General features: G+C 42.9%; 51 protein-coding genes (2 of these 51 cut by a window edge). 17 read left to right on the top strand and 34 right to left on the bottom strand.

Translation table 11 applies throughout. The annotated features are described in order from the left end of the window. Positions 1 to 1,368: the 5' portion of an aminotransferase class V-fold PLP-dependent enzyme gene (locus VHA01S_RS03065; RefSeq protein WP_023402883.1), read on the bottom strand. The gene continues 63 nt to the left of window position 1, outside the view; the window shows 1,368 of its 1,431 coding nt (coding positions 1–1,368); it begins with the start codon at positions 1,366 to 1,368; its stop codon lies off the left edge, out of view. A 652-nt stretch (positions 1,369 to 2,020) separates the two neighbouring features. Next, a complete protein-coding gene (locus tag VHA01S_RS03060) occupies positions 2,021 to 2,269 on the bottom strand; it encodes a hypothetical protein (RefSeq protein WP_023402882.1) in 249 nt (82 codons plus the stop codon). A 506-nt stretch (positions 2,270 to 2,775) separates the two neighbouring features. On the opposite strand from VHA01S_RS03060, the gene VHA01S_RS03055 reads away from it, so the two are divergent. Together VHA01S_RS03055 and VHA01S_RS03050 are read left to right on the top strand one after the other, a co-directional pair. Then, positions 2,776 to 5,526 carry a polysaccharide lyase 6 family protein gene (locus VHA01S_RS03055; RefSeq protein WP_023402881.1) on the top strand — a complete coding sequence of 917 codons (2,751 nt, stop codon included), beginning with the start codon at positions 2,776 to 2,778 and terminating at the stop codon, positions 5,524 to 5,526. Between the two features lie 251 nt (positions 5,527 to 5,777). Beyond that, positions 5,778 to 6,215, top strand: coding sequence for a DUF3859 domain-containing protein (locus tag VHA01S_RS03050; protein WP_023402880.1), 438 nt, complete (start codon positions 5,778 to 5,780; stop codon positions 6,213 to 6,215). 189 nt (positions 6,216 to 6,404) lie between these two features. Here the strand turns inward: VHA01S_RS03050 and VHA01S_RS03045 are convergent, their stop codons facing one another. From VHA01S_RS03045 to tal, 4 genes are all read right to left on the bottom strand, one after another. Continuing rightward, positions 6,405 to 7,286 (bottom strand): NAD(P)-dependent oxidoreductase, encoded by an 882-nt coding sequence (locus VHA01S_RS03045; protein WP_023402879.1) that lies wholly within the window; start codon positions 7,284 to 7,286, stop codon positions 6,405 to 6,407. Between the two features lie 298 nt (positions 7,287 to 7,584). Further along, entirely contained in the window at positions 7,585 to 8,520 is a 936-nt protein-coding gene (locus tag VHA01S_RS03040) for a LysR family transcriptional regulator (protein WP_023402878.1), read from the bottom strand. Between the two features lie 111 nt (positions 8,521 to 8,631). Next, positions 8,632 to 9,393, bottom strand: coding sequence for a RecX family transcriptional regulator (locus VHA01S_RS03035; protein ID WP_039970074.1), 762 nt, complete (start codon positions 9,391 to 9,393; stop codon positions 8,632 to 8,634). 220 nt (positions 9,394 to 9,613) lie between these two features. Beyond that, positions 9,614 to 10,564 carry a transaldolase gene (tal, locus tag VHA01S_RS03030; RefSeq protein ID WP_023402876.1) on the bottom strand — a complete coding sequence of 317 codons (951 nt, stop codon included), beginning with the start codon at positions 10,562 to 10,564 and terminating at the stop codon, positions 9,614 to 9,616. A gap of 425 nt (positions 10,565 to 10,989) precedes the next feature. Between tal and VHA01S_RS03025 the strand changes: the two genes are divergently transcribed. Then, positions 10,990 to 11,991, top strand: coding sequence for a sugar-binding transcriptional regulator (locus VHA01S_RS03025; RefSeq protein ID WP_023402875.1), 1,002 nt, complete (start codon positions 10,990 to 10,992; stop codon positions 11,989 to 11,991). A 5-nt stretch (positions 11,992 to 11,996) separates the two neighbouring features. On the opposite strand, the gene VHA01S_RS03020 is transcribed toward VHA01S_RS03025, so the two are convergent. Then, positions 11,997 to 12,317: a hypothetical protein gene (locus VHA01S_RS03020; RefSeq protein WP_023402874.1), complete on the bottom strand. Its 321-nt coding sequence runs from the start codon at positions 12,315 to 12,317 to the stop codon at positions 11,997 to 11,999. A 361-nt stretch (positions 12,318 to 12,678) separates the two neighbouring features. On the opposite strand from VHA01S_RS03020, the gene VHA01S_RS03015 reads away from it, so the two are divergent. Further along, positions 12,679 to 13,836, top strand: coding sequence for a D-alanyl-D-alanine carboxypeptidase family protein (locus VHA01S_RS03015; protein ID WP_023402873.1), 1,158 nt, complete (start codon positions 12,679 to 12,681; stop codon positions 13,834 to 13,836). Positions 13,837 to 13,916: 80 nt separating this feature from the next. Beyond that, positions 13,917 to 14,528 (top strand): SDR family oxidoreductase, encoded by a 612-nt coding sequence (locus VHA01S_RS03010; RefSeq protein WP_023402872.1) that lies wholly within the window; start codon positions 13,917 to 13,919, stop codon positions 14,526 to 14,528. Between the two features lie 130 nt (positions 14,529 to 14,658). Here VHA01S_RS03010 and VHA01S_RS03005 read toward each other — a convergent pair whose 3' ends face one another. From VHA01S_RS03005 to VHA01S_RS02925, 17 genes are all read right to left on the bottom strand, one after another. Further along, positions 14,659 to 15,888: a beta-ketoacyl-ACP synthase gene (locus VHA01S_RS03005; protein ID WP_023402871.1), complete on the bottom strand. Its 1,230-nt coding sequence runs from the start codon at positions 15,886 to 15,888 to the stop codon at positions 14,659 to 14,661. Continuing rightward, positions 15,885 to 16,610, bottom strand: coding sequence for a 3-ketoacyl-ACP reductase FabG2 (locus tag VHA01S_RS03000; protein WP_023402870.1), 726 nt, complete (start codon positions 16,608 to 16,610; stop codon positions 15,885 to 15,887). The genes VHA01S_RS03005 and VHA01S_RS03000 overlap by 4 nt, the downstream gene beginning before the upstream one ends. Next, positions 16,607 to 17,071 (bottom strand): hotdog family protein, encoded by a 465-nt coding sequence (locus tag VHA01S_RS02995; protein WP_023402869.1) that lies wholly within the window; start codon positions 17,069 to 17,071, stop codon positions 16,607 to 16,609. The genes VHA01S_RS03000 and VHA01S_RS02995 overlap by 4 nt, the downstream gene beginning before the upstream one ends. Continuing rightward, positions 17,064 to 18,269 (bottom strand): beta-ketoacyl-[acyl-carrier-protein] synthase family protein, encoded by a 1,206-nt coding sequence (locus VHA01S_RS02990; protein ID WP_023402868.1) that lies wholly within the window; start codon positions 18,267 to 18,269, stop codon positions 17,064 to 17,066. The genes VHA01S_RS02995 and VHA01S_RS02990 overlap by 8 nt, the downstream gene beginning before the upstream one ends. A gap of 14 nt (positions 18,270 to 18,283) precedes the next feature. Continuing rightward, positions 18,284 to 18,901, bottom strand: a complete 618-nt coding sequence (locus VHA01S_RS02985; RefSeq protein ID WP_023402867.1) for a DUF3261 domain-containing protein — start codon at positions 18,899 to 18,901, stop codon at positions 18,284 to 18,286. After that, positions 18,901 to 21,249, bottom strand: a complete 2,349-nt coding sequence (locus tag VHA01S_RS02980) for an MMPL family transporter (protein ID WP_039970071.1) — start codon at positions 21,247 to 21,249, stop codon at positions 18,901 to 18,903. Before VHA01S_RS02980 ends, VHA01S_RS02985 begins: the two co-directional genes overlap by 1 nt. After that, positions 21,218 to 21,868 (bottom strand): outer membrane lipoprotein carrier protein LolA, encoded by a 651-nt coding sequence (locus tag VHA01S_RS02975; protein ID WP_084309040.1) that lies wholly within the window; start codon positions 21,866 to 21,868, stop codon positions 21,218 to 21,220. Before VHA01S_RS02975 ends, VHA01S_RS02980 begins: the two co-directional genes overlap by 32 nt. Before the next feature lie 41 nt (positions 21,869 to 21,909). Then, the gene (locus VHA01S_RS02970; protein ID WP_023402864.1) at positions 21,910 to 22,362 is read right to left on the bottom strand and encodes an acyl-CoA thioesterase; all 453 of its coding nucleotides are present in this window, start codon (positions 22,360 to 22,362) and stop codon (positions 21,910 to 21,912) included. After that, positions 22,362 to 23,915 (bottom strand): HAL/PAL/TAL family ammonia-lyase, encoded by a 1,554-nt coding sequence (locus tag VHA01S_RS02965; protein ID WP_023402863.1) that lies wholly within the window; start codon positions 23,913 to 23,915, stop codon positions 22,362 to 22,364. Before VHA01S_RS02965 ends, VHA01S_RS02970 begins: the two co-directional genes overlap by 1 nt. Then, positions 23,896 to 25,608: a glycosyltransferase family 2 protein gene (locus VHA01S_RS02960; RefSeq protein ID WP_023402862.1), complete on the bottom strand. Its 1,713-nt coding sequence runs from the start codon at positions 25,606 to 25,608 to the stop codon at positions 23,896 to 23,898. The genes VHA01S_RS02965 and VHA01S_RS02960 overlap by 20 nt, the downstream gene beginning before the upstream one ends. 1 nt (position 25,609) lies before the next feature. Continuing rightward, positions 25,610 to 25,969 (bottom strand): ApeI family dehydratase, encoded by a 360-nt coding sequence (locus VHA01S_RS02955; protein ID WP_023402861.1) that lies wholly within the window; start codon positions 25,967 to 25,969, stop codon positions 25,610 to 25,612. A gap of 82 nt (positions 25,970 to 26,051) precedes the next feature. After that, the gene (locus VHA01S_RS02950; protein WP_023402860.1) at positions 26,052 to 27,446 is read right to left on the bottom strand and encodes an AMP-binding protein; all 1,395 of its coding nucleotides are present in this window, start codon (positions 27,444 to 27,446) and stop codon (positions 26,052 to 26,054) included. Further along, the gene (locus VHA01S_RS02945) at positions 27,443 to 28,012 is read right to left on the bottom strand and encodes a COG4648 family protein (RefSeq protein WP_023402859.1); all 570 of its coding nucleotides are present in this window, start codon (positions 28,010 to 28,012) and stop codon (positions 27,443 to 27,445) included. Before VHA01S_RS02945 ends, VHA01S_RS02950 begins: the two co-directional genes overlap by 4 nt. Next, positions 28,012 to 28,269, bottom strand: a complete 258-nt coding sequence (locus VHA01S_RS02940) for an acyl carrier protein (RefSeq protein WP_023402858.1) — start codon at positions 28,267 to 28,269, stop codon at positions 28,012 to 28,014. The genes VHA01S_RS02945 and VHA01S_RS02940 overlap by 1 nt, the downstream gene beginning before the upstream one ends. Before the next feature lie 19 nt (positions 28,270 to 28,288). Continuing rightward, positions 28,289 to 28,549, bottom strand: a complete 261-nt coding sequence (locus VHA01S_RS02935) for a phosphopantetheine-binding protein (protein ID WP_023402857.1) — start codon at positions 28,547 to 28,549, stop codon at positions 28,289 to 28,291. 17 nt (positions 28,550 to 28,566) lie between these two features. Next, positions 28,567 to 29,331, bottom strand: a complete 765-nt coding sequence (locus VHA01S_RS02930) for a lysophospholipid acyltransferase family protein (protein ID WP_039970036.1) — start codon at positions 29,329 to 29,331, stop codon at positions 28,567 to 28,569. Continuing rightward, positions 29,328 to 30,059: a beta-ketoacyl synthase chain length factor gene (locus VHA01S_RS02925; RefSeq protein ID WP_023402855.1), complete on the bottom strand. Its 732-nt coding sequence runs from the start codon at positions 30,057 to 30,059 to the stop codon at positions 29,328 to 29,330. The genes VHA01S_RS02930 and VHA01S_RS02925 overlap by 4 nt, the downstream gene beginning before the upstream one ends. A gap of 311 nt (positions 30,060 to 30,370) precedes the next feature. On the opposite strand from VHA01S_RS02925, the gene VHA01S_RS02920 reads away from it, so the two are divergent. Beyond that, positions 30,371 to 31,438 carry a class I SAM-dependent methyltransferase gene (locus VHA01S_RS02920; RefSeq protein WP_023402854.1) on the top strand — a complete coding sequence of 356 codons (1,068 nt, stop codon included), beginning with the start codon at positions 30,371 to 30,373 and terminating at the stop codon, positions 31,436 to 31,438. A 104-nt stretch (positions 31,439 to 31,542) separates the two neighbouring features. Here VHA01S_RS02920 and VHA01S_RS02915 read toward each other — a convergent pair whose 3' ends face one another. Genes VHA01S_RS02915 through ugpB form a run of 5 tightly spaced genes read right to left on the bottom strand, consistent with a single transcriptional unit; the run spans position 31,543 to position 36,569 of the window. Then, positions 31,543 to 32,373 (bottom strand): HAD-IIB family hydrolase, encoded by an 831-nt coding sequence (locus tag VHA01S_RS02915; protein ID WP_023402853.1) that lies wholly within the window; start codon positions 32,371 to 32,373, stop codon positions 31,543 to 31,545. Further along, entirely contained in the window at positions 32,366 to 33,472 is a 1,107-nt protein-coding gene (gene ugpC, locus VHA01S_RS02910; protein WP_023402852.1) for a sn-glycerol-3-phosphate ABC transporter ATP-binding protein UgpC, read from the bottom strand. Before ugpC ends, VHA01S_RS02915 begins: the two co-directional genes overlap by 8 nt. Before the next feature lie 3 nt (positions 33,473 to 33,475). Further along, positions 33,476 to 34,324: a sn-glycerol-3-phosphate ABC transporter permease UgpE gene (gene ugpE / locus VHA01S_RS02905; protein WP_023402851.1), complete on the bottom strand. Its 849-nt coding sequence runs from the start codon at positions 34,322 to 34,324 to the stop codon at positions 33,476 to 33,478. After that, positions 34,324 to 35,205 (bottom strand): sn-glycerol-3-phosphate ABC transporter permease UgpA, encoded by an 882-nt coding sequence (ugpA, locus tag VHA01S_RS02900; protein ID WP_023402850.1) that lies wholly within the window; start codon positions 35,203 to 35,205, stop codon positions 34,324 to 34,326. The genes ugpE and ugpA overlap by 1 nt, the downstream gene beginning before the upstream one ends. A gap of 56 nt (positions 35,206 to 35,261) precedes the next feature. After that, the gene (gene ugpB, locus VHA01S_RS02895; protein WP_023402849.1) at positions 35,262 to 36,569 is read right to left on the bottom strand and encodes a sn-glycerol-3-phosphate ABC transporter substrate-binding protein UgpB; all 1,308 of its coding nucleotides are present in this window, start codon (positions 36,567 to 36,569) and stop codon (positions 35,262 to 35,264) included. A gap of 234 nt (positions 36,570 to 36,803) precedes the next feature. On the opposite strand from ugpB, the gene VHA01S_RS02890 reads away from it, so the two are divergent. From VHA01S_RS02890 to VHA01S_RS18740, 8 genes are all read left to right on the top strand, one after another. Next, on the top strand, positions 36,804 to 37,577 hold the full coding sequence (locus VHA01S_RS02890; RefSeq protein WP_023402848.1) for a glycerophosphoryl diester phosphodiesterase: 774 nt from the start codon (positions 36,804 to 36,806) through the stop codon (positions 37,575 to 37,577). 10 nt (positions 37,578 to 37,587) lie between these two features. Continuing rightward, positions 37,588 to 38,364 carry a DeoR/GlpR family DNA-binding transcription regulator gene (locus tag VHA01S_RS02885; RefSeq protein ID WP_039970067.1) on the top strand — a complete coding sequence of 259 codons (777 nt, stop codon included), beginning with the start codon at positions 37,588 to 37,590 and terminating at the stop codon, positions 38,362 to 38,364. Positions 38,365 to 38,728: 364 nt separating this feature from the next. Next, a complete protein-coding gene (locus VHA01S_RS02880; RefSeq protein ID WP_240432757.1) occupies positions 38,729 to 39,949 on the top strand; it encodes an imelysin family protein in 1,221 nt (406 codons plus the stop codon). 86 nt (positions 39,950 to 40,035) lie between these two features. After that, positions 40,036 to 41,454, top strand: coding sequence for a di-heme oxidoreductase family protein (locus VHA01S_RS02875; protein WP_023402845.1), 1,419 nt, complete (start codon positions 40,036 to 40,038; stop codon positions 41,452 to 41,454). 33 nt (positions 41,455 to 41,487) lie between these two features. Beyond that, the gene (locus VHA01S_RS02870) at positions 41,488 to 42,537 is read left to right on the top strand and encodes an imelysin family protein (RefSeq protein ID WP_023402844.1); all 1,050 of its coding nucleotides are present in this window, start codon (positions 41,488 to 41,490) and stop codon (positions 42,535 to 42,537) included. Then, on the top strand, positions 42,527 to 43,654 hold the full coding sequence (locus VHA01S_RS02865; RefSeq protein WP_023402843.1) for a DUF1513 domain-containing protein: 1,128 nt from the start codon (positions 42,527 to 42,529) through the stop codon (positions 43,652 to 43,654). Before VHA01S_RS02870 ends, VHA01S_RS02865 begins: the two co-directional genes overlap by 11 nt. A gap of 234 nt (positions 43,655 to 43,888) precedes the next feature. Beyond that, positions 43,889 to 44,491, top strand: coding sequence for a hypothetical protein (locus tag VHA01S_RS02860; RefSeq protein WP_119006033.1), 603 nt, complete (start codon positions 43,889 to 43,891; stop codon positions 44,489 to 44,491). Positions 44,492 to 44,968: 477 nt separating this feature from the next. Continuing rightward, a complete protein-coding gene (locus VHA01S_RS18740; protein ID WP_023402841.1) occupies positions 44,969 to 46,825 on the top strand; it encodes a polysaccharide lyase family 7 protein in 1,857 nt (618 codons plus the stop codon). Between the two features lie 256 nt (positions 46,826 to 47,081). Here the strand turns inward: VHA01S_RS18740 and VHA01S_RS02850 are convergent, their stop codons facing one another. Next, on the bottom strand, positions 47,082 to 47,753 hold the full coding sequence (locus VHA01S_RS02850; protein WP_023402840.1) for an outer membrane protein: 672 nt from the start codon (positions 47,751 to 47,753) through the stop codon (positions 47,082 to 47,084). Between the two features lie 235 nt (positions 47,754 to 47,988). After that, positions 47,989 to 49,152 (bottom strand): MFS transporter, encoded by a 1,164-nt coding sequence (locus VHA01S_RS02845; RefSeq protein ID WP_023402839.1) that lies wholly within the window; start codon positions 49,150 to 49,152, stop codon positions 47,989 to 47,991. A gap of 169 nt (positions 49,153 to 49,321) precedes the next feature. Here VHA01S_RS02845 and VHA01S_RS02840 point away from each other — a divergent pair, with 169 nt between their 5' ends. The 3 genes from VHA01S_RS02840 (at position 49,322) to VHA01S_RS02830 (ending at position 52,977) form a co-directional block, all read left to right on the top strand. After that, positions 49,322 to 50,203: a LysR family transcriptional regulator gene (locus VHA01S_RS02840; protein WP_023402838.1), complete on the top strand. Its 882-nt coding sequence runs from the start codon at positions 49,322 to 49,324 to the stop codon at positions 50,201 to 50,203. A gap of 559 nt (positions 50,204 to 50,762) precedes the next feature. After that, the gene (manA, locus tag VHA01S_RS02835) at positions 50,763 to 51,974 is read left to right on the top strand and encodes a mannose-6-phosphate isomerase, class I (RefSeq protein WP_119006032.1); all 1,212 of its coding nucleotides are present in this window, start codon (positions 50,763 to 50,765) and stop codon (positions 51,972 to 51,974) included. A gap of 157 nt (positions 51,975 to 52,131) precedes the next feature. Beyond that, positions 52,132 to 52,977 (top strand): REP-associated tyrosine transposase, encoded by an 846-nt coding sequence (locus VHA01S_RS02830; protein ID WP_039970033.1) that lies wholly within the window; start codon positions 52,132 to 52,134, stop codon positions 52,975 to 52,977. A gap of 323 nt (positions 52,978 to 53,300) precedes the next feature. On the opposite strand, the gene VHA01S_RS02825 is transcribed toward VHA01S_RS02830, so the two are convergent. The 3 genes in view from VHA01S_RS02825 to VHA01S_RS02815 are tightly spaced (at most 12 nt apart) and all read right to left on the bottom strand, a layout consistent with a single transcriptional unit that may run on beyond the window. Continuing rightward, entirely contained in the window at positions 53,301 to 53,690 is a 390-nt protein-coding gene (locus VHA01S_RS02825; RefSeq protein WP_023402835.1) for a hypothetical protein, read from the bottom strand. A 1-nt stretch (position 53,691) separates the two neighbouring features. Then, a complete protein-coding gene (locus VHA01S_RS02820) occupies positions 53,692 to 55,917 on the bottom strand; it encodes a S8 family serine peptidase (protein WP_023402834.1) in 2,226 nt (741 codons plus the stop codon). A gap of 12 nt (positions 55,918 to 55,929) precedes the next feature. Then, on the bottom strand, positions 55,930 to 57,671 hold the 3' end of the coding sequence (locus tag VHA01S_RS02815) for a zinc metalloprotease (RefSeq protein WP_023402833.1). Its footprint extends 2,332 nt past the window's final position; 1,742 of the gene's 4,074 nt are visible here — the last part of the coding sequence; the start codon falls outside the window, past its right edge; the stop codon is at positions 55,930 to 55,932.

Here is a 57,671-nt window from a genome sequence, read left to right as displayed (position 1 = left end):
ATGGAATAAGTGAGTAGAAATACGTAATGCATAAGTAGCAGTAGTATCGTCTAGACGCAATGAGAAGTTAGTGGTACGGATAGTGTATCCGTATTCTTCGCGAAGTAGATCACGGAATTCAGTCAGACGAGTGCCGTTAGACAAGTCATCAGAGAATGGGTTGAATGCAGTTAAACCACTTGATAGTTCACGCTCTGGCGGGCAGAAAAGAGTACCGTGTGGCAATTCTTTGCTTAGCTCTTCTTTACACAAAGCACTAAGATCTAGAATACGTTCTTCGATTTTATCACGACCAATTTCATCCCATAGCTTACAAGTATCAGCTAGAGCTTGTTTTGCAGGGTAGTTGTCGTTGCCGATGTATTGCATTCTGGTCACAAAGTTCATTGTTTGATAACCATCTTCACCAAGTGATGAGTTAACAAAGTAGAAAGGACGGCGGTCTGCAGGCCAGAAACGAATCAAACGCTCAGCTTCTTGACGAACATAAAGGATACCCGTTGCACCAGGGCCACACTGCCACTTATGGCCAGAACCTGCGTAAAAATCACAATCCAAGTCATGCAAGTTAACATTCATCATGCCAATGGTATGAGCGGCATCAACTAAAGTAGGGATACCGTTATCACGTGCTAGTGCACAAATTTCTTTTGCTGGTAGTAAAGTACCAGTTAAGTAAGTAATGTGAGAGAACATTACTAAGCGCACATTGCCGTTTGCATTATGCTCTTTGATCGCATCAGCAAATACATCAACGAAGTCTTTTTTCTTCAGTTTTTTCTCGCCGGTGTAAACCGGAATTTCAACAACAATAACTTTAGCGCCTACGCGATCGGCTGCTGTAAATAGTGGAGATTTACCACCGATATGCTCATGGTGGGTAGTGATGATGATATCGTCTTCTTTGAAATCAAGACCGCTAAGAATTGAAACCATACCGTCTGTTGTATTTCGGCTTAGAACGATTTCGTTTTCATCTGCACCAAAACCAGGTGCAATATCTGCAGCCATTTGGCTCATGTAAGGCCAGCTACCGAATTTGTTTTGCATATCCCAAGGGTAGCTTGCAACAAGCTCATGATTCTCCGTTAAGGTTTTTTGCACACTGGTTGGCATGGAACCAGTTGTACCAATGTTCATGTAGACATTGCCTTTAGCTAAAGAGAACTGCTGTTGAACCTTCTTCCAGAAATGTTTGTCTGAAGAGTTGCCGTGAGAGAAGGTTGAGTGTGGGTGATGTGGATGGTGATGCTGGTGTCTCGCTAAAGCATTTGTTGAGAAAAGAGAAGTACCTATTCCTGCAACAGCAACACCTGCGCTACCTTTCAAGAAATCCCTACGGTTAAACTTAGACGTTTTTTCACTCATTATGTCATTTCCTTTAATTGAGTTTAGATAAATCTTTATAGTACTTAAAGAACGATATTAGATACTTCTAATGTCGTATTTTAAAGACTAAAATTCACAAAAAGAGCATAGATTGAAAATCTTATCTAATTAGTGTGAACTCCATATTTCTCAATATTATGTTTTTGTTACAGCGACTTATTTTTGAAAACAGTGATACGCACCTGTCGACATATAAATTCTATTTTATGCATGTTATTCCAAGAGTCGTATTATATTACTGCAATTTATAATTGATATATTTAAGCGGTTACATGTTGGTAAATCGTGATCATTGTCGATAAATAATATTAAAAATCATATCTATCAGTAATTTAGTTGATTTCTTCTTGAGTGAGGTTTGCAGTCTGAGTATGTTTTTTTGTGCGTTGGATATTTATCGATATTTTTCTTTAGTCACCGGTTATGCATTAGTAAGCCTTACTTATTAAATAAGTTTTTATGCGAATATCTGTGATTTTATGCATTTTATATATAGGTTTAATATTGATTTTTGACTGCGTAAAACAGATATGAAATAACGATAAATTAGATTGGTTTTTTGTGTATTAAAGTGAAATATAAAAATTTTTTACGCCATGGATTCTACAAGGTGCAGTATTCATGGCTGGAGTTATTTTTTAATGACAGTGGTTAGCACTGCATGCAGTCTTTTAAATTCGTAGCCTTGTAACCCATCCAGAGTTAAAACCAAAGAAGGATTTTCTTTTCTGTACTTGTCATAAATACTAGAGACTTTCTTTTGAAATGCAGAAACTGCAACTGCAACTATTTCACCACCATCTTTGATGATTTCAGCTTGTGCATAGTCAGAGTATTCATCCCTGTAGCTATCTTGAACATCTAAAGCTTCTCTCACCACTTAGCGAATGATCGCTTGCTCTTCTTTTGATAGGCCCGCCAAATCTCAGACATTAAATCACCTTAATACATTAACTATAAAATAAGACTAGAGGTGGCGAATTATGTAGATATTCTTCAAATTGATGTATTCCTAAGTTATCAAGATACATATTCAATTAAATATTCACAAATATGAATATAATTCCCGTTACTTCATATTTGAAATAAAATCAAATACCGTGCAAACACTGTAATTACTTGCGTCTATTATAAAACATGCTTATTTCCCAGAAGAATAAATAGTGAGGTTCGTCATGCTTTCAGTTATTCATCAAATCAATATATAAGTAAATTGTTATTTTGTAAGTTGCTGTTTTTTAAGGGTTTAATTGTAGTGTTACATCATGTAAATTAGCGTCATATAATATTCATGTATGACAAATGCGATCCCGATCGCTTGGCGTTTCTGAAATATCTAATAACATGTACTCACAAAATATAACTACTCCAAGATGAGAGAGACGCATGAACAAGAATATTTTAGCCATGTTAATAGGGCTTGCATTGGTCGGTTGTAACGACTCAACTACAGACAACGACACTGCGAATCCCCCTGATAATTCAATTCCATCTAATCCAGTGACTCCTCCTGGAGATGAAAACCCAGGTGATGAGAATCCTGGCGATGAAAACCCAGGTGAAGAAAACCCAGGTGAAGAAAATCCTGGTGAAGGAACTCCTGAAGAGCCACCTGTAGAAGTAGAATCAGATGTTCCTTCTGTATCAGCTATGCCTGAAGGCGTTAAAACGCTACTGACTTCTGATCCTGCTGAGTGTACAGAAACTGTTTCAGAAATTGATATGAGTGTGACTGATCTAGCTGCTGGCACTGTCATTTGTATCGAAGATGGTACTTATACCGAAGCAAACCTTAAGTTTGGTGGTATTGGTACTGAAGAAGCGCCAATCAAAGTTCGTGCTGTGACTCCTGGTGAAGTAATTATTACTGGTGAAGCTAAAGTGGTTATGGGCGGTGAGCACGTTCAACTACACGGCCTTGTTTTCGATGGTCCTGAAAGCTCAAGCAGCAAGCTATTAGAAACACGCTTTGGTTCAACTGAGATGTGTAACCATTGTCGTATTTCAGAAAACGTATTCCTTAATGTTGATGGCGACCAAAACCTAACTAGCGATAGCTCAGACAATGGTGTTTGGATTGCACTATACGGTCAACATAACTGGCTTGATCACAACATTTTCAGTGGTAAAACAACGGGTAACCCAATGGTTTCCTTACTACGTGAAAGTGGACTAATGGATGAAGGCAATGGTGGCCTAGCTGAGTACACCACAGTTTATGCGAACTACTTTGCTAACCGTCCACCAACAAACGGTAAATTGTACGCAGGTAGCAGTGACAATGACTACGAAGCAATTCGTACTGGTCTAAGTGAAACTCACCACTACGCAGGTAACTCATTTATCGTGGGTAACTTATTTGAGCGTATTCAAGGTGAAGCGGAAGTTATTTCAAACAAAGCATCAAACAACGTCATCGCACAAAACACAGTCCGTAACAGCTACGGTTCAATCACCAACCGTCACGGTAACCACAACAACGTTTCAAACAACTTTGTTTTCGGTGATGGTAACCCTTACGCAGGCGGTTTAAGACTGGTAGATGATGGTCATATCGTAGCTAACAACTACATTGAAGGTGCACGTTACAAATCAACGACTCACCACGGTGGTATTGTTCTGCTAGGCGGTGACGGTTCTGGTGATGGTGGCAATGGTTACCAGCAATTAGAAAATGTACATGTGGCATTTAACACTGTGGTAGACAGTGTAAACAGTATCAACATTGATGGTGGCGGCAAGTCTGATCAACCAGAGCAAATCTATTTCGCAAATAACATTGTTGATAAAGCTATCGGTCCAGTATTTGTTGAAACAGACCGCGGTTGGGCAAACAGTTCTGTCGTTGTGGGTAACATCGTAGATGGTCAGTCATTTGCAGATACTGACAATGTATCCGGTATTCGAGTTAGTGCTGAGCTAGAAAAAGGTATTGATGGTCTATACCGTCCTTCGGACCTTTCAAGCATCGACGCAACTGAATACGATAAAGGTGAGTTCGCAGCAATTACTATCGATATGGATGGCCTTACTCGTAACGAAGCGACTCTAGCGGGTGCGGATGATGTGACAAACGGTTCTCCACTACTTGAGCCATTAACTTATGCCGATGTTGGTCCTAAATCTTACGATTTCGAGAAACCAGCAGCTATCATCAACGAAGTAGCAATTGAAAACTACGCATTTGTTGATGGAACAGAAGGTTGGTCTGGTACTGCAACTACAACAAGCACAGCAACATTTAGTTATGACTCAAGCTTAGTGGTTGAAGGTAGCGACCAAAGTGCATCACAAACAGTGACTCTTTTACCGAACACACCACATGCAGTCTCTGCTTTTGTTAAAGGTAAATACAACATTACTGTCGGTGAGCACAGCTTTGACGGTGACGCTTCTGATAGTGATTACCAACTGGTTATCCATGAGTTCACAACTGGTTCTGAAACTTCAGCGGATCTATCTCTAGCACTTGCTGCCGAAGTAACATTAGACGCTGGCATCGTTGATGGTGACCTAGGTCAATGGCGTGCTGACGGTGGTAGCAGTGAAGTTTGGATTTCAAAAGAAGGTAGCAGCGAAGGTCTGGGTGATGTAGGTAGTTCTGGCGACTCAGCATTTACTGACGAAGGTGGTTCAAACGGTTCTGCTCGTGTTCGCTTTAAGTCTGGTGAAGCAGTATACAACTTTGATTCTAAGCCTGGCCTAAGCCAACAAGTGTCTGGTATTCCAGCGGGTACAGATATGACATTCAGCCTGTACTACTGTGATAACAAAGGCGACGATTCTGCTTCAATCCTGCACTACGGTGTTGAAGATAGCGATGGTCTAGTTATTGCTGAAGCAAGAGCACACGTGAGAGACTTAGATGACGCACCAGAAGGCAGTGTTAAAGATTGCTTTAAGCAAGTAACTGTTGACTTCAATAGCGGTTCAAACTCTGATGTTAACGTATTTGCCTACATGGAAATCGATACTGAAACCTTCACTCAAGAAGAGTTAGAAGCTCTAGTAGAAAGTGACAAAGAACTAGAAGTTCGTCTAGATGAGTTTGCTCTAACGTACCAAGGTACACCAGCATCTGACTCAAAAGCATACTTTGATGAAGTTCGCATCATCAACCGTGTAAATGCAAAATAAGTAACTCTGTTTAGTAAAAATTAATTTACGCTAACTTAGCCCCTTCGACTATCGAAGGGGCTTTTTTTATTTTGATGTATTGACGCTATCCTATTTCATGAACTGTTTTCAGGAGCAGTTTTCATGATCCACTATCCAGTTAGCACTTTTCAGCCACTTTTCCCCTTTAAGTTTAAGCCTTTTTCCTTGGCTATTTATAACCACTTCAACGCAGTGCTTGGTATAATGATCTTTTTATTCGAGAAAAGATCTTGGCCAAACGCACACCTATCGTCGAAATAACCTCATACGGCACCTATTCACATTGGGATGCCAGTGCCAAAGAACTGCCTAAAATTACTCAGTTCACCAATACAGTGACTGCCGAAGAAGGGGTGGAGTTTGGTTTTATTGTTAACATCAAAAAAGCCAAAGGAAGCTTACTGAATTACTGCATTTATCATCCAGGTATCATCAATAAGAAAGGCGTAGTATTAGCCCCGTTTGACGGAGAGATTTATGTGCGCAGTAACGATTGGGACTTCTATTTAGGAGACACAGTACAACTTCTACATCCAGAGGACGGTTTGGAAAGTAATTTAGGTGAATGGCGTATGGAGTTGCAAATGCAAGGTAAGACCATCGCCGAGAAAACCTTTAACGTTGTGGGTCGTGATCAAGCTCAGTTTTGGAAGCAACGAGGTTACTAGTTAGAGTGATAAAAAACGCTGTGCATTAGGTACAAGGAAGTGGCTCTGAATTTTGAGTACTGTCAGTTGGCTGAGATCTAAATACCAAGTGGTTTTGCTTTATTAATAAGCGTACATAATAAAAAAGCCCACCGCTTCAAAGAAGCGATGGGCTAAATAATTTAAAACCGTTAAGGTTTTATCTTCTAATTACTTCTTAAGGTTAGTGAAGTAGTCGAAGATTACTGGTACGTCGTTGTTACCCATGCCTGCATCAACAGCAGCTTGTAGGCTAGTAGAAGTACCTTGAGCGATTAGAGATTCAGTACCAAGCTCTTCACAAAGTGCTAGGAAGTAACCAAGGTCTTTGTTTGCGTTAGCAACAGAGAAACCTAGTTTTTCTTCGCCATCTACAGCGTAGAATTTACAGAACTGCATGAATGGAGAGTTAGATGGACCCGCTGACATGATGTCAAACAGTTGTTGGCCATCAACACCAGCAAGTTTAGCTACTGCGAATGCTTGAGACATAGTCGCAACAGTAGTCATGCCCATGAAGTTGTTAACTAGTTTAGTTACGTGACCTGAACCTAGAGTACCTAGGTGGAATACGTTTTCACCTTGCTCGTCTAGAAGAGGCTTAACTTTGTTGAAAGTATCGATGTCGCCAGCAGCCATGATGTTTAGTAGACCATCTTTAGCGTGTGCAGGAGTACGACCTAGAGGAGCATCGATCATGCCAGCGCCTTTAGCAGCTAGATCAGCACCGATTTTCTTAGTAGAAGCAGGGATAGAAGTACCGAAGTCGATAAGAGTAGCGCCTTCTTTGATACCTGCTAGAAGACCGTCTTCACCGTAAACGATTTTCTCAACAACTGCAGAAGTTGTAAGACAAAGCTCTACAACGTCACTTGCTGCTGCTAGTTCTTTAGCTGAAGTAAATTGTGTTGCGTTACCACGAGCAAGAACAGCATCAACTGCGTCTTGGTTAAGATCCATTACGTTTACTTGGTAACCGCGTGTTTGTAGGTTTTCAACCATGTTGCCGCCCATAAGGCCAAGGCCGATGAAACCAATTACAGGTTTAGTCATGTCTAACTCCGAAATATACTATTGTATGATTATATAGACTGAGAGGATATACGCCTGACCCAATTTAATCAATCCTAGATTTGTAAGAAATGCCGTCTAAGTTCAAAGTTTTTAAAAAATGATTGAAAATGCCCGGCAGACTAATGAAAATCGCTTATTTATAGAGTAATCAAACTAAAAAAACCTAGCGATTTATCCTGTAATCCAGTGCGTTGTGACTGAACTTAACTCACTCTATATCCATGCTATTAACCATACTAAAGGATCAGCATTTTTGCTGTATCTGATCACAAAGGCGTTAAAGGATAGCGGCACTATCTAGCATATTTTTAGCGACGAGATCCTCTAATACGGTGTGTGTTTTTTGTCTAAAGTAGTCACGAAGTAAACGGACTGTGGGAGTAATTGACTGTCTACTTGGGCATACTAGCCACAATTCAGTGGGAGTGGGCTTATAATCAGGCAGTACATTGATGACGTTTCCTTGTATAAGATCATCAGCCATATCAAGACAAGATTTAATAGCAAAACCGTGCCCTGATACGCACCAACGTCGCACTAAATCGCCATCGTTAGAGGCGCGATTACCCGCCAGTTTTATTTTAATGCTCTGCTCATTTTGGGTAAATTGCCATTCATTTTGCAGCATATCGCCAAGTTGGTAGAAAAGCCCATTATGCTGTTTCAAATCCTCTAAGGTGTTTGGCGTACCATGCTTAGAAAGGTAGCTTGAAGCCGCGCACAAAATACGTGGCACAGTGCAGATTTTAAAACCATACATGCTGGCATCTGTAGGGTGACCGTAACGCAGCGCTATATCCACTGAATCTCGATAAAAATCGATATTACTGTCACTAATATTACTGCGTAATTTCACTTGTGGATGTTCTAAAAGAAGTTCATCAATCCAAGGAGTAACAACATTGCGTCCTAAGTCTGAGGATAGGGCTATGCGAATCTCACCAGTTAAGACTTCATGGTCTTCTTGTACATTTAATTTGGCGTTTTCTAGCAGGTTTAAGGCTTGCTGACATTGCGGCATATAACGCTCGCCTGCAGGTGATAACCTAAGTTGGCGAGTGGTTCGAATAAACAACTCTATTCCAAGAGATTTTTCTACTCGTTTGATTGCCGCACTGGCGGTGGCTATTTGCATATCTAAGCTATTTGCTGCCGCAGTGATGCTACGTAGCTCAGCCACTTTTAAGATAACGTGTAGATCGTTAAGAAGCATATATTCAACCAAGGATAGTAAATGTCACCTCTATTATAGAGTGAATGATTGAATCAACAATATCAGTCGAGTTGTACACCCATTGCTGGCTATTTGTTTTATCGAAGCAGATTATTCTTGCGCTTCACTTAAGGCAAACTTGATCTCTTCACTGGAAAAGCCTTTGCGCATCAACATGGCATAGGCTTTGCTTCTTTGTTTAAAATCATTCAGGTCGTACGATTTTTTTTGCAGCTGCTCTAAACACGAACCATAGAAATCAATAGTGCCGTCAAGGCAGGCTTTCTCAACAAATGTATCTAGGTCGCTAATGTCTATTTTTCGTAATTTAAGCTCTTGGCGAATCACTGTTAGCCCTTTGCCTTTTCGCACATATTTAAGCACTTCTTTTTCTAAATCGGCTTTGGCCGCTTTGATCTCTAAATTGCTTTGCAGCTGATGGCTCTGTGGGTGTTGATTGATTGCCACTTGAATATGTTGATAGGAAAAGCCGCGTTTTTGTAGCGTCGCCACCAGTTTTTCTCGGCTGATGGTAAAGTCATGATATTGGCTGTTGATGCGTTCGATAGCCAGTGTTTGCTCGTCGATATTACGTTGCAGCTTAACCTTATCGATGGCCTCTAAAATGACATTTTCCGGTACACCTTTCTTTTTTAGTTTCTCGATAATGTATTTAGAGGCGTATTCATTGCTAAATGATTGTTCGGCAAACTGTTCGGCAAATACCGCATCCGATTTTAGATAACCAAAACCCCGCAAACTTTCTATTGTGTTATCAATCCACTCTTGATTGTCAGTCTTGATGCGCAGTTTTGCCAGCAATTCGCTTTCGGTCATGTCACGCTGGGTAAGATGCCACATAGCCGAATTCATTACGCTCTCTTGGCGCGTGGCTTTTCTTATGCCGTTACCGTTTTTTTCATGATTCACAATCTTATTCCTATTGGTACTACTGGCGATATCATAGTGCATCTTGGGGTGAGTTGCAGATGGTTTAAAGTGTGCTTTTTGGCTGATGAGGAAATGAGCAAAATAAAAGGGGAACCGATTGGTTCCCCTGATGATTTGAATCTAGTTGAGCACTAAAAGTGAATTAAAGTTTTGCTTCAATCATTGTTTCTAGTTTGCCTTGGTCTACCGCAAAGTTGCGAATGCCTTCCGCTAGTTTTTCTACTGCCATTGGATCTTGGTTGTGCTCCCAAAGGAACTCTGAATGGGTCATAGCTGCAGGACGCTCTTTCGTGCCGTTAGAGTCGATCAGTTTCTCAACAACATCACCTTGCGCATCTTCTAGATCTTGTAGCAAGTTAGGGCTAATCGTTAGACGATCACAGCCAGCGAGTTCAAGAATCTCGCCGATATTACGGAAGCTTGCGCCCATGACTACAGTTTTGTAGCCATGTTCTTTGTAGTAGTTGTAGATAGTAGAAACAGACAGTACGCCAGGATCTTCAGAAGGTTCAAAGTCACGGCCTTCTTTTGCTTTATACCAATCCATAATACGGCCAACGAAAGGCGAGATTAGGAAAACATTTGCTTCGGCACATGCACGCGCTTGAGCAAAAGAGAACAATAGCGTTAGGTTACAGTTAATGCCTTCTTTTTCTAGGATTTCCGCCGCGCGGATACCTTGCCAGGTTGAAGCCAGTTTGATCAAAATACGGTCATTGCTGATACCCGCATCGTTGTACATTTTGATCAGTTGACGCGCTTTTGCCACGCTGCCTTCTGTATCGTAAGAAAGACGAGCATCCACTTCTGTTGAAATGCGTCCTGGAACCACTTTTAGGATTTCTTTACCAATGTTAACCGCAAGCATGTCGCAAGTATCTTGTACTTGTTGTGCTTTATCAGTGCTTTGATTTTTCGCGTATTCGATAGAAGCGTCAATCAAAGGAGCATATTCTGCAATTTGCGCCGCTTTAAGGATAAGAGAAGGGTTCGTTGTTGCGTCTTCAGGGGTGTATTTGCTGATCGCTTCAATATCACCAGTATCTGCAACAACTGTGGTTAGTTTACGAAGTTGCTCTAACTTATTGCTCATAATCGAATGTCCTTTAAATGGGCTCTATTACGCCAGTGGCAGTCTTAAAAATTGAATTATTGTTCATCAGTTGCTCAGTCTATTATCGCTACAATTGATAGCATTTGCTCAACTAACTAAGAAACTTAACTCTAAGAGCATATGTCGTATGCTTGAGTATTTGATAGGAATTATACTTATCTGTTCTCGATCTAAAGTCAACGCCTCAGATAAAGATATACCAAGTTAACGACACCTTTATCTTTTATTAGGTGTAAAAACATGAGTTGCAGCGTGATTCTGTACGTTATTTGAACCAAATTGAGTTTTCTTGTTAATTTTGCTGAGTCGATCATTTGTAATGGCTATGAGTAAATGTACCATAGGAGGCTGTTGCAGATAGAGACCTGCCTGCGCTTATTATCCATTCATCTTAGGGGGTATTTATGAATCGTCCAAATTCCGAGATTTCAAAACAAGATAGCGATCTATTAACCGAGATCTCGGTGGCGTACTATCAAGACGGTGCCACCCAAGAAGAAATATCTAAAAAGTTTTCCATTTCACGAGCAAAAGTAGGGCGGATGCTCAAACAAGCTCGAGATGAGGGCATTGTAGAGATCACAGTGAAATACCACCCTGTGTTTAGTGCCAAGATAGAGCAGCGCCTTATGCAGCGCTTTGGTATAAAAAGAGCCTTGATCTCTCTTGATCAGTCCGATGAAGAAGCACAGCGTCAGTTGATTGCAGGCTTGGTGTCCAATTATCTTACGCAAACGTTAAAAAGTGGCATGGTGATCAGTGTCGGGCAGGGACGTAATGTCTCTTCGGTGGCTCATTATGTGGGAGTGGTGAGCCCGAGAGATTGTAAGTTTGTCTGCAGCATTGGCGGCATTCACCCAAGAGGCGGGATGTTTAATGCCGATCATATCTGTCGGCAATTAGCTAAGAAATATGGCGGTACATCCGAAACCTTATACGCACCTGCCTATGCAGAAAACCGCGAGCAAAAGCTCGCCTTTATGCAAAATGCCACCATCAAGCAAACCTTAGATTTAGCTCGAAAATCGGATGTTGCGTTAGTGGGCATTGGGGACATGAGTGAAAATAGCTATATGGTCGACTTAGGTTGGTTCACCGCCAATGAAGTAGCCCAAGCAAGGTTAGAGCAAGGCGTTGTGGGCGACTTTGCCGGTTATGATTTTTTTGATATCAACGGCAAAGTGGCGCACACAGTAATGAGCGATCGCGTAATCGGTTTAGGGATGGAAGAGTTCAGATTGATCTCTGAGGTCATCGCCATTGCCTCAGAAAACAGCAAACCGTTAGCTCTATTGGGTGCTTTACGCAGTGGTGCGATAGATGTCATCGCCACGAATGTCAGCAATGCACTTACGCTGTTAAATCTGGATGAGCAGATGACGCGCTCAGCGCAAGCTATCCGATAACAGGCCTAGCTGTTATGAGTTTTACTGTGGTGCGCCTTGCTATGCGGGTGCACAATCCATTCAACCGTACTGGTTAAATACCATTTATTACCCGCTTGATCACACCAAGTTTTGGATAATTTTCTGCGGTTAAATTCACTGCCGATTGCCGCCAGAGTTTGGTTGGTGTGGCGACCGTAAAATAAGGTGTCACACAGCTGAATATTGGTCATGTTTTGTGGATAGACATTTACCGAAGAGGTATTAATTGCTAGGGCTTTGGCTTGGTTGTGAGTACAGCCAGCTAATAGTGCAACCAACAAAACAATAAAGTATTTTTTTATCATCTGAGTGAACAATCGTGTTAATGAATAGATACGGCATTATAAACGCGAATCTTGGTTTTGTTTATTAAATTTTCTATGGCGTAGCCTGTAAGGAGACGGAAGAGGAAAGATTGATTTCTGTACCCTTGTTTATGCTTGAGATTATGCGAAATGTCACTGTGTGTAAGTGATTGTTTCCGATGGCTAAATAGGAGTACATAAAAGTACATATGACAAGGTAATATTCAAGGTGCATATTCAATCGTGAATAGATTTTTATTTTAAAGTCTGTGTTGGCGTATCGAATATGAGATAAAAATAATGACATATAAACATCTCAATATGCGAACTATCCCTTGAACTCAATGTTACTTTGGAACTTATGAATAAAAGACTGAATCGATCCACTCTTACGCTACTTGCCGCTTTCTCATTTTCAGCGATGGCCTCTCCAGTTGCGGTGCCAAACCCACCTTCATTGCCAGCTAAAGGCTATGTGCTGTTGGATTATCACTCTGGTGAAGTGATTGCGGAGCACGGCGCTCATATCGCTTTAAAACCAGCTAGCTTAACGAAACTCATGACCAGCTATACCGCAGGTCAAGAGCTCAATCGTGGCAATATCTCACAAACGGATAATGTGAGAATTAGCCGTGAAGCTTGGGCGAAAAACTTCCCTGATTCATCAAAAATGTTTATTGAAGTGGGCACCAATGTCCAGTTTAGCGATTTACTGCGCGGCTTGATTATTCAATCGGGTAACGATGCATCGGTAGCGATTGCCGAGCACGTTGCAGGCTCTCACAGCGCATTTGTCGATTTGATGAATAATTGGGCAAATCGTTTACAGCTGAATAATACCTACTTTTCTAATGCACATGGTTTAGACGATCCTGATCAGGTGACCACACCTTACGATATGGCGAAGTTAGGGCAAGCATTGATTCGAGATGTGCCGACACTGTTCCCGCTTTATAGCGAAACCTCGTTTACCTACAATGGAATTACTCAGCATAACCGTAATGCGCTACTTCGTGACCGTAGCATTGATGTGGATGGCATGAAAACAGGCTACACCAAAGGGGCTGGTTACAGTTTGGTGAGCACCGCCACTCAAGGTGATATGCGTTTGATTTCTGTAGTAATGGGAACATCCAGTGCAAGTTCTCGTACATCGGCGAGCAAAAGCCTACTTAATTACGGTTTCCGCTTCTTCGAAACCATTCAACCACATGAAGTCAACTCTGAAGTTACTGCAGCCAGAATATGGATGGGGCAAGAAAACCATCTTAGCGTGGGCGTAGCAGAAGATGTGTATATGTCGGTGCGCCGTGGTAGTGGTGACAAGATCAATGCAGTGGTTGATCTGCCAAGCAAGTTAAAAGCGCCTATCTTAAAAGGCGATGAAATTGGCACCGTGAGCTATTTGGATGCCAATGACAAGCTGTTAAAACGTGTGTCTTTGGTGGCGCTACAAGATGTTGAGCAAGGTAGCTTGTTCAAAAGGCTGATTGATTACATCAAATTATTCTTTGTTTGATAACAAAACTGAGTAAAAACAATAGTCTTCATACTCCCTTAATGTAAAATACAATCATTATCATTTAAGGGTGTATGAAGATGCAAAAAGTTGTTATTTGGGGGGCCGCTAGTGGGTTAGGCGCGGCTATGGTCGAGCATTTTGTTGCTTTAGGTTATGACGTTACTGGCGTTGCGCGAAATCCAAGCAAAAATCCATTTTTGGCTCAGGTTGCTACGTTGGTGTGTGACGCTACTGATCCGCAACAAGTGGCAAGTACAGTAGAGCAGATCCCAAGCGATGCATGGGTGATTTCTAGTATGGGCAGTTTTCAAGCGCAGGTAGCGGTGGACTATATTGGACATCGTCATTTGATTGATGCCTTGCAAGCAAAACAAGTCAAACGTTTCTTGATGGTGACCTCTTTAGGCTGTGGTGATACTTGGCCGTTTTTGTCAGATAAAGCCAAAGCGGTATTTGGTGGCGCAGTACGTGAAAAATCACTGGCTGAGTCTTGGTTGCAAAGCAGTGCTTTGGATTACACCATTTTACGTCCTGGCGGTTTAAAAGATGGCGCGAGCAATGGGCTAGGTGTTTTATCGCAAAGTGGCGAAGTACACGGCTCTATTGCGCGCGGTGAAGTGGCTGCTCTAGTCGCGCAATTGCTGGAATCAGAAGATAGCATTAATCAAATTTATCAATGTGTTGAATAATGTGTTGAGCAATACCGTGAGCAATGCCTTGAGTTGTGAATGACTCTGTACTCAATAAAAAAATCACCGCAGAGTTATGCGGTGATTTTTTGTAGAAGCCATAATATGAATAGAAGCTATTTGAATAAGACTATTCGACTGTCTTCTTGAAAATAAGCGAAGTATTAATACCACCAAAAGCAAAGTTATTGCTCATCATAGTTTCCACATCCAACGCTCGGCCTGTACCTGTGATGTAATCTAGGTCACCACATTGTTCATCGATGTTTTCTAGATTTAGGGTTGGGTTAAACCACCCTGTATGCATCATTTGAATACCTAGCCAAGCTTCGATAGCGCCACAAGCGCCTAGAGTATGTCCAAAATAACTTTTCAAAGAGCTGATAGGCACTTTACCAATAGCACTTTCTGTGGCGTTGCTTTCGGCAATATCACCGCGATCGGTTGCTGTGCCATGTGCAGAAACATAATCGATGCGATCTGCTGACAACTCTGCGTCTTGCAGTGCCATTTCCATACAAATTTGCATGGTATCTTTTTGCGGTTGCGTTACATGGGTGGCATCGCAGTTGCTAGCAAAACCTATGACTTCCGCGTAGATTTTTGCGCCGCGAGCTTTGGCGTGCTCGTACTCTTCAAGGACTAAAGTGCCCGCACCTTCACCAATAACCAGACCATCTCGGTCGGAGTCGTAAGGACGAGGACTGCTTTTCGGCGCATCATTTTTTAAGCTGGTGGCAAATAAGGTATCAAATACCGCAGATTCAGTCGGGCAAAGCTCTTCTGCGCCGCCGGCCACCATCACAGTTTGATAGCCGTGTTTGATGGCTTCATAGGCGTAACCAATCGCTTGGCTGCCTGAAGTACAAGCGCTACTGGTGGGAATTACGCGACCTTTTAAGCCAAAAAATAATCCCACATTGACTGCGGCAGTATGCGGCATCATTTGAACATAAGTGGTTGCTGTGATGGCTTTGGTGGTTTTGTCATTTAGCATCACGCCAAAAGCGCCGATGGCATCAGTGCTACCCGTAGACGAGCCATAGGCAATGCCCGTTTGGCCGTTGGTCAGTATCTCAGCACCCAGTAATCCTGCTGATTGAAGCGCATTTTCGGTTGCTACTGTCGCCAGTTTTGATACTCGACCCATGCCACGGACTTGTTTGCGTTTGTAGTGCTTTGGCAACTCAAAATCATCGATAGGAGCGGCAAGTTTGGTGTTTAGACCGTCATATTGCTCAAAAGAAGGCATATATTGAGTGGCGTTTTCACACGCGCGCAGTTTAGGCTCAATTGTGTCCCAGTCGTTACCAAATGCGGTAACGCCAGACATACCAGTTACAACAACTCTGCGCTTCATATTAAGCCTCCATTGACAGAAATGACTTGGCGGGTGACATATTGTGCAATGTCAGACATCAAATAGCTGACTAATCCTGCCACTTCTTCAGGTTGGCCCATGCGGCGTAGCGGAATTTGTGGGAGTGCATGCTCTTTTACATGCTCTTCAACCATACCTGTATCAATGAGACCAGGAGCGACACAGTTGGCGGTGATTTTGCGTTTACCCAGCTCAAGTGCCAGTGATTTAGTGGCCCCAATAATGCCCGCTTTAGCAGCGCTATAGTTGGTTTGGCCACGGTTACCCATAAGACCTGAAACAGACGTTAGGCACACAATGCGGCCACCTTTACGCTTTTGCACCATAGGCATGATGCAAGGGTGCAATACATTGTAAAAGCTATCTAGGTTGGTATGGATAACCCCGTCCCATTCTTCTTCTGTCATGGCAGGAAAAGCGGTGTCACGAGTAATACCGGCATTGTTGACCACACCGTAATATGCACCATGCGCTTCGATATCAGCTTCAAGTTCAGCGCGACATTGCTGGCGGTCGCTGATATCAAATTGGATCAGACGCCCATGACCACCGTTCTCTTCAATCACATTTAGAGTATCTTGGGCACCTTGACGATCTCCCATGTAGTGGACGGCAATGGTAAATCCATCGCTTGCCAATTGAATGGCAATTGCCTTACCTATACCTTTGCTTGCGCCTGTCACCAACACATGTCGGGTCATTGTTGACTCCTAGTCTTCATTTCTTTTAATTTGTCTTCTGACGGTACGTACACATTCAGTTGGCAACTTGCCAAGACTTTTTGTTCAAATTCAATGCGGGCAGTAAAGACCGCCATGCCATTATCTTCCATCAATTTTTCAGCATACACATCCAGTGTTTGCCCTTTGCCGAACGCGTCACAATGGGAAATGTAACGTCGGCTTCCCAGTAAAAAGCCAATCGCGGGTTGCTCACCTTTTTGCAGGGAGTGATACCCCGACCATGCCGCTAATGATTGAGCCATAAACTCAATACCGACGTAAGCGGGGATACTGTTTTGCTCAAGGTTGAAAAACAGATTGTTTTCGCCAATGTCTACCTGACAGTGCACGCTATCTTGTTGGATATCTATGGCACGGTCGATAAAGATCATCGGCTCATCATGAGGCACTAATTGTGCAATTGATGGGTAGTCAGTCATTTATAAAACCAAAAATTAGGCTGATGTTATTTCCACCAAACGCAAAAGAGTTACTTAAGATAGCTTTGCCGTGCAATTTTGTCGGCGTTTCCAGTAATGAAACCTCGATATCTTCAGCTTTATCTTTGCAGTGTTGTAGGGGGAGTTCTAAGTCGTATTTTAAAATATGCCAAGCAATTGCCGCTTCTGTCGCACTGGCGGCGCCAAGTGTATGCCCGGTTAAGGGCTTGGTCGAGCTAACCGCAACATGATTGGCAAACAATCGATAGATGGCTTTACTCTCCATACTATCGTTAAGTGGGGTGGCAGTGCCATGTGCATTGACGTAACCAATATTTTCAGCATTTAACCCTGCATCGTCTAGGGCTTTTTGCATCGCTTGCTCTGCGCCCAATCCGTCTGGGTGTGGCGCCGAAATATGATGCGCATCTGAGCTATCGCCAGCACCTAAGAGCGCAATGTTTGGTTGCTTATTATTGGTTTCAGGTTGTCCAGTCAACAGCATTAATGCGGCTGATTCGCCAATGTTGATGCCGTCGCGTGTGGCATCAAATGGCTTACACAAAGTGTTTGATAGCGCTTCTAGGCCATTAAAACCATTTAATGTTAAGCGACAAATTGAATCTACTCCGCCGACTAATACCGCATCAACAATGCCACTGCGCAGTAATCGCTGAGCGGTGATAAATACTCGTCCACTAGAGGAGCAAGCTGTTGAGATAGAGTAGCAAGGTCCGGTTATGCCAAAGTAGGCGGCAATGAAGTCACTGCAGTTTCCTAGTTCTTGTTTGCGATAATTAAAGTCACTAGGAAAATCACCTGCTTGTGATTTGTGCTGGTAAGCTATTTCACCATCGGCAATCCCTGAGGTACTGGTGCCTATAATAACGGCAATGCGTTGCTGGCCATATTGCGCAATTGCGTTATTCACTGAGGTTTCAATTTGCTGTATCGCCGATAGGGCAAGCTGATTATTACGAGTATCAAAATCGGCAAGATGTGCAGGGATGTCAGGTAAAGAGTCAGTTACCCGACCAATGACGGTTGAGGTGCCAGTATTGAGAATATGGTCGTCTTGCAGCATATTTGAGGCGTGCAGACCTGACAGACATTGATGTATCTGGGTATGGCTTGCGCCCATCGCAGAGTGAAAGCCACAGTCTTGGATGAAAATAGGTTGAGATTTTTGTGTCGTCATTAGGGTTATCAGTGCTAGTCAGTTTTTTTGGATTGCAGTGTAGTAATCGTTATAGTGTAATCATCAATTAGGTTATGGAAAATAATTTTCCCACTCAGTTTATCTTTATTGCTGTATTGAATATGGATGATTTCTTTACCGTCACTGTTATAAATACTGCGGTTATTGTCAGTATCCAATATTTGCCACTGTACTGCATTTAATGGCGCTTCCCAAGCCGAAGTCGGCCATAAAGTGATCATTAAATTAAACAGCACTTGTTCTGGTGCAGGCAACACACCATCTAGCCCAGTAAGTACCTCGCTTGATATCTTATCCCCTTGATACTCAAGAGATAATATTCTTGTTCCCCAAGATGAAAACCCGGCTAAAACGAGCTTATCCTGGGTCACTTGTAACTGAACAGGGAGTTGCTCTGTGCGATCGCTTTTACCATTGTGCCAAGTGGCTTCAATAAGCTGACTGGCACTGAGCGAATAGCCAAGAGAGTCTGGTGTGGGCAAATACACTTGCTGCTCTGCGGTGATGTTGACCGCAGGCGTGTGTGCGGTGGGCATAGTGGTTACGCAAGCGCTTAGCATCAGACTCAATAGTAATGTCAGCAGTGATTTGGGATAGCTACAAAACCTCATTATTTATCCTTTTGCGTAATGGCCAATGGTGATAATAACCAAGCGACAAAAATGCCACACAATACTGTAATACCAAAGCTGTGAATGGCATGGGTTTGACTCAAAGACAGCAGACCAAACGAAAGCAAAGTGGTCAATGCTGACAAGGTAATCGCAAGTAATGTACTTGGGCTACGAGATTTTTCAGCAAAAAATAAAGTGTAGTCAATGCCGATACCAATGATCAGAATCAGCGCCAGCAGGTTAAACAAGTTTAGTGACGCACCTGTTGCTAAAGCGGCGGCAAGCCCGGCCAAACACGCAATAATCGAAGGCAGTAAAATCTTCACTGTGTGCCTAAACCCATAACGCTTAATGAGCACTAGGGCGATAACGCTAAGGGCAGCAAGTAATAACTCAACCACTTTTACGCGATATTTAGCGAACAACGAAGAGATCTCTTCAGCCTTATTTAAGTAGTTAATATCGGGTTGCGAAGCAACAAAGGCTTTAACTTGTTCGGGATTATTCAGCTCATTTAACATGACCACGCTGGCCACTTTATCGTCTATTTTTCCCACATACAAAAAACGTGTTGGCTCGGAGACCACCTGCGTTAAATAGTCAGCCAGAGAAATCGGCGTAAATTGCTCTGGGATGCTGGGTGTATCGGTAAGAGACAGCGCTTTTGTTAAGGTATTAGCCTGGGTGTGATACAAGTTTTCAATTAACTGATAGCTTTGTTTTTGACGCGAGGCAGAGCTTACGTATTGAGACAGAGCTTGATAGCCCTTAATAGTACCGCTGTGTTGCCAATCATTTAAGGTCAGCTCTAGCGATTCTAGCCGTTGTAGCAACGCTTCATCGCTAGAGGCGGTCACCACTAGCATCTGTTGTGACGACTGCCTGCCACTGAGCTCAGAAATGAATTGCTCTTGCTGTTTTAGCTGCTCTGGCATCGCTTGTAGTTGGCGGATGTCATCGTTGTATTGCAGATGCATTAATGGAGCTAGCGATGCAAGCAAGCAAACAATTGGCAGTCCATATTTGACGCTTTTCTTTGACCATAAGGTCAACCATTGTTGCCATAGCCATATGCCGGGTAAAGTGCGGTTAACGCTGGGTTTAGCCGCTAACATGGGATACCAAGCTACCACAGTAATGTAGGCGGCAATCAGACCAATCGATGAGAATAGCGCCAGTTGTTGCAAGCCAGGGAATGGCGCAATTAACATGCCCAAATAGCCAATTAAGCTGGTGGCAAGCCCCATAGTAATGGCGACAAATATGTGTTTTAAACCTAATCGGCTGTTCCATTGCTGTCCGCTAGCAAGGCGCTCAGTCAGGTAGTGAAAAGCATAGTCAATGGATACTCCAATTAAACTGGCGCCAAAGACCAGACTAAACAGATGGATACGACCAAAGATCATGGTGGTCAGTGCCAAAGCAGACAATAACCCCACACTGATGGATAAAATAGCCAGCAGTAGCGGTGTGGCGCTGCGAAACACGCCAATGACTAGCACAATCACGCCAAGCAATGAAAATAAGCCTATGGTGCTTATTTCTGATTTGGCGCTTTGGGTGCCAAACTCCGCATAAAAAAGCACACCGGTGTGCACCGTTTGCGCGTCAAATTGCTCTGAAAGTGACTGTTCAATGGCCAGTATTTCCGGCACACCTTTTTGCGCTTGCAAACTGTATGGCGAGTCTTTTAATGTGGCGGTGACTAATAGATATTTCTTGCCATCATGCACCGCAGAGAGAAAACCATTGTCGATAGTAAATGCCGAGCTGTTTTGGGTTAACTGCGACAGATAGTCGCGAAACAGTAAAAATGGGTCGTTACTAAGCTCAGTGCCTGTGACACCAGAAAAAGGGTTGTAAACCGACTGCACGACTAACTGCACCTGATCTTGAGGGGCGTGTTGCAGTCGTTCTCTTTGTTGGGGCGTTAACTGCTGAAAGCGGTGCTTAAAATAATACGAAGCCCATAATTTTTGCTGATCGGCGCTAACTTTGCCGACCACGTCATTAAACAACCCAGTATGTGTGAGGGATTGTTGTAATTGGCTTGCAGCCGTAAAAACTGTGTCTTGATCTTTATCTTTATTATTTAGCGAAATGGCAAAAACCACTTTGTTGCTTAAGTTTCCTGATAGGGATTCAAAAGCTTGCTCTACCACTGGGTTTTGTTGATTGACCGGCAACAATTTTAGGATGTTAGTCTCAATAGGAGAGTGCGCTGACCATAGCCACTGTTTTGCCAGCATAGCCATAAACAGCAACACCAATATCAGCCATGCATAGGCAATGTTGCGACTTTTGCGGTGTGAATTATTTGAAGCTGAATTGAGCTTGTTCAGCATCATTTAGATTCTCTGGTTGATGAGTTTGATTGGAGAATACGATTTCGGTTTTATCGCCACGGATTTCTTGTAGCGTTAGGCTATCAATCGCTTGCGTGCCGACTAACACAATTGAGCTAAATACTGAGTTCAGTGGCGCTTGTGTTGGGGTTAAGGTAATCGTCCAAGTGCCTGCTTTGACGCTAAAGTCGATGTTAAATTGCTCTTTTAACGCTTGTGTATCGCCATGGAATACCGCTAAGAACACATGGCTAAAATAAAACGCCATTGGGTTTTCTTTGGCAGTGATCACTTGCGGGTCTTGATTGGCAAATGTTTGGCGCAGCTTATCTTTGGTTAATACCAGATTGACCGGAAATGGCGTATTTTGTTGCCATAATAAACCATTGGTTTTGCTTAGGGTAAATGTGCCTTGTGAGCGCAGAGGCTGGGCAAACATTTCAATACTACGCAACTGAGTAAAGTCGCCACGCACAATGTCGTGCTGAGCCAATTGCGTTTGCAAAGAAGCCAGATCGGTCACTTGAGCGTATGACAATGGTGACATCACCATTAAGGCCATTGTTAGCCACTTAACTGACCATTTAGTTAGCCACTTAGCTAGATTATGGTTTTTCATGCTGCGGTTTCTCGCTCTGTCAACGTCACTGATACAAGGTTTCATGACGGGCTATTGCTGCCATGACTGTGCCAGTATTCCACCTTATCGGTAAATACTTTGGGCGATACAAAACACATTTCTTGGCTGTCTATGGAGACAGCAACCTGCATCGTATGCGCTTTACACATGCGTTGCTTGGTTGCTGCATCATAGATTACGTAGTCAACGCGCAATCGATTTTCCCACTCCGTCAATTTGGCGGTTACTTTTATCTCATGACAAAAGGGAATCGCTTTAACGTAGCGTACTCGAGTATCAATAATTGGCCACATGTACCCAGATTTTTGCATGGCTAAATAACCATAGCCAATCTTATCCATTAAGATTCGACGGGCTTCTTCAAAAAAACGGAAGTAGTTACCGTGGTAGATGACTCCCATAGGGTCGGCATCTTGAAATGAGGTGACTAAAGTCACCTCAGATTCGAGTGAAAATCGACTGTCGTTTGCCATTATTTCTCCGAGTATAGAGGCCAGTGGCGCTGTTGAATACGAGCCATAAAGTGGCGTAAGTCATGCTCAAGAGGGCGATCCTCTTCGACAAATTCAAACTCACTTAATACGGCATCACGAATTGATTTTAGGTTTGAGCTTAGGTGCCCATCATCTAATTCATTGTGACGACGGCGAATTTCTAGCGCTTGTACACTGGCAAGCAATGAAGCCGAAGCCACTTGTTCGGTAAGCTCAAGTACGCGTACGCAATCACGCGCCGAAATAGTCCCCATGCTCACTTTATCTTGGTTGTGACACTCAGTAGAGCGAGAGAATACGCTCGCTGGCATGGTGTGTTTCAATGCTTCAGCCGTCCAAGCCGAAATACCAATTTGTACTGCTTTAAAGCCGTGGTTAATAGGTTTTCTTTCGCCTTCAGAGCCGGTTAGGTTAAATGGCAGGCCGTTGTTAAATTTGTAATCCATTAGCTGAGCCATTTGGCGGTCAAGTAGATCCGCTAGGTTAGCAATACCGGTTTTTAGCGTGTCCATTGCCATAGCAATGTGACCACCGTAGAAGTGACCACCGTGCAGTACGCGCTCGTTATCACCATCGATGATAGGGTTGTCGTTGGCACTGTTTAGTTCGTTTTCAATTAAAGAACGAATCCAAGGTAGAGAATCTTGAACCGCGCCGATAACGTGCGGTGCACAACGTAGCGAGTAACGGTCTTGTAGACGATCACTGTTGCGTGGTGGACGTTCTGCTTTTAGATCGTCACGAATCCATGCTGCAATTTGTTGCTGACCTGGATGAGGTTTTACCGCAAATAATGCTTCATCAAAGTGGAACTGGTTACCGTTCATGCCCACAGAAACTAAGGCTGTGATCTTAGAACACAGCTGAGCTAGGTATTCTGCGCGTTTGTAGGCTAGACAAGCGATAGCGGTCATTACCGCAGTACCGTTCATCAGTGCCAGCCCTTCTTTTGGCTTAAGACGAATAGGGTCTATGCCAAGCTCTGCAAATACTTCTTCGGTAGGGCGAGTTTCGCCTTTATAGATCACATCACGTTCACCAATCAGCGCCGCAGCAAGATAAGAAAGAGGCGTTAAGTCGCCACTTGCGCCCACAGAACCCTCTTCAGGGATGCGCGGAGTAATGTCTTTGTTGATCAGAGTGATGATTTGGTTTAGTAGTTCATGCGAAACACCCGATACACCTTGCGCTAGAGAGCAAAGGCGAGTTGCCAGAACCGCTCTTGCTTGTTCATGCGTTAAAATGTCACCCAGACCACAGCCGTGGAAACGAGTAAGGTGCAGTGGCAGTTCATCAATCAAGTTAGGTGGAATTGCCACAGTACATGAGTCACCATAGCCGGTAGTCACACCGTAAACCACGCCATCTTCTTTTAAAAGACGTTCTAAAAACGCCACACCACGGTCAATTTTGCTAGTGAACTCTGGCGCATTATTTAGCTTGGCATCTGCACCTTGTGCAATGGCAACAACGTCTTCGATAGAAAGCGCCTGAGCGCCGAAGGTAATGGTGTTAGTGTTTTTTTCTGTCATCTTTCTGATCACTTAATGTCCAAAAATTAAAAAAGTTATACCACTGCAAAGGAGCTTGCAATGTATAGTGCTGCAAACGGTCGGCATAGCTTTGCACGACATTTTGCAGAGCTTGTTGACGTTCTTTTCGAGGAAGAATGATCTTGTCACTAAACGGTTCAAAATAAACGTCAAACAGCGGCTTATCACTAGAGTCATCTCGTAATCCAAATAGCAGATATACCGGTGCTTTTAGCACCGATGCCAGCAAAAATGGACCTTGCGGAAATGGCGCAGGTTTACCTAAAAAGTCCGCCCATACTGAGCGACTTTCTTTACTGGTGGAGGTGCGATCGCCGACGATCACTACCCATTCACCAGCTTCAATTTTTTGTTGTAATAAAATCGCGGTATCAGGCCCAATGCTACTCACTTGAATCAAGTTTAGGTCTGAATTTGCGTTGACCGCTTTCATTACGGTATTAAATCGCTCTGCATGTTCGGTAAACACCAAAGCATTAATTTTTACATGTGAGTACTTACGCGCTAATGCTCGGCACAGTTCAATATTGCCCAAATGTGAGCCAATCAAGATAACGCCACGTTGGCTTTGGGCAATTTTAGGGAAGTGTTCTTTGCCGTGTATGGTCAGGTTGGCACTATTAAAATCGCCTTTCCACGCCGCCAGTTTGTCGAGCATAGTGTGCCCAAAAGAGAGTAGGTGATGATAACTGTCGATGGGTTTAGGCAGTGCAATGCCTTGTGCTGTGGCATAGCTTTGCAGCTGTTGTAAAAATTGTTCTGAGGCCAATTTGGCGTCTTTGCCTGTTAAGTGGTAATAGCGGATCACCACTTTTAGGATCAGGTTAAACACTTTTCGTCCCAGTAGGGTGTAAATCGCCAACATCAGTTTAATGCCAAGCACAGTGCCTTGCTCTTGACGTTTTGACCAATGGGTTTTATCTGTGTTGGTAGGCTTTTGCCAGTGACGCGCTAACAGCTTAGGGATTCTTGGTAACATGCCAAAAAACAGACGGGTATGCATCCAGCTGATTTTGACGTTATCCCACAAAGCGTCAAAGTGGGAAATGCCACCTTCTGGGTAAATTACGCGGGTTTCAACAAAGTCGATATCAACGCCTTCCCAGTACATGCGTACTAAGATTTCGATATCAAAATCCATGCGTTGACCAATGCGGTATTTATCCAGCACAGCCACAGTTTTTGCGACTGGATAGGCTCTAAAGCCGCACATGCTGTCTTTAATAGACAATGACAGTGTCTCTATCCATACCCAAATATGGGTGGCATAGCGACCGTACAAACGAGATTTTGGCACGCTCGCATCGTAAATAGGTTGCCCCGAAATAAGATGAGTAGGGTGCGCTTTTGAGCTAACAATCAGCTTAGGCAGAGCGTCAACGTCATGCTGACCATCGGCATCAATTTGGATAACGTGACTGTAACCAAGTTGATGAGCTTTGCGAATACCGGCCATCACCGCGCCGCCTTTACCTGAGTTTTCAGCTAAAGTTTCTAAAATTACCTCACGGCTGTTGGCTAATTCTTGCAAGGCTTGCTTAGTGGCACTATCGCTACCGTCATCAACTACGATACAAGGTAGAGCAAACGCTTCTAGCGAAGCCACTACAGCATCAATAGTACTGCCATGGTTATAGCAAGGAATTAAAAAGCACGGCTGGTAAGTCTGCACATTATTTCCCTAGTTTCATTTTTCCAGAGGAATGAATCACCAACAATTCGCCCTGTTGCGAGCTAAACTTGAAGGAGAGTTTTTGCTTATCGCTATCCCAGTTCAAATCCAAAGTGACTTGTGCATCAGGCAAAATAGGCTCTTGAAACTTAATCACTTCCATCCCTTTAAATACAGCGGGTGTATTTAGGTATTCAACCGCATAAAACAGCGCCCAATCAATTTGACTGACTCCAGGCAATAAAGGGAAATGAGAAAAATGGCCGCAAAAATCCAAGATGTCAGCGTCGACTTTAAGCTGCAGTGTGGCTTGCGTATCAGCGCAATTCACATCAATGATGGTTGGTTTTCTTTTGTGCATCTGCTTTATCTTACTCATTTCGTTATCTGCGTCTTTTTTGCGTAATTGTTAGTTGTGTGCTTTTGCCCAGTTTGACATTACTTCATGCTTGAAACAGCTTCTTAATTTCGTTTACTTGTCGTTTGCCTTGGCTATTTAGCGGAATGTCGTCGACTATGCGGTACTTACGCGGAATCGCCACCGGCTCTAACCAATCTCGCAATGCTTTACGTAGAGCAATCCAAAACGGCCCTTTACCAATACGCTGCACTTCTTTATGCCCAGCTTCGGTGAGCACGATGACTGCGCAAATTGTTAGACGCTGGTCATCTTGCATTGGAATCGTGGCGCTTTCTTCAATCCAGTCTAGTTGATCTAAGCGCTTTTCGAGTTCGACTAAAGAGATGCGTTTTTCTTCTATTTTGATGACGCGATCGGTTCGCCCTTTGAGATCAAAACTGCGCTGATCATGGAACTGACATTCGTCTGCGGTTTGATACCAATCGTCACCGGCAATATGTGGCGCACGTAAGCGTAAGCAGTTTTCACTATTGAGCTCAGCTTCTACAGTTGGAAATAACTGCCAAGCTGTACTTGGAGTGTGTTGCTGACGAAATGCAATGCCACCGGTTTCGGTACTACCAAACACTTCCATAGGCAGAGAGCCCAATAGCGTTTGGCTCAGTTTGGCGGCTGCTTGCGGTAAAGGCCCGCCAGAGGACACTATGCGGCGATATGGCGCACTCTTTTTGTCATCCGTTAGACGTTTAAGCAGGGCTGGGCTACTGATCAGCACCGAGTCTTTATCCGCGTGTTGGATAACTTGTTCTGGAAACTCTAAATTGTGCGCTGCAAAAGGTCGGCCAGCGCAGAGCGGCCATAACAGGCGGAAGAGCAATCCATAAATATGTAGATGAGAGACAGTGCTTTCGATGCGTGTGTTGGCTATATCTGCGCCCCAAAGGGACTCCAAAATAACCACTTCATTATCCAGTTGCGTCAGTTTTTTTACGATGGCTTTTGCTGTGCCACTGGAGCCAGATGTAAACAAAGTTACCTTGATTGAATCGAGATCCAGAGGCGCAAATGCGATTGGCTTAGTGGCTGTACTTTCTGAAGCTCGAGTCACTTCAAGCGCGTTCAAATCATTACTGACGGTGATATCGCTATCATGCAATAACAAGTCAAAGTGTTGACTCAATTCTTTAAGCGCTTGGGTTTGATAGTTGCCCGGTAATACCAATGATTTTTGGCTGTAACAAGCCGCAAAAAAGCCCACAGCAAACAGGTAGCTATTGCCAAAGCACAAAGCGACGTTTTGTTCACGGTGTTGCGCTAATCGCTCAGCATAGAGCGCCACATCATGTTGAAACTCGCGCCACGTGATATGGGTGTGTCTATCGAAAGCCACTATATTATTACTAGCACGATTATTAGTAGCACGCTCTGTACAAAACAGGTGTGTAAGAGAAGAAAAGCTAGCTTGCTCTAGGTTCATTTTATCTTACGATCCTTTAGGAGAAACTGGCGAACAATCCACTCAATGGCGAATAATGATCCGGCAAGAATATAACTAATTAGCCCGTTGTAGAGCGTCCAAAGTTGCAGTGAATGAAAGCAGGTATAAAGCGCGAATAGTCCATTAGCAATAAAGAACAAACACCAAATTACGGTGACTTTTCGCGTGTAGTCAACCCCGCTTTGAGGTAAGTCGGGGTCTTGCAGTCTGGCTAAGCGTTCAATAATGGTTTGTGGCTGTTTCAAGCTAGAAGCAAACACCACTAACATGCATAGATTGACCACTACGGGATAAAACGTTAGCCAACCATGCTGCTTAAAAATGAGCCCGAGTCCCACTAGAGTGATACCGGTGACCGCACTTATTTGCGCCACGTATTTCAACTCTTTGAGCTTGGTTTTTTGAACACTGAGTAAACGCACTGCCAAAGCGAGGATCAAAAGAATCCCCACGATGGAAAATCCAAACCTATCGATGCCAAAGTACACGGCAAATGGATAGGCAAGTAACACAACAGCGGACAGAATTGTCAGCAATTGGCGCATTAGGCTTCCTTAAGAAGCTCAGCGACAGCGTTTACTACATCATCAACCGTACGTACTGCGCTAAATTCAGCCGGTTTGATTTTCTTGCCTGTTACATTTTGTAGGTGAACAACAAGATCAACCGCGTCGATGCTATCCAAATCGAGATCTGTGTATAAATGAGCGTCAGATACGATATCTGCTTCATCCAGTTCAAATAGCTCGACTAGGGCTTCTTTAACTTGATTAAATACTTGATCTTTACTTACGTCTGTCATGAGTGTCTATACCTAGGGATTATTCGCTGATCTGTGAAGAGATGTAAGTGGCGAGATTGCTAACAGAAGCAAAGTGCTCGCGAGTATTGGTGTCATCTGCATCAATGATAATGTTGTATTTCTTTTTAATCGCAAGACCCAGTTCTAGGGCATCGATTGAATCTAAACCTAATCCATCACCAAAAAGCGGCGCTTCAGTTTCAATATCATCAATGGTTAAGTCTTCAAGGTTAAGAGCATCAATGATGAGTTGTTTAATTTCGTTGTGTAATTTATCCACAGGGACCTACTTTATGGCTAATGATTCTTAGGAAATATTATCTCAGTTAAATGCCGTTGCAAACGGCGAGCCGCAATGGTCGGCGACTCTGTTTGTTCAATAAAAGGTTGAACTTTAACTTTGTCTTTTACTTCAATACGAAAAAAAGGCTTATTTAACGGTACGTTATACCATTTCCCTTGTTTGGTAAGGAAGCTAGAAGAAACGGAAATATGCACTACACGCAAATCTCTTTGGGTGCGAATGGCAATTTGCGCCGCTCCTCTTTGTAATTTTGATGGGACACCCGGTGTTGTTCTAGTCCCTTCAGGGAAGATAAGCAACACGTTGCCTTTATCAAATCGTTGTGTGCATCGTACCAGAAGATCGTCGGCGGTTTCATTTGGAATATAACCTGCCGCTTTTACTATGTGTTTCATAAAAGGGTTAGCCCAAATAGAAGACTTAACCAAGCAATCACAACGTTTGAGTTGTGAGGCAATCAGCACATAATCGATAAGGCTAGGGTGGTTTGCAATAATCAGACAGTCTGAGTCCTGTTCTAATATATCAGCACCAATAATTTGGTAATCAATGACGCCAGTAAACTTCATGAGTTTACAAAAGCCATTGAAAGAGCGCTGAATAACGCCCTGAACCTTATACTCTCTGCGAGTTTGATTTTTTACAAATAGATGAATAACAGGAATCACTAAAAAGCTAAGCACTAAGCCGCCCAATCCAAAGACCACAAAGCAGAATCCGGTAGCAAAAACACGCCAATAGCGGTCAAGTGTCTTCATGGCTTTTGATACCACTTCCATATTTGCTTCGATGATGTAATCGTCCAGTTATTGTTACTGCCAAGAAAATGCTGAAGAAAGGTTAATGCTTGAGGCATTGGTTGCTCTTCGCTGTCATTGCTCATTTGCTTGGTGATTGTGAATCTATCGCCATATGATACCACTAGCCCAAGCCCATAACCGTTGTAAACTTGGTTTTCATATTTGGAGTATGCATCGGGTAAAGGCTCATCAAAATCGACCACCAGTACCTTATGGCTTGGGTGGCAAGTTAAATATAACCAAGCTTCAATAAGGGCACTTTGAAAGGTATTGCTTGAGGCTGCAATTGAGGTCAGCGGAATGGGTTTTTTAGTGGCTATGGTGGCAAGCCCTGCAGCCGTGTTGTGCACAGACTGTGAAAACGCCATTGGTGAGGCCTCTTCGCCAGAGACAATATCGCTAATCAGTTTAGCGCTGCGATGCAGCTCGCCATGACGACTGGCAAACACCAGATACTGCACATCATGTTCATTGAGTAATTCAATGCAGGTTTGCACGGCAAGCTTGCTTAAACTACTCATTCTGCGGCGCATCATTGGTGGTATTGAGGAAGATATGATCGAATTATCTTCTGGCCAAATGCCAGAATCTGCCCATTCTTGCCACTGGCTTTGTGTTGATATACCTGGTGCGTAGGCATTCCATGCATCAATATTGAATTGTAGTGTTAAGTTATTCTTAGGCATATCTTTGTGCAGACTCTTGTATGTAATGTCTTGAAATATAAAATTTAATATCAAGATGATTATTGCTGAAACGACGTAAAAAAGCGTACGAATAAAAGAAATAAAAATCCGGAAAGTTTATTTCTGTTTATTTTTGCAATAAGTATTTTCACTTAATGCTATACATTAACCCAATAAACTTGAAAGCAAAAGATGCTAATATTGCTCATAATTGTAATCGTTGAATATAAGCTCAACGTCGATATCTAGAGAAAACTCTCTGCAACAGAACCTGCTCAGCGGGCACTCTAATTACATATAAAGGTTTATTTGTGTTAAATAAAGAACAAGACCCATATACCGCGCTAGAAGCGAAAACTGAAGCGCAAAAGTTATCCTTTGCTCCTATCGTATTTCATACTGCGAGAACATTGCGTGATTTAGGCATTTTGGCCGTGTTAGATAACGCAGGTGAGCAAGGGCTCAATGCTGAACAAATTAGTCAGCAGTCTGATGTCTCTGAATATGGTGTTAAAGTTCTTCTTGATATGGCAGTTAGTGCCAATATCGTTACCTATAATAAGCCTAATTATATTATCGCTAACCTTGGTTTCTTCCTGTTACACGATGGCATGACCAAAGCGAATATGGATTTTACTGCTGACGTTTGTTACGCCGCGATGATGCATTTAACGGAAGCGATTGTAGAAGGCAAACCGGCTGGACTTAAAGAGTTGGGCGATTGGGAAACTATCTACGAAGGCCTATCTCGTTTACCAGAGCAAGCCAAACAAAGTTGGTTTAACTTTGATCACTTCTACTCGGATCGTTCATTCCCTAAATTACTCGAAACGGTATTTGGCAATAAACCACAGAAAATTGCTGATATCGGTGGTAACACAGGTAAGTGGGCGTTGCAGTGCTGTAACTACGATCAAGACGTGAACGTCACTATTGTCGATTTGCCTCAACAACTTGAGATGGCAAAAATCAATGCCGAAAAGAACGGCTTTGCCGATCGCATTAATTTTTACCCTGCCAACATGCTCAATAAAGAGCAGACTCTGCCAGACAACATCGACACATGGTGGATGAGCCAGTTCTTAGATTGTTTCTCACCTATGGAAATTCTCAGTATTTTGAAGCGCGTGAAGAAGCAGCTTCGACCTGGTGATTCAATCTACATTCTGGAACTGTTCTGGGATGCACAAAAATACGAAGCTGCCGCATACAGCCTAAATGCCACTTCACTGTACTTTACCTGTTTAGCCAACGGTAATAGCCGTTTCTACCGCAGTGATGACTTCCTAGAAATTATCGAAGAAGCCGGTCTTGCAGTGGATGAGCGCATCGATAACATTGGCTTAGGTCATACACTGTTAAAATTGCAGGCGAAATAACTCGTTAATTTGTCCACAGTAACAGACAAAAGCCCCGCTGATTGCGATAAATCAGCGGGGCTTTATTATGAGTGGGGCATTCTTATCAAAGACAAAAGTTAAGATTATCCAGCCACCACTTTTAGGGTGTGGCGTTTTGCATCCACAATTTTATTGGCCAATTCAGCAAAGCCAAATCCGCCATTTTCAGTCAACAGATGACTTGGTGTGCTGGTCAACTGGTCTAACACCTTGTGAATATTGTTGACGCCAAACGTCGTTGGAAGCCATTGAAACATAGCTTCATCGTTTTGTGAGTCGCCCACATAACTGATGCGCTGTAGCGGTAAATCTTCAAAAGTGCTGTATGCTCTCAGATATGCTTCACCAGTGATGCGTTTGCTATGCTCTCCTAACCATACATTGAGATGGATAGAGCTTAATGTGGCGTGCACTGCTTGTCCTTCAATGCTTAGCGCACGACATTTCATCATTAGCTGTTGCGCAATCTCATCACTGACAGGCTCTCGGTCTTGACTAAGATTGATCGCTATATCGCAGTAGCGAAACGGCTGATCAGAGGCAAAGCCAATATCATCATACTGTGCTAAAAGCTGTTCTAGTTCGTGCTTTAGTTTAGCTTGTTGCTGCTGCATTTCCTGCATGGGCAGTGCAGAGTGAACACTAAAGTCAGTGGCATTTTTTTGCATCCAAAATGCGCCATTTTCGCCGATCACGCCATTTACAGGCCATAATTTTGCAATTTGGTCACACCAACCAGCGCAAGCGCCAGTTACCGCAACAACCTTAACCCCAACTTGCTGTAAGTCGTACAGGGCCTTTAGGGTGACATCAGGAAGTTTACCTTCCCATGTCAGAGTATCGTCTACGTCGGTTAACAACCATTCAATATCGCGGAGGCGATTAAGGTCAATGGTGTTGATTGGGTCAAGCATTTACAGCCTCTTTTTGTTGCGAAGCGACACATTCAAAATCAAAACGTGCTTCGCTTTGGGTATCAAATAGGTGGATGGATTCATTATCAAAGTCTAGGCCAATGATGTCATCAGGCTGAATCGCCTCATGACCATCAACGCGAACAACCAGATTTTGTGGATGCGCATCAAGAGTGTGGCAGTACAATAATAAATCAGCGCCAAGCGCTTCAATTAATTCCACTTTTACGCTAAATCTTGGGTTGTGTTTTTCTAGCAACAAATGCTCAGGACGCAGACCAACTTTAATCACTCCGTAAGGAAGGCCTTGGCTGTTGATGGGTAAAATAGTCTCGCCAATATGAATGCCGAGCTCACTAATATTCGCGTTTAAGATATTCATCGCCGGAGAGCCCATAAAGGTGGCCACAAACAGTGATGCAGGTTTTTGATAGATCTCAAGCGGTGAACCTACTTGCTCTACATTACCTTGGTTTAGCACCACTAGCTTATCGGCCAGTGTCATGGCTTCAACCTGATCGTGGGTAACGTACACAGAGGTAGTATTTAGGTTACGTTGCAGTCGTTTGATCTCTAGGCGCATCTGTACGCGCAACTTAGCGTCAAGGTTTGATAGCGGCTCATCAAATAAAAATACTTTTGGCTTACGCACAATGGCGCGCCCCATTGCCACGCGCTGACGTTGACCACCAGAGAGTTGCTTAGGCTTACGGTCTAATAGATGAGACAGCTCAAGCATTTCAGCGGCTTGATTGACCAGTTTTTCAATCTCAGCTTTTGGCGTTTTGCGGTTACGTAGGCCATACGCCATGTTATTAAATACCGACATATGCGGATATAGGGCATAGTTCTGGAACACCATCGCAATATCACGTTCGCTTGGTTCGTGATCGTTGACGATTTTGTCATCAATTTTTAGCTCGCCACTGGAGATCTCTTCTAGACCTGCAATCATACGCAGCAGCGTTGATTTACCACAGCCACTTGGGCCAACTAAGACCACCATTTCGCCGTCTTGGATGTTTAAATTAAGTTTTTGAATCGCTTGGTATCCATTTGGGTAGCACTTAGCGATATTTGAAAGAGTTAAGGTAGACATAAATTATTTCTCCGAATCCACAAGGCCTTTGACGAATGCTTTTTGCATCCCGATAACCACGATGACAGGGGGTAGCATGGCAATAATGGTGGTCGCCATGATCTTGTTCCATTCAATCACGCCATCGACAACGCCAAGCATCTGCTTGATGCCCATTACAATGGTGTAATAGCTAGTGTCTGTGGTGATGAGCAAAGGCCAAAGGTATTGATTCCACCCATAAATAAAGGTGATCACAAAAAGAGCCGCAATGTTGGTGCGCGATAGCGGCAATAAAATATCAAAAAAGAACTTCATTGGGCCTGCGCCATCAATGCGCGCCGCTTCGACCAGTTCTTTAGGGACAGTTAAGAAAAACTGCCTAAATAAGAAAGTCGCGGTCGCACTGGCAATCAAAGGAATAGTCAAACCATAGAATGAGTTCAACATATTGAGGTTAGTGATTACCTCAAAGGTAGGCATGATGCGCACTTCGACTGGCAGCATTAAGGTGAAAAAGATCATCCAAAATGCCAGCATACGGCCGCGAAATTCAAAAAATACCACCGCATAAGCAGACAAAATTGAAATGGTCAGCTTACCGATAGTGATGCATATCGCCATGATAAATGAGTTGAGTAGCATCTGCGGAATAGGCAGGGCGCTGTTGTTGTGTACGCCGGTACCCGACAGTAAATCTACAAACACGCTCAAACCAAGATCGCCAAACCACAGTGGTGTGCCGGTCGCAAATGCCGTATTGGGGTGAGTGGTTGCCACTAAAGCAATCCACACCGGTAACGCGATGGCCAAAATACCGAGAATCAGTACCAAATGACAAACGAGTTTAAATAAAGGGCGTCGTTCTACCATTAGTAAGCCACCTTCTTTTCTACGTATTTAAATTGAATGACAGTCAGTAGCGCCACTAAGATCATCAACACCACGGACTGGGCGGCCGATGAACCAAGATCAAGACCGATAAAGCCGTCGTTATACACTTTGTACACTAGCGTTGAGGTACTGTTGCTTGGACCGCCTTGGGTCATGGCATGGATAACCGCAAAAGTATCAAAGAAGGCGTACACAAAGTTCACTACCAATAGGAAGAAGCTAGTGGGCGAAATCAGTGGGAAACTGATGGTGAGAAAACGCTTAATTGGGCCACTACCATCAATAGCGGCAGCTTCATGCAATGACTTAGGAACTGATTGTAAGGCCGCTAAGAAAAACAAAAAGTTGTAGCTGATTTGCTTCCAAGTAGAGGTAATCACCACCATCCACATGGCGTGAGTGCCGTTCAGGGTTGGATTCCAATTCACATTAAATAAATTCAGTATTTCGCTGACTACGCCAATAGTGGGATCAAACAGAAATAGCCACAAAGAACCTGCGACTACAGGGGCAACCGCATACGGCCAAATCAAAAAAGTGCGATAAAACGTCGCGCCGCGCATGATTTGTTCGGCAAAAGCGGCCAGCACTAATGCACTGACAAGGGCGAGTACCGCAACGCTGATGCTGAACTGCATAGTGGTAAGAAAAGAGTTTAAATAGAGCTTATCGCTAAATAAATTCAAGAAGTTTTCCAATCCCACGAACTCACGACTGATGCCAAAAGCATCTTCTAACAGGGTAGATTGGAAAACTGCCTGACCAGCTGGCCAGATAAAAAACACCAGAGTGATGATTAATTGCGGCGCAATAAGCGCAACGGGTAACCATTTGTGTTTAAAAACAACTTGTGAAGACATATAAAAATCCAGTGAACGCCACCTGATCTTTAATTAAGATCAGGTGGCGAGATAGGTTACTTTTGCGTACGTTCGAAGCGACGTAGTTGTTGGTCACCACGTTGCACAGCAGTGTTTAGTGCTGTAGTCGCTGATTTACGACCCGCCCAAACCGCTTCTAGTTCTTCGTTGATGATGTCGCGAGTTTGTAGGAAGTTACCAAAGCGAATGCCTTTCGAGTTTGCCGTTGGCGGCGTTTCTGTCATTTGGATAACAGCGGTGTCTGTACCAGGGTGAGACTTGTAGAAGCCTTCTTTCTTGGTCAATTCGTAAGCGTCTTTAGTGATTGGCAGGTAGCCTGTGCCTTTGTGCCATTCTGACTGTACTTCAGGGCTAGATAGGTAAGTAAAGAATTTCGCTACGCCTTTGTACTCTTCGCTTGAGTGACCACGAAGAACCCAAAGAGATGCGCCACCGATGATGGTATTTTGTGGCGTTTTTACTAGAGTGTCGTCGTAAGGAAGCTGCGCTACACCTACGTTAATACCTTGCATGTTTTCTTGAATGCCCGCTAGACCTGCTGAAGAGCCCATGGTCATCGCACATTCGCCAGTGTAGAACAATGGCATACCGTCAGATTGGCGACCGCCGTACTTAAATACGCCTTCTTTAGACCACTTCGCCATTTGGTCGATGTGCTTAACAAATGGTTCAGTATTGAAGGTGTACTCAGTGTCAAAACCATCAAATCCATTTTGCTTAGTGGCAACAGGAACGTTGTTACGCGCACCAAAGTTTTCGATTTGAACCCATGATTGCCATGTGGTTGTGAAACCACACTTAGCGCCAGATTTCATCAGTTTCAGAGATGTTTCTTCCATCTCTTTCCATGTTTTCGGTGCTTCTTTGATGCCCGCTTTAGCAAACATGTCTTGGTTGTAGTACATCACAGGTGTTGAGCTGTTGAACGGCATGGATAACATTTTGCCATCTTTAGTGGTGTAGTACCCCGTTACTGCAGGTAGGTAGTCACTAGAGTCGAACTGCTCTTTAGTGTCTTGCATCAATTGGTAAACAGGGTAAATCGCTTGCTCAGCCCCCATCATTGTCGCAGTGCCTACTTCGAATACCTGAACGATAGCTGGCTGCTCTTTGGCGCGGAATGCTGCAATCGCGCTGGTCATTGTTTCTGCGTAGCTACCTTTAAATACCGGTTTGATTTCATACTCAGACTGGCTAGCGTTAAATTCAGTCGCAATCGTGTTAACTTTCTCACCAAGTGCACCACCCATGGCGTGCCACCATTCAACTTCTGTCTTTGCGTGAGCTTGAGCACTAAGAAGCGCTGTAGCTAGTACTGCGCCAGTGAAGCGTGTAATCGACATATTCGTTCCTTTAAATTTAAGTTTGGGTAATAAGAAATGAACTTGATGATCTATGTTCATTTGTATTCATATGTTTGTTTTTGTGTTCAAGTGAAAGTTAAGCGAGAAACATGACGTTTGGATTACAGATAAATGAACTTAATTGAACGTCTGGCTTGTATCAGTAATGACATTAATTTGTCATATTTGGCTGACATTCTTTAGGCAATTTCGGCAGATATGGAATGAGAGTGAATGTCTAGTATTTTGCAGGCCAATGGTGTTTTAAAAACCAACGCTATTTTAAAAACTATGGCGCATCGTGGTGTTTCAAACCAAGCGCCAGAGAATACGCTAGCAGCGTTTATACTTGCGGTAGATGCAGGGTGTCAGTGGATTGAAATTGATGTGCAGTTATCCAGTGATGGCGTACCTATGGTCATCCATGATGATACCGTTAACCGATGCACTAACGGTTGTGGCAAAGTGGCAGAAATGACGTTATCACAATTGAAAAAATTGGATGCGGGTCTGTGGTTTAATGATAAATATAGGGGGGAGCCTATTCCGACCTTGTTGGAAACATTAGACTTTGTGCAGCGCACCCAAACAAAGCTGAACATTGAGCTTAAAGTGTATCCGCAAGACGATATTGCACTGTTGTGCGCTAAAGTGGCGCAAGTCATCATTGCCTCGGGTATTGCCGCAGATCAGATCTTATTTTCTAGTTTTCACACCCAAGCATTAATTGAGATGCAAGATCTATTACCACAAGTGCGCCGAGGCCAGCTATGGCAAAAAATCCCGCGTGAGGCGTTTGATATTTTACGCGAGATCAAAGCCTACAGCGTGCATTGTGATTACCGTTTTTTAAACTCAACGATAGCGCAGCAGATCAAGCAGTTTGATTATCAGTTGTATTGTTACACGCCTAATTTACCCGAGCTGGTGGATGATTATTGGCATTGGGGCGTGGATATGATGATCACAGATATTCCGCAAGCGTACGCCGCTTTAGAAAATGTTTGAACGCAATAGCATGCCCAATATTAGTCTGCGCCAACAACAAGTGATCGACCTGATCTCAGCTCAAGAATATTGCAGCATAGATGCACTATCGGAACATTTTGGCGTAACGACTCAAACGATACGTCGTGATATCAATAAACTGTGCAGTTTACGTTTAGCGCAGCGTCATCATGGCGGTGTCAGCTTACCCAGTACTTTAGTGAATCGCAGTTTTCTATCGCGAAGTACCACTAATCAAGATGAGAAACGAGCAATTGCCGCTGAGGTCGTTAAACAAATCCCCGACGGAAGTACTTTGTTTTTGGGCATTGGTACGACTATTGCTCTGATTGCCGAGCAATTGGTCAACCTAAATCAACTGCGAGTCGTCACTAATAACTTTCAAGCTGCGCATATTTTGTCACAGTACGATCACATCGAAATATGGTTAACCGGTGGCAAATTACGTACTAGCGATGGCGATATTATTGGTGATGGCGTAGGGCAATTTTTCGATAAATTCAGTGCTGATATCGGCATTATTAGTTGCGCCGCCATTTGTGAAATAGAGCAACAAAAAAACCATCAAGCCTTATGTGCACCCAGTAGTGATGAGGTTATATTTGATGAGTACGCAATGGAGCATGAGCTGGGAGAAGCACAGATCAGTCAAGCGATTCTCATCGGTTCTGAACAGAAATGGCTGGTGGCAAATTCCAGTAAATGGCATCGAAAAGCCAACGCTAAAGTGGCGAACTTAACTCAATTTGATCGAGTATTTGGAGAAAAAGCACCTAACTCGAATTGAGTCATCAAAAATCGATTGATACTACTGATAACCCCCTGATATAAAGCCATATTTACCCGCATTTTTGCTACTAAAAATGTGGGTTTCCTGCGTTTAAAACTTCGATATTTTTCCCCGCATATTGTTTTATTTTCCTATTGGTTGCGGTTGGCATATATAGAGCAAACAAGCATAAATAAAAGTCCATTCATACCTTGTGGTTATTACTATATGTAGAAATTATGTAAAAAAATGTTTGTAACAAAAGGTGAAAATCACGTACATTATGTGAATAGAAATGATTATCAAACGCAACCGCATTAACATCAGGTAAGGGATTTACAACATTATGCAACAGAAACCTATTTTTTCAGCTGTGGCCGCAATGGCTTTATTGAGCAGTCCATTGTCAGCAAAAGAAGTGACAGAGCAACAAGTTGTTACTCATTATGCGGATGTAGCGCACTCGGTTTATTTTGATTCATTGGCAACGGCGAAAATTCTAAATAATAGCATTGAGCAATTTATTGCTAAGCCATCAGAGGCCAGTTTTAAGCAAGTAAAACAAGCCTGGCTAAATGCGCGAGTGCCATACCAACAATCAGAAGTATTCCGTTTTGGTAATCCGGTAGTGGATGATTGGGAAGGGCAACTTAATGCATGGCCGCTAGATGAAGGCTTAATTGATTACGTTGCTGCTGGCTACCAATTTGAAATGGGCAACGATGGCGCAACGGCAAATATCGTGGCGAACAGTGAGCTGATTATTGGTAATACAAAGGTGGATACGGCAACCATCACTCCACAATTAATCGCCAGTCTTAACGAGCTTGGCGGATCGGAGGCAAACGTGGCTTCGGGCTATCACGCCATTGAGTTTTTATTGTGGGGCCAAGATTTAAACGGCACTAACAGTGGTGCGGGTGAACGTAGTTATACCGATTATGTGGTGGGTGAGGGCTGTACAAACAATAACTGTGACCGTCGCGGGCAGTACTTGCAAGCAACGGCGCAACTATTGGTTGAAGATTTACAATGGATGGAAAAGCAGTGGTCTGCGGATAGCAAAGACAATTATCGCCAAACCTTGCTTAGTGAGCCATCTGAAAACGGTTTACGCCGAATGCTGTTTGGCATGGGGTCGCTTTCTTTAGGTGAGTTAGCGGGAGAAAGAATGAAAGTGGCATTAGAAGCAGGTTCAACAGAAGATGAACACGACTGTTTTTCTGATAACACGCACAACTCTCATTACTACAACGAGCAAGGGATCTATAACGTATATACGGGCACTTACACTCGTAGCGACGGTAAAAAAATTGCAGGACCAAGTATTGCCGATTTGGTGAAACAAAAAGATGCCAAAGCAGCGCAGCAGATCCAGCAACAGTTTGATACCTCCATTGCCCAAGTGGGTAAGCTGGTGGATTCTGCCGAAAATAAAGGTCAGCACTTTGATCAACTGATTGCATCTAACAACAAAGCGGGTCAACAGCTTGTGCAAGACACGATTCAATCTCTGGTTGAGCAAACCAAAGCTATTGAAAAAAGCGCCACTATCATTGGCATTACGAGTTTGAATCCAGATACAGCTGATCATCAGTTTTAAGTAAAAGGAAAATAAAAGGAGGCGAATGCTCGCCTCCTTTTGCCGTTTTTCACGTTTGTGTTTGTAAAAATCGATAATGGAATATCATGTTTAAAAGCTTTCGTCGTATTTTGGTTGTTATTAGTTGTTTCGCTAGCTTATTTATCTTTACCTTTGGCGCTGCGGCCTATGATGTACGATCCGGTGGCGCTACTACCGTCAAAAAAGAAGGAGCGAATGCTTTTTCTTTACCTGCCGCTAATTTGCCTATCTCTAAGCGTCTTGATTTTAGTGTCGGCAACAGTTTTTTTCGTAATCCTTGGATTCCGGCTCCCGCCACAACCGAAGCCCGTGATGGTTTAGGGCCGCTTTTTAATACGAACGGCTGTCAAAATTGTCATGTTAAAGATGGCCGAGGACACCCGCCAGAAGAAAACGATTTACATGCGGTTTCTATGCTCATCAGGCTGAGTATTCCTGCGGTAACCGATAAGCAAAAACAGCTATTGCTGACTCAAGGTTCAATTCCAGAGCCAACTTATGGCGGTCAGCTGCAAGACTTTGCGGTAACCGGTCATCCTGCTGAAGGTAAAATTAACATACATTATCAAACTCAAGCAGTGAGCTTTGCCGATGGCACAGTAGTGAATTTGCGTAAGCCAACAGTCTCGATTTCCAACCTAAATTATGGCCCTATGGCAAAGGACACTATGTTGTCAGCGCGCGTTGCGCCGCCAATGATAGGGTTAGGTTTGCTCGAAGCGATTCCTGAATCGACCATTCTTGCTTGGCAAGATATTAATGATGAGGATGGTGATGGTATTTCAGGTAAAGCCAATCAGGTATGGAGTGTAGAACAGCAACAAACTGTATTAGGTCGCTTTGGTTGGAAGGCGGGACAGCCCAGTTTAATGCAGCAAAATGCCGCCGCTTTTAATGGCGATCTGGGCATTACTAGTCGACTTTTTCCCAGCGAAAACTGCACCGCAAAGCAATCTATTTGTAATGAACTGCCTAATGGCAATGGTAATAGCGGTGAGTTTGAAGTCAGCGATAAAATTCTCGATTTTGTGGAGTTCTATTCTCAGCATCTTGCCGTGCCATCGCGTCGAAATTTAGACAGCTTGCAAGTTCAAGAAGGTGAGGCGTTGTTTGCTAAAGCAGGCTGTGACTCTTGCCATAAACCGAGCGTGATTACCGCCGATGTCCCAGAACTTCCTGCGTTATCAAAGCAGCGTATTAGCCCGTACACCGATTTATTGTTGCACGATATGGGCGAAGGATTAGCGGATAACCGAGGCGAATTTACAGCCAATGGTCAAGAGTGGCGTACGCCACCTTTGTGGGGAATTGGTTATACCCAAGAGGTTAATGGACACACTTATTTCTTACATGATGGCCGAGCACGAAATCTACTAGAGGCGGTGCTGTGGCATGGCGGCGAAGCAAAGTCGGCTCAGCAATATGTATTGAATTTAGATAAGCCGCAAAGAGATGCGTTATTGGCGTTTTTAAATTCGCTGTAACGGATAAGTGGTAATGCAGTAAGGAACACTTCAATGACATTATTTTCATACAAACACCTGCTTTATATGACGCCACTGCTGTGGGGGTGTCAAATGATGCCCAACTCAGTACAAAGCCCAGTAGAAAAATTGGCAGATACGAACTGGGATTCAAAAAATGCTGTGTATGAGATAGAAAAAGCATCAGCCGCTAAGTTTCATCGCAATACGCAACGGTTATCGCAGGCTCTGACTGATTACTGTATAGCGGAGCAAGATTCAAAGGCTGAAGTGAAACAGGCTTGGTCAACCGTCATGCATTCTTGGATGGCACTGCAAGGGCAAGAGCGCGGTCCGCAACAAGCGTTGGATTTAAACTGGAATATTCAGTTTTGGCCGGATAAGAAAAATACCCTTGGCCGAAAAATGTCTGAACTGCTCGGAGATTCCCAAACGTGGGATAGCAAAGGGATTGCAAAACAAAGCGTGACAGTACAAGGGGTAGGCGCCATTGAATGGTTACTCTATGATGAGGCCTCTGATTTGGCGACAAACTCGACTACGTGTCAAACCGCCATCGCCATTGGGCAAACTTTGCAAAGTCATGCATTGGCGATAAATGAGGCTTGGCAAAGCAATCCTTGGCTTGAACTAAGCGCGCAGCAATGGCGCTCTGAATATGTATCACTATTGTCCAATCAACTTGATTATTCGATGAAAAAACTGAGCCGACCTTTGGCTAAAATTGGTCAGCCTAAGCCCTATTTTGCGGAATCTTGGCGGGCGAAACAGTCGATGACTCAGCTTAAATACAATTTTCAAGCACTGCAAAAGCTGTATTTGGCTGATGGACATGGCTTAGATAAGATACTTCGCGACAACGGCAGTACGCAGGTTGCCGACAGTATTGGTCAGCAGTTTTCTAATGTGCTTGCGAGTTGGCCGCAACAGCAAAGCGTGTTTGATTTATTGCAAACTAAACAGGGCTATCGGGTCGTTCTCAATCAATACCATAAATTGGAACACTTAAAATATCTATTGGATGAAAACGCTGCGGTAGAGCTCGGCATTGTTATAGGATTTAACGCAACCGATGGCGATTAATGACTCACGCCGCACTTTGCTCAAAGGATTACTCTGCGCAGGAGTGACGCCCTATTTTGCTTCTGGCTGCTCATCAGCAGGCAGTTCAACAGCAGGTAACGCAACAGCATCTAAGCCTACTTTTATTGGTTGCGCGACTAACCATCGTAATCATTTTATGGCGGTGATCGCCGATCAGTATGGGCAACCGATTCATCAATTCCCCCTTGCTGAGCGTGGGCATGGTAGTGCGGTTAGCACAGTGCGCCAACACGTGACGGTGTTTGCAAGGCGCCCAGGACAGTATTTTCAGGTATACAACTACCTAACTGGCAAGAGCATTCAGTTAAAATTAGCCTCTAGAAATCGTTATTTTTATGGGCATGGCGTTTATTCTAGTGACTCTCGCTGGTTATACACCACTGAAGGAGAAGTGGGCAGCAGTCGGGGGATCATTGGTGTGTATGATACGGAGCACGCATATCAGAAAGTGGCCGAATTTAATGGCTTTGGTATTGGGCCACACGAAATTATACGACTAGATCATGATGTATTGGCTATGGCTGTAGGCGGCATTCAAACCGATGGGCGAGAGCCGATAAATCTCGCTAATATGCAGCCATCTTTGTGTTATTTATCATCGCAGGGCGAACTAATGGATCAGGTGTATTTGGCTGATCAGCAATTAAGTATTCGCCACCTAAGTAAGGGTAAAAATGCACTGTATTGCGCCCTGCAAAATAAAGGTGATCTTAGCGAACATCCGGCTCTTATTTATGGGCACTCTTTGCGCAAAGGTAATGCACAAAAAAGTGCGGTTAAACTGACACCGTTACAGGCTGAGCCGGAGCAGTGGGCAAGGTTTCATAATTATATAGGCAGCATTAGTACCACCGAGCAATGGGTTATTGCAACATCGCCCATAGGTAATTGTTACGGCATTTGGTCACAACAAAGCGGTCAATTATTAGAATTGTCCAGTTTACCTGACGCCTCTGGGGTGACCGCCAACCACAATTCATTTGCGATAAGCTCAGGCTCAGGCTCTGTCATTTTAGAGCGAGCAAATGATGGGGAAAGACAACGGAATCAGTCGGTTACACCATTGTTTTGGGATAATCATTGGAGTCGAATATAATTTGCTAAGTATTGTGCTTTCTATACTTTTCTAGTTGTACCACTGTTTACATACCATAAAATAGAGACATTAAAAAGGAACACCTAATAAGTTATCGTCTTCTTTGATGTTCCAAAACGCCCTAAAATAGAAAACTCACACTTTTATTCTGTTTGTTGGAATAGTGATTCAGTTCGTTGGTGTGATGAAATTAAAGCGCACGGGCGAATAAAGAGAATTGAATTAGGGAAGAATGTGAATAAAAATAATACGATAAAAGTTGTAACTGCCGTCGCGCTATGTGCTTCATTTTCTGTTTATGCACAAACATCAAGTAGTGTTAGAACCATAGGCCACAGTATGACAGATCATGAAAAAATGATTCAGTTGGGTGTTGGTCTTGGGCACTCATCTTATTCGGATGGCTTTGCATTAAATGTTTATGCACAGCGCAATACCCGAAACAGCATTGGATGGCGTGGACAGCTAGGTTTTAGCGGAGGTGTTGAAGATACAAAAAACTACAGTGATGTGATGAGTAAGCCTTATGGTTGGCACACACGCACACCTGAGAATGATGTAAACAGTGCAATTACTTTTTCCGTAGCGCCAACTTATACCTTAGATACCTCTCAACCCATTAGTGTATGGGTAGGGCCTGAGTATGCATATACTAAAAAATATCTCTCTTATCATTCTGATTATTCGATGGGTGATTATTTCCTAGAGGGTGAAACTCATTCATTGTTTGGGGTTGCCGCTGGTATTAACGCTACCACATCAAGTGGTTGGAACCTTGGTATCGCTTATTCCTCAACAACGAAAGCTGTATTTAGTGATATAGGTACCACCTTCTAATTGCCAGATAGGTTATTAGTTTTCGGTTCATTGATATCAACAAGTACCAATAAAAACCTCATAGAGTATTCGATACTGTATGAGGTTTTTTCGTTAGATCGACCTCAAGTTACGGCAATAATACCGCTCAAATTTACACTGTTCTTTTGTATAGCCTGCTTGGTGAAAATAAACCTACTTTTAGCCCGCAGTAAGCTAAAAATAGACAATAATTTATAGCTTATTGTTTGATTCATTCTGTATCTTATTGAACTAAATAGCGTTTTTTCTGTGTGATCTCTATTGCATTTATTTACATTTTGTTACGTTTTTATTGTTGAACATGACTTGGTTAAAAGTTTTTGCACTCTGTGTAGGAGTATAAAGCGGGGGTCGATAACATTTGTATTAAAATATGATTAGCACCGTGCAGAGCAATAAAACAAGATGTTTATCATATGGTTATCGTGTCTTTATAATGTATTAAGGATAATAATCATGAGTTATAAAACAAAAGTAAGATATATTACCGTTGCGGTTGCTGCCGCACTGTCCCTATCTGTAATGTCTACCGCAAATGCTGCTTCAGTTAATATTAACAACGCAAGCTTTGAAAGTGGCTTCTCTCACTGGAGTGATACGGATCCATCGGCAATTTCTGGAGATGCGCACAGTGGTAAAAAATCAGCTAAAATTACGGGCTCTCACGGTATGTTTCAGCAAAAAGTCACTGTGCAGCGAAATCAAAATTATGAGCTGACTGCGTACATTCAAGGCGATGGTGAAGTGGGTGTTATTGTCAACGGACACCATTATGCAGGCACTAGCAGTAGTCACCACGATTATAAAAAAGTGACTGTGCCGTTTAATTCTGGTTCAGCAAATAATATAACTGTCTTCGGTGCGTATCATAATGATGAAGGCCGCTTTGATGATTTTAGTATTACAGAAGTAAGCACTTCAACTGCGCCTCAACACTCTACTCAGCAGCCTAGTCAACAAAAAACAACCCCTTCTTCTCAACATGCGCATCACAATACTCACTCTCAGCAACAGCAGTTATTGCTGATCCAATCGGCGATGGATGACGGTAGCAATGATGGTCACTCTCCGAAAAATACCATTGACGGTGATACTTCTGGAGATTCTCGCTGGTCATCTGAGGGGGTAGGCAAGAGCATTACTTATGATCTAGGTCAGCAAGAACAAGTACAAAAAGTGGCGATTAAATGGTTTAAAGGCGACTCACGTAGCTCTTATTTCCATATTGATACTTCTACAGACAATCACCATTGGACTCCAGTGCTTGAAGGTGGCATGTCATCCGGTGATAACTCAGGTTATGAGAATGTGGATGTTGATGATAGCAACGCCCGCTACGTACGTATTACTGGTGAAGGTAACTCTGATAGCTCAGAATGGAACTCAATTGTTGAGACCAAAATCTATGGCGTAGAGACTCATGCGGTATCAGCGCCACAGCAGCATGTGGATAATTCGATTGCCGCGTCATTGCTGACGCCAGCCAACACCATTAAGCAAGCAAGCCACAATCACGTCCAGCAAACACATCAATCGCAACCAGCACAACACGCGAGCCATAGCGTAGCGGCAGGTAATGCTCAGTACCCATCTGATCTTATGGGTAATTACAAACAATGGAAAATCACCTTCCCAACAGGCGCTGAACAGAAACAGCTATACCATGTGACCAATGAGTATTTCCACGTCAATGATCAAGGTAATGGTATCGTGTTTAAGGCGCCAATCCGTCACAACAACGGTACAACACCGAATACACACAACATCCGTTCTGAACTAAGAGAACGTACAGTAGATGGTAGCTCAGATATTTTCTGGACTACGGAAGGTACTCATGTTGTCTATTCAAAACAAGCTATTACCCACTTACCGATAGTGAAAAATGAGCTAGTCGCAACCCAAATTCATGGTGACAAAACCGCTGGTATCGATGATGCCATGGTCATGCGTCTTGAAGGTCAGCACCTATTCTTATCTTTCAACGGCGGTAAATTGCATCATGACGTCACCATTGAAAACAATTACAAACTAGGTACTGAACAAGAAGTTATCTTTAAAGTGGTTGATGGTAAACACTACGTCTACTACAGCGAAGATGGCAACTTGCAACAAGCCTACGAAAATGGCAACGCCGATAAATACTTAGTGAAAGACGGCGCAAACGACTACGTGATGAACCGTAGCTACAAAGATGCCTATTTCAAAATCGGTAACTACACCCAATCCAATGCAAAATCTGAAGGGGACTACACCGACAACCCTAAAGACTATGGTGAAGTAGTCGTCTACGACTTCTGGGCAAGCCACGAATAATCCAACTCTTTAAAATCAAAGGCTGGCACTATTGTCAGCCTTCTTAACCTCAATTGCGGGGTCAGGTCTTGAAATTTGCACGGCACGATGAATCAGAGAGGGGGTCAGGTCTTGAAATTTGCATGGCACTATCAATCACAGGGTTTATTAGAAAACAGTTCACACAGATCGCTGATAGAAAATATTTGAATTGGGCGGGAAGAAGGGAGAAGTAAGGTGAATGATTAACATCCACCTTTCGATAGAAGATTATTTATTAGAAGCGGTAACCAACACCTGCGTATAGGGTTGCGATAGACCAGTTGTAGTTGTCTTCGATAAATGCACCTTGAGAGCCCTCTAGCTCAACATTGGCAATATCGCCTTCAACACCTGTTCTAAATAATACGTTGCCATGGTTTTCGCCAAGATCTAAAGCATATTCAACACCGGCACCAATATGGATACCGCCATGTCCATTAATGTCTTTGAATGACGAGTTGCCAGCATCTTCAACGCCAAAATCAATATAAGAAATACCAATTTTTGCAAATGGACGTAAGCCATTGTGGAATGAGTAACCTAAGTTAGCCGATACTGAGAAAGACTCAGGAGCAAAAACTTGGCTCGAACCAGTACTTACACCCGCTGATTTTTGGTTAAGATTAATACGGCCGTAGTCCATGTAAGTCGCTTCAACGCCCACAATACGGTTAATTTGGTAACCCATGCTATAGGTTTTAGTAGACCCTTTGGTTTCTAGCTCAGAATCAAAAGATGGCTGACTAATATTTACGTTGTCATTAAAATCATCAGTATAACCCCCGTCATCAATACCCGTAGTACCTACAGCACCTAACACGTAAAAGCCAGAAGGATCAGAGCTTGCAAAAGCTGAAGATGAAAGTAGCGCAATGCCACATAAAGCAACTAAATTATATTTTTTCACATTCAATCCAAATAGAGAGTAACAATTTCATGCAACGTATCATATTCGATATTACTGTGTGTGAGTGCAGTGTAAGCATTATTCCCATTAATCCATACATAGAAAACAGGCTGTCGAAATAAATGGTCTGATATTGGTTTTTTAGTTATTAAGCGTTTGATGCGGGGTCAGGTCTTGAAATTTGCACTTAAACCACAGTGCAAATTTAAGACCTGATATTTTTTATCGCTTGGTTCTAAGCCGCTTGTTGGTCAAGTCTACCGCTAAATCGAGTAAGCGCTAACGCAACAAGTACAACTAAAGCGCCAATCCAAGGAGTGTTCATTAATCCAGATTGATCAACAATCAAACCTCCGCCCCATGCACCTAGTGCGATACCAACATTAAAGGCTGCAATATTAAGACCTGAAGCGACATCAACCGCATCTGGAGTATATTTTTCTGCTAACTTCACGGCATAGACTTGTAAACCAGGGACGTTACCAAAGGCAAAGGCGCCCCAAATTAAGATGGTGATTACCGCAGTAATTGGGTTAATCGCAGTAAAACTAAATGCAATCAATACAATAGCCAAGCCTGAGAAAATAACAGTCAGAGCTTTAATGGGTCCCATCTTATCTGACATCTTGCCACCCCAGATGTTACCAATCGCCACCGATACGCCGTATACCAGCATGATTAAGCTAATAGCTTTTGAGTGAAACCCTGATACTTGCTCTAGGATTGGTGCTAAAAAAGTAAACGCTGTAAATGTGCCGCCATACCCAAGAGCAGTAATTGCGTAAACAAGTAACAAACGCGGTTGTGTTAACACAGTGAGTTGTGCAGAAAGTTTGGCGATAGAAGGTTGTTTCAGATTGTTTGGAACTAAAAACGCACTACTGACTAGCGCAATCACCCCTAACAAAGCAACAGTTAAAAAGGTTGCCTGCCAGCCAAAAGCTTGCCCAATATAAGTACCTAGTGGCACGCCAGTTACTAAAGCTACGGTTAAACCAGTAAACATAATTGCGATGGCACTTGCCGCTTTTTCTTTAGGTACCAAGCTAGTCGCAATAGTAGAGCCGATAGAGAAAAATACGCCATGAGCCAAGCCGGTAAGAATACGCGCAAGGATTAAGGTGCTGTAGGTTGGTGCTTGCCAAGCCAGTAAGTTACCAACGACAAATAAAGACATAACAAAAAGCAGTACATGCTTGCGGTTCCACTTACCCGTTAATGCGGTAAGTACTGGAGCGCCAATGGCAACACCTAGTGCATAAAGGCTGACTAGCAGTCCTGCTGATGGTAATGACACATGCAAATCGGCGGCCATAGTAGGGATAAGTCCTACTATGACAAATTCGGTGGTTCCAATGGCAAAGGCGCTAAGCGTCAATGCAAATAGTGCTAAAGGCATAATCGTTCCCATTAGTTAGTGATTGTGTGTTTAGGGTCGACATTCATTTGGGTCGGCCTTGTTTCGATGGGGAGGATTATGTCGGAATTGATAATTGTGAAAAACAGTGCCTTTAACAAATAACTTTTGCTATAAATAACAGTAATAGAATAATGCTTGAGGATACCGAATGCTGACTCGTTCCGATGATTTAGACATTTTATTAGCTGTTGTGGATTGTGGGGGCTTCTCAGCTGCGGCACTAGCGCTAGATATTCAGGTGGCAAGAGTATCAAGAGCGGTAAATAAAATAGAGACGCAGCTTAATGTCACTATTTTGCATCGCACTACACGACGAGTTGAGCTCACAGATGAAGGTCGTCAATTTATTGATGCAATACGTGCGGGCCTAACACAAATTCAGCAAGCCGAAGAAGAGATTATTTTGCGAGGTGAATTACCAAAAGGACGTTTGCGCGTAGACGCAGCGAGTCCCTTTGTTTTCCATCAATTGATCCCTTTGATCAAGCCTTTCAAGCAAGCTTATCCGGATATAAAACTAGAATTAACCGCAAATGAAGGGATAGTTGATTTACTAGAAAAGAAAACTGATCTTGCCATTCGTATCGGTCAACTCAGTGATTCCACGCTTCACGCCCGAGCGCTAGGTAAAAGCCAATTATTTATCGTAGCATCACCAGAATATCTATCAAAACGAGGCATGCCTACAACAGTGAGCGAACTGCCGAGCTTCGATATTATCGGATTCTCAGGAGTAAAATCATTAAATGATTGGCCTCTGAAAGGATTTCAACCACTTGAACCTTGTTTAACCTCTAGCAATGGCGAAACTGTTCGACAATTGGTATTGGCTGGTAATGGTATTGCCTGTTTGTCTGGGTTTATGGTCAAAAAGGATCTTCAAGAAGGTCGACTAGTACAACTGTTAGAATCAGAGACACTTACCGATACCGCAAGAGAGCAAATCAGTGCCGTATTCTACAAATCCTCCTCTGTTTCCAAACGAATATCTGCGTTTATCGACTTTATCCAACCTAAACTGATGCTCTAGCGGGGTCAGGTCTTGAAATTTGCAGGTTACTTTGCCACTTGAACTTTGGTGTTTAGTGTAGTTTCTGTCATATTTTTTATTACTTAGTTCCACTTTGTCAGAGGTGATTATTGTAATTTGTTAACTATACAGGTGCATATCTGGATAGTCTTATTATATTAATAATGATTATTTAATCTGATTTATTGTTGTGACCACTTATTTATAATTAATGTTAATTACATTGTGTGATTTGTTTTATATGAATAACCAAATAAAAAAATAATAGAACATTAGTAACTATATATATGGAATTTAATATTTCACATATATATAGTCACTGATATTTATATTAATCAATGATATTTTTAATATTTAAACTTGATCATGGTCGTCTTTTTTTAAATTTGAAGCATGGTACTTATGAAGTTAAATAAACGGGGTCAGGTCTTGTTTTTTGCTTTATAAAACATCGATTAATGTAGATATACATTATATAAGTGATATGTAATTTAATAATACAAATAATAAAACCTAACTCCGGACCTTACATAACAATCAAATGGTCTGGATTAGAATCATGCAACAATATTTATTTAAACTGACAAATATCATTCAAAATTACCCATGGGGAAGTAAGACTTCTATCCATGAACTTTTTGGTTTTGAGAACCCTCTTCACGAGCCACAAGCGGAAATTTGGATGGGAGCCCACCCTAATGGATGCTCAAAGATAACTCAAAATGGCAAGGAGGTTTTGTTATCTTCCTTTATCGAAACCAACAAACACACCATACTTTCTCGCAATACCGCAGAGAAGTTTGGTGAGCTTCCGTATCTTTTTAAGGTGTTAGCAGCAGGAAAAGGTCTTTCGATACAAGTGCACCCAAGTAAGTCTGAAGCTGAAGCCGGTTTTGAACGAGAAAATGTACAAGGCATTGATATAAAAAGTGCAAAACGAAATTATCGAGATGCGAATCATAAGCCCGAATTGGTATATGCGTTAACTCCTTATCAAGCGATGGATGGATTTCGTGCATTTAATGAGATCATAGACTTATTTTCTGATGTAGTGACAAAGGTTTCGATGCCAAACGTGGAAGCATTACTAAATGATTTTAAAGTCAATAAAACCGCAGCTGGGATAGAAGGATTTTTCACCGGTATCTTATCGTTAGAAAGTGAAGCTAAACGCCAATCTATTGAAGCATTGATGAGCTATTGTTCTGTTCAACAGCACTCTGAGATAGAAGATGATCTTTCTGCTTTAGTGATTGAGTTATCTCAGAGCTATCCAGGAGATATTGGGTTATTTGCTCCGTTTATATTGAATGTTCTTACTCTACAACCTGGGGATGCTATGTATTTAGACGCTAGAACCCCACATGCTTATTTAAAAGGGACAGCATTAGAAATTATGGCTAATTCTGATAATGTTCTTCGTGCGGGTTTAACGCCTAAAAATATAGATATACAAGAGCTTGCACGTTGTACCTTATTTGAAGAAAAGCCAAGAAACACCTTGTTATTAACTCCGAAACTTGAAGGTAATAAGCAAAGTTATCCCGTCCCTGTTCCCGATTTTAAATTTGATTGCTTTATTAAAGCTGAAAACGAAACTGTAAAGGTTAATAGTGCCGAAATTTTATTTGCCATTGATAGTGAGGTTTCTATCACTCATACGTCGGGTGAAATGATTACGCTACGCAAAGGTGAATCGGTATTTATCCCAGCATATACGCGATCTTACTTATTGAACTCTAAAGGCCGAATAGCCAGAGCGTTTAATTAATGTGCGGGGTCAGGTCTTGAAATTTGCATAAATGCAAAATTCAAGACCTGACCCCGAAAAAGCTTCGAGGTAGATCGTAAAATAGAGCAGTTTATTTGTCAGTTTGTGCAGTTTGATACCAGAGTATTTTTACTGTGGTGTTAGCGAGGAAAAACGGATGAGTAGACCACTTCGATTGGAATTTGCAGGAGCTTTGTACCACATCACCTCGCGGGGTGATCAAAAGCAGGTGATCTATTTTCAAGACAGTGATTTTCAGCTATTCCTTAATGTGTTAGGCGATGTTTGCGAAACTTATAATTGGGTTGTGCATGCCTATTGTCTGATGCCTAACCATTACCATTTACTGATAGAGACCCCAGAGGGGAATCTAAGTCGTGGTATGCGTCAGCTAAATGGGGTGTTCACCCAAGCTATTAATCGCAAATACGAACGAGTAGGGCATCTATTTCAAGGGCGCTATAAAGCTATTTTGGTAGAGAAAGAAAGTTATTTGACAGAGTTATGCCGTTATATCGTTCTGAACCCAGTACGGGCTGGCTTGGTAAAAGATGTGAATATGTGGCGATGGTCTAGTTGGCATAACATATTAGGCAATATCACCTCACCGAAGTGGCTATTCACTGACACCTTATTACAGCAGTTTTCTATGGAAAGAGAACACGCTATACAAGCGTATATCAAATTTGTAGCTAAGGGGAATAATGTAAAGATTTGGGAGCACTTACAGCATCAAGTTTTCTTAGGCAGTAAGACTTTTGTTGAAGAGCATCAGTATCGACTTTCGGCAAAGCAAGGCGATGTAATGGAAATACCTAGCCATCAAAGACGAGCCCCAGCTAAATCCCTAAAACAATATGATGCACGGTCGAAAAATCAAGCAGAAGCAATGTGCCAAGCCTACCATTCTGGAGCGTACACATTAAAGCAAATTGCTGAGTATTTTGGCGTGCATTACTCCACTGTTAGTCGCACCTTAGCTAAAAGCGGGGTCAGGTCTTGAAATTTGCAGGCTTACCTATTTCTGAACACTTATTTAGTGTGATTGGTATAAGTCGTCATTCTAAAAGCAAAAATTATAATTTTATGGTCAAGAATGTTGATTCACTAGGATGATAACTTTAATGACTACACTTGCTATTAGACTAAGCATTTAACAAAGTATTTTGATACCGTGCAAAATTCAAGACCTGACCCCAAAGAGCTCGGGTGTCAGGCCTCTATACATATCAAACAAATGCTAAATGCAGGGGTAGGCGTAATTTACAAAAGTCGTTTATGACTCCATGTGCAAATTTCAAGACCTGACCCCGCAAGTTCCGCAAGTTATTGGGCGCGGTCTTGTTGTTTGGCGGATAGGCTTACTTGGGTGACGCCGGGTAGGGATTGCAGGGTTTGCTGCACGTCTAGTAAGTCTTTGTCGCCGGCGTTGATAACCACCATTTTTGTGTCTGAACTGCGGTCAATGGATAGGACAAGTTGAACGTCAAGTTGTTTGACGGTATCGAACACTTCAGAAGCGTGAGCACTTTCTACGCTAACAATGATTTCACCGCTGGTTTGGAAGCTGTTGATGCTGCCTACTTCACGGATAGTATCGCCAGTATAGATATGCGAAGTTTGCTCAAAGCCCTTTGTTGTTTGGATTTCGTAGGCAGCGTGTGCAGGGCCTGCTAAGAGCGATGCAACAGCCAGCCATTTTAAATTCAACTTCATCTTAAGCTCCTTTATGTTCAGCGGTTTTTTTCGCATGACCATTTACTTGAATAGACCAACTATGAATAACGCCAGGCACTGCATTGTTTGGTGCTGTGATTTTCTTAATATTTGTATAGTCAATAGCGCTGGCGCTGACGTTTTGAGAGTAGTCCTGATCGTTGGCGTCAAAGACTCTTAGCGTCCATTTACCTTGCATATCTTCACCCCAGAAGGTGTTGATATCAAATGTGAAATCCAGTCTGTGCATTCTGTTGGCTGGGTTGGTATCAAGCAATGGAATACCATTGTATGGGTTTAGCGCAATAGCATGAGTACCACTTGGTGAAATTAACTCGACTTGTAAATCGTTAAGGCGTTCATGATCAATATCTACATGCAGTGACACCGTTTCAATGATGCCTGAATTATCAACAGTCACTGCATCCTTTATCCCTTTTGCGCTAGCTTCAGGAATGGCTTTATCTAATTTTTTAGATTCAACTTTAGGGAACAGAATATATCGACCTAGCGTGTCGGCATTGTAGGTTTTTGCCAGCGCGATAGCTTTGTCGATATCGACTAATCCGAAGCCATATTTATTGTTGAAGTTAAGTCCTGCGCCATTGGTCACCCACGCATACTGCGCAATTAAGTCGCCGTCTTTTAAAGGCAGTGTTACCGGCTTGTCTTGAGGGTCCAGTTTTTGTGCCGTACGCGCCAATATGTCACGTACATCACGCCATGACAGTGCATCATTTGCAGAAAGAATATCCGCGACAGCGCCAGATACCACAGGGGCTGCGGCTGAGGTTCCGTCCATTGAGGCGTTGTAATCACAATGTTGGTTATCAGCAGTTTGGCCTTGGTCGAACGCTTCGACGAAGGTATTAAATACATTTAAGTTTGAAAAACCTGTGTACTCATTACAACCAACGATGTCTGTAGTAATGATACGACCGTAAGGTTTTTCTCCTCCAAGACCTGAGATAAACATATTGGCTCCAGAGCCTGAATAACTGGCTTGTTTACCTTGTGCTGTTACCGAACCCACAACCGTTAGGTATGGTGAGTTTTGATAAATACTCATCATGGCTCCTCTAAAAGGAAGGCCGTGGTTGACCACTGCTGGTTCGGCTTGAGGATCGAATCCAAAGAACTCCAATGGCTTTTTATCGATAGGCTCATAGTACTTAGAGTTTATCCAAGTATAACCTTGCTCATTGTTGGCCGAAGACTTGATGTAAATAATGCCTTTGCCATTAAACCCTAACGTTGCACCTTTACGACTTATCTCTGAACGAATGGCATCGATAGCACACCAAGGGTCGCTTTCTTCTCCACAAAAGCTTAAGTTTGCCCAACTTTCATTATATACACGAGCAAGTCCATCTAGCGATGACTCATCGGCGATTGGCATACCATTTTGATCGGTTGCGGCTATTTTGGAAAAACCATGACTTCGAGCAAAATCCAAAGCGCTACCAGAGACATCAAGATAGTTAAAGCTGATGATTTTCGCTTCTGGGGCAACCCCGCGTCCGCCAATATTGTTCCATCCTTTTTCAGCGATGATCCCGGCTACTGACGTTCCATGACCACTTTTGATAGGGATATAGCTGCTGCCATTTGCTAGGTTCATAGAACCTTCACCCACATTTAAGTCAGGGTGACTCAGCTGCGCGCCATGATCGACGACAGCGACAGTAACGCCTTTACCAAGATAACCAGAAGCCACTGCGTTACTCATATGAACGTCTGTCTGGCCATCGGCGGCAAGATCATAGTCGGTATAGCTAGTTTGTCCTACGTTGTGTAGGTGCCATTGCTCTGGATACAAAGGGTCGCTATTGATTTGTATAGTGACCGTTTTTTCAACATCGTCTTCTTTGTAGACTAATTTATCACTAGATTTAGTTTCCCCTGACGCGGTTTGCGGTATGTATAGCAACGCATCATCATCTTGGCGAATAGCGCCATTTTTCACACCTTTAGTATCCACTAAAGAGAGTGTATGACCGCTGTTTTCAAAACGAACCAAACGACCTGCATCCGCGTAAACAACCTGGTTTGAGTTAGGTTGCAGTGTTTTTACTTGAAACTGTGCATCTTGCGGTACAGCGTCAAATAGTTGTTTATTGTGTGCGGTCAACTGTACATCATTTGAATCCGAGCTAGCGGTTTCACCGCCACAGCCAGACAGTAAGCCAAGACCTGCTAGGCATACAATAAAAGTGTTCTTTTTCATTAGTCTATTCCCTTAGTCAAGTTCTGGCAGAATGTTAAACAGCACTTGCTTATCGCGTTCTAGTTGCAGTTTAAGGTTTTCACTCATATGAGTATCTGGAATCGGAACCAAGCTTGGGGTATGACTCGCATTATTCAATTGCCATAGTTTTACAACAGTATTTTGGATCCTTTTTCTTAGTTTTTGAGCTAAGGCATTTTTAGGACCAATGTAGACACTTTTACCGGTATCTGGGTTGTAAACTTCGTTAGATGTCATCCAACTTGGGTCTACTGTGTACTCTTGCTTAACCGTATCGAAAGTGTAAATAGGGCTACCTTGGAACAGGCCTGAATCTTTATGTACTGACACATATTCGCGCCAGTTTTCACTGTGGCCATAAGAGCCTTGCACACCATCTTCAGTGGCTAAAAGCACTTGATTTAGTAATGCTTTCAGGTAATTAGTTCTTGAAGTCATTCCTTCTTCTGCCGCGCTAGAGTACGACAAACCAAAGTGTCTATATAAGTGCTTATTCGACTCTGACTTAGTGACAGGTTCAATGTACTTATTGGCAGGATCGTTACCTTTACCACTTAATAAGTTGTATGTCAGATATTGCTTGATGTAGTTCTCATAGTAGAAACCTGGCGCCGGAGATGAGATATACGGAGCATACGGTTGAGCGGCTACGATGGCACCTTCGTCAGTAATGTCACTATGTTGAATAATATCTTGAACACAAGTGTTATTTAGCACAGGTTCAGTGGGTATTGCTGTCGTGTAAGACAGAGGTTCTTTTGCCGTACTTGAGTGGAATTGTGCATAATCGGTGTGCATTACCGAGTTACACAAGAACATTTCAACAGTACGTCCCATTTTATGATCGTAATCCACCATCGCTAGATTAGAGAAGTGGTCCATTGAATCAAGATCAGAGGTACGCAACAGATCTTGCATTAGTTCAAGTTTAGTTGGCCATTGTGGCGCAATTTTCTTATATAGGTTTCCGTCTTGAGGGTGAATATCGCTAGGCAGATTAATGCCATTCAGCGGTGTCACTACAGACGCTGTTGGTGACGGAGTAACTTCAACTCGATAGTTTCTGGCATCAATAGGTACGGGTTGAGTCATGCTAAACGCATTGATAACCGCAGGATTATTTTCTATCAATACTTTAAACAACAACTCTTGATGCTGTTCATCTGTAAAGTTCTTATGCAGATCATTTGATGATGTCATTGGTGACTTGCTCCCATCATAAGAGATGTGCAAGTCCGTTACTGCGTTATACAGGTCATTTAAATTGACATCAGTTGCGTAAACAGGAGTGGATAGATTTACGCTAATACCTGGTTTTGGTCTTTGGTATATTCTTACGCGAGCGTCAACGTCATTGACGTTCAGCGCTGACAAAGAATACAACAACACCGAATCTAAACTAAATCGCAATGAGGTGCACTGCTCTAGCCCTTTAACTGAATAGGGTGATGGTTGAGAGCCAAAGTTATATGGGCAAGTTTGGTCATTTAAATAATCGTCCGCATCATAAACACCCGCTGAGTTGGCTGCGCGTGCAATGTTATGACGAATTTTAATCAAGGCACTCGTAGAGGTGTAGTAGTCGCCGTTATCAAATATTTTACCGAGAGCAGAGAGATCGGATAGACCGTTTCCGCCGACACTTTGATTATAAAAAGAGACATAAACACCATCTAATAATTGGCGACTGATACTTTTGAATGTATCCGCGCCCCCTGGGTTCATTGCTGAAG

Origin of the sequence: Vibrio halioticoli NBRC 102217, from assembly GCF_000496695.1 — a bacterium.
GTDB lineage: Bacteria > Pseudomonadota > Gammaproteobacteria > Enterobacterales > Vibrionaceae > Vibrio > Vibrio halioticoli.
Note: the sequence above shows the minus strand (reverse complement) of the source record. Positions and strands in the feature narration are given on the sequence as shown.

Excerpts from the sequence above, each read along its gene's own strand:
- VHA01S_RS03055 (WP_023402881.1), top strand. The coding sequence starts at position 2,776 with ATGAACAAGAATATTTTAGCCATGTTAATAGGGCTTGCATTGGTCGGT.
- VHA01S_RS03045 (WP_023402879.1), bottom strand. The coding sequence starts at position 7,286 with ATGACTAAACCTGTAATTGGTTTCATCGGCCTTGGCCTTATGGGCGGC.
- VHA01S_RS03040 (WP_023402878.1), bottom strand. The coding sequence starts at position 8,520 with ATGCTTCTTAACGATCTACACGTTATCTTAAAAGTGGCTGAGCTACGT.
- VHA01S_RS03035 (WP_039970074.1), bottom strand. The coding sequence starts at position 9,393 with ATGAATTCGGCTATGTGGCATCTTACCCAGCGTGACATGACCGAAAGC.
- tal (WP_023402876.1), bottom strand. The coding sequence starts at position 10,564 with ATGAGCAATAAGTTAGAGCAACTTCGTAAACTAACCACAGTTGTTGCA.
- VHA01S_RS03025 (WP_023402875.1), top strand. The coding sequence starts at position 10,990 with ATGAATCGTCCAAATTCCGAGATTTCAAAACAAGATAGCGATCTATTA.
- VHA01S_RS03020 (WP_023402874.1), bottom strand. The coding sequence starts at position 12,317 with ATGATAAAAAAATACTTTATTGTTTTGTTGGTTGCACTATTAGCTGGC.
- VHA01S_RS03015 (WP_023402873.1), top strand. The coding sequence starts at position 12,679 with ATGAATAAAAGACTGAATCGATCCACTCTTACGCTACTTGCCGCTTTC.
- VHA01S_RS03010 (WP_023402872.1), top strand. The coding sequence starts at position 13,917 with ATGCAAAAAGTTGTTATTTGGGGGGCCGCTAGTGGGTTAGGCGCGGCT.
- VHA01S_RS03005 (WP_023402871.1), bottom strand. The coding sequence starts at position 15,888 with ATGAAGCGCAGAGTTGTTGTAACTGGTATGTCTGGCGTTACCGCATTT.
- VHA01S_RS03000 (WP_023402870.1), bottom strand. The coding sequence starts at position 16,610 with ATGACCCGACATGTGTTGGTGACAGGCGCAAGCAAAGGTATAGGTAAG.
- VHA01S_RS02995 (WP_023402869.1), bottom strand. The coding sequence starts at position 17,071 with ATGACTGACTACCCATCAATTGCACAATTAGTGCCTCATGATGAGCCG.
- VHA01S_RS02990 (WP_023402868.1), bottom strand. The coding sequence starts at position 18,269 with ATGACGACACAAAAATCTCAACCTATTTTCATCCAAGACTGTGGCTTT.
- VHA01S_RS02985 (WP_023402867.1), bottom strand. The coding sequence starts at position 18,901 with ATGAGGTTTTGTAGCTATCCCAAATCACTGCTGACATTACTATTGAGT.
- VHA01S_RS02980 (WP_039970071.1), bottom strand. The coding sequence starts at position 21,249 with ATGCTGAACAAGCTCAATTCAGCTTCAAATAATTCACACCGCAAAAGT.
- VHA01S_RS02975 (WP_084309040.1), bottom strand. The coding sequence starts at position 21,868 with ATGAAAAACCATAATCTAGCTAAGTGGCTAACTAAATGGTCAGTTAAG.
- VHA01S_RS02970 (WP_023402864.1), bottom strand. The coding sequence starts at position 22,362 with ATGGCAAACGACAGTCGATTTTCACTCGAATCTGAGGTGACTTTAGTC.
- VHA01S_RS02965 (WP_023402863.1), bottom strand. The coding sequence starts at position 23,915 with ATGACAGAAAAAAACACTAACACCATTACCTTCGGCGCTCAGGCGCTT.
- VHA01S_RS02955 (WP_023402861.1), bottom strand. The coding sequence starts at position 25,969 with ATGCACAAAAGAAAACCAACCATCATTGATGTGAATTGCGCTGATACG.
- VHA01S_RS02950 (WP_023402860.1), bottom strand. The coding sequence starts at position 27,446 with ATGAACCTAGAGCAAGCTAGCTTTTCTTCTCTTACACACCTGTTTTGT.
- VHA01S_RS02945 (WP_023402859.1), bottom strand. The coding sequence starts at position 28,012 with ATGCGCCAATTGCTGACAATTCTGTCCGCTGTTGTGTTACTTGCCTAT.
- VHA01S_RS02940 (WP_023402858.1), bottom strand. The coding sequence starts at position 28,269 with ATGACAGACGTAAGTAAAGATCAAGTATTTAATCAAGTTAAAGAAGCC.
- VHA01S_RS02930 (WP_039970036.1), bottom strand. The coding sequence starts at position 29,331 with ATGAAGACACTTGACCGCTATTGGCGTGTTTTTGCTACCGGATTCTGC.
- VHA01S_RS02925 (WP_023402855.1), bottom strand. The coding sequence starts at position 30,059 with ATGCCTAAGAATAACTTAACACTACAATTCAATATTGATGCATGGAAT.
- VHA01S_RS02915 (WP_023402853.1), bottom strand. The coding sequence starts at position 32,373 with ATGCTTGACCCAATCAACACCATTGACCTTAATCGCCTCCGCGATATT.
- ugpC (WP_023402852.1), bottom strand. The coding sequence starts at position 33,472 with ATGTCTACCTTAACTCTTTCAAATATCGCTAAGTGCTACCCAAATGGA.
- ugpE (WP_023402851.1), bottom strand. The coding sequence starts at position 34,324 with ATGGTAGAACGACGCCCTTTATTTAAACTCGTTTGTCATTTGGTACTG.
- ugpA (WP_023402850.1), bottom strand. The coding sequence starts at position 35,205 with ATGTCTTCACAAGTTGTTTTTAAACACAAATGGTTACCCGTTGCGCTT.
- ugpB (WP_023402849.1), bottom strand. The coding sequence starts at position 36,569 with ATGTCGATTACACGCTTCACTGGCGCAGTACTAGCTACAGCGCTTCTT.
- VHA01S_RS02890 (WP_023402848.1), top strand. The coding sequence starts at position 36,804 with ATGTCTAGTATTTTGCAGGCCAATGGTGTTTTAAAAACCAACGCTATT.
- VHA01S_RS02885 (WP_039970067.1), top strand. The coding sequence starts at position 37,588 with ATGCCCAATATTAGTCTGCGCCAACAACAAGTGATCGACCTGATCTCA.
- VHA01S_RS02880 (WP_240432757.1), top strand. The coding sequence starts at position 38,729 with ATGGCTTTATTGAGCAGTCCATTGTCAGCAAAAGAAGTGACAGAGCAA.
- VHA01S_RS02875 (WP_023402845.1), top strand. The coding sequence starts at position 40,036 with ATGTTTAAAAGCTTTCGTCGTATTTTGGTTGTTATTAGTTGTTTCGCT.
- VHA01S_RS02870 (WP_023402844.1), top strand. The coding sequence starts at position 41,488 with ATGACATTATTTTCATACAAACACCTGCTTTATATGACGCCACTGCTG.
- VHA01S_RS02865 (WP_023402843.1), top strand. The coding sequence starts at position 42,527 with ATGGCGATTAATGACTCACGCCGCACTTTGCTCAAAGGATTACTCTGC.
- VHA01S_RS18740 (WP_023402841.1), top strand. The coding sequence starts at position 44,969 with ATGAGTTATAAAACAAAAGTAAGATATATTACCGTTGCGGTTGCTGCC.
- VHA01S_RS02845 (WP_023402839.1), bottom strand. The coding sequence starts at position 49,152 with ATGCCTTTAGCACTATTTGCATTGACGCTTAGCGCCTTTGCCATTGGA.
- VHA01S_RS02840 (WP_023402838.1), top strand. The coding sequence starts at position 49,322 with ATGCTGACTCGTTCCGATGATTTAGACATTTTATTAGCTGTTGTGGAT.
- manA (WP_119006032.1), top strand. The coding sequence starts at position 50,763 with ATGCAACAATATTTATTTAAACTGACAAATATCATTCAAAATTACCCA.
- VHA01S_RS02830 (WP_039970033.1), top strand. The coding sequence starts at position 52,132 with ATGAGTAGACCACTTCGATTGGAATTTGCAGGAGCTTTGTACCACATC.
- VHA01S_RS02825 (WP_023402835.1), bottom strand. The coding sequence starts at position 53,690 with ATGAAGTTGAATTTAAAATGGCTGGCTGTTGCATCGCTCTTAGCAGGC.
- VHA01S_RS02820 (WP_023402834.1), bottom strand. The coding sequence starts at position 55,917 with ATGAAAAAGAACACTTTTATTGTATGCCTAGCAGGTCTTGGCTTACTG.